Annotated in this window: 48 protein-coding genes and 1 CRISPR repeat array (1 of these 49 running past the window's edge); of the genes, 9 read left to right on the top strand and 39 right to left on the bottom strand. The window is 27.3% G+C overall.

Going from position 1 to position 57,671, the window contains the following annotated elements; genetic code table 11:
- From BMW96_RS06310 to BMW96_RS06275, 7 genes are all read right to left on the bottom strand, one after another.
- On the bottom strand, positions 1-106 hold the start of the coding sequence (locus BMW96_RS06310; RefSeq protein ID WP_092353634.1) for a type I CRISPR-associated protein Cas7. It extends 830 nt beyond the left edge of the window; 106 of the gene's 936 nt are visible here — the first part of the coding sequence; its start codon is at positions 104-106; its stop codon lies beyond the left edge, outside the window.
- Complete coding sequence (locus BMW96_RS06305; RefSeq protein ID WP_092353613.1) at positions 99-1,814, bottom strand: hypothetical protein; 1,716 nt, start codon at positions 1,812-1,814, stop codon at positions 99-101. The genes BMW96_RS06310 and BMW96_RS06305 overlap by 8 nt, the downstream gene beginning before the upstream one ends.
- A 14-nt stretch (positions 1,815-1,828) precedes the next feature.
- Entirely contained in the window at positions 1,829-2,521 is a 693-nt protein-coding gene (gene cas6, locus BMW96_RS06300; protein ID WP_092353611.1) for a CRISPR-associated endoribonuclease Cas6, read from the bottom strand.
- A gap of 933 nt (positions 2,522-3,454) precedes the next feature.
- Positions 3,455-6,175, bottom strand: a complete 2,721-nt coding sequence (gene mngB / locus BMW96_RS06290; RefSeq protein WP_092353607.1) for a mannosylglycerate hydrolase — start codon at positions 6,173-6,175, stop codon at positions 3,455-3,457.
- Positions 6,176-6,225: 50 nt separating this feature from the next.
- Positions 6,226-7,323 (bottom strand): PTS fructose transporter subunit IIC, encoded by a 1,098-nt coding sequence (locus tag BMW96_RS06285; protein ID WP_092353605.1) that lies wholly within the window; start codon positions 7,321-7,323, stop codon positions 6,226-6,228.
- Positions 7,324-7,425: 102 nt separating this feature from the next.
- Positions 7,426-7,737 carry a PTS fructose transporter subunit IIB gene (locus BMW96_RS06280; protein WP_092353603.1) on the bottom strand — a complete coding sequence of 104 codons (312 nt, stop codon included), beginning with the start codon at positions 7,735-7,737 and terminating at the stop codon, positions 7,426-7,428.
- Positions 7,738-8,187: a PTS sugar transporter subunit IIA gene (locus BMW96_RS06275; RefSeq protein WP_092353601.1), complete on the bottom strand. Its 450-nt coding sequence runs from the start codon at positions 8,185-8,187 to the stop codon at positions 7,738-7,740.
- A 198-nt stretch (positions 8,188-8,385) separates the two neighbouring features.
- On the opposite strand from BMW96_RS06275, the gene BMW96_RS06270 reads away from it, so the two are divergent.
- Positions 8,386-10,317, top strand: a complete 1,932-nt coding sequence (locus BMW96_RS06270) for a BglG family transcription antiterminator (RefSeq protein ID WP_180320352.1) — start codon at positions 8,386-8,388, stop codon at positions 10,315-10,317.
- Here the strand turns inward: BMW96_RS06270 and BMW96_RS06265 are convergent, their stop codons facing one another.
- From BMW96_RS06265 to cas9, 5 genes are all read right to left on the bottom strand, one after another.
- Complete coding sequence (locus BMW96_RS06265) at positions 10,318-11,952, bottom strand: AAA family ATPase (RefSeq protein WP_092353599.1); 1,635 nt, start codon at positions 11,950-11,952, stop codon at positions 10,318-10,320. It abuts the gene before it with no gap.
- 274 nt (positions 11,953-12,226) lie between these two features.
- A CRISPR array of direct repeats spans positions 12,227-12,922; the repeat unit is 36 nt; unit sequence GTTTTGCTACTATTCTAAATTACATAACTCTAAAAC.
- A 59-nt stretch (positions 12,923-12,981) separates the two neighbouring features.
- Positions 12,982-13,656: a type II-A CRISPR-associated protein Csn2 gene (gene csn2, locus BMW96_RS06260; protein ID WP_092353597.1), complete on the bottom strand. Its 675-nt coding sequence runs from the start codon at positions 13,654-13,656 to the stop codon at positions 12,982-12,984.
- Positions 13,653-13,946: a CRISPR-associated endonuclease Cas2 gene (cas2, locus tag BMW96_RS06255; protein ID WP_244881268.1), complete on the bottom strand. Its 294-nt coding sequence runs from the start codon at positions 13,944-13,946 to the stop codon at positions 13,653-13,655. The genes csn2 and cas2 overlap by 4 nt, the downstream gene beginning before the upstream one ends.
- 16 nt (positions 13,947-13,962) lie before the next feature.
- Entirely contained in the window at positions 13,963-14,832 is an 870-nt protein-coding gene (gene cas1 / locus BMW96_RS06250; RefSeq protein ID WP_092353593.1) for a type II CRISPR-associated endonuclease Cas1, read from the bottom strand.
- Positions 14,829-18,788, bottom strand: coding sequence for a type II CRISPR RNA-guided endonuclease Cas9 (gene cas9, locus BMW96_RS06245; RefSeq protein ID WP_092353591.1), 3,960 nt, complete (start codon positions 18,786-18,788; stop codon positions 14,829-14,831). The genes cas1 and cas9 overlap by 4 nt, the downstream gene beginning before the upstream one ends.
- 339 nt (positions 18,789-19,127) lie before the next feature.
- Between cas9 and BMW96_RS06240 the strand changes: the two genes are divergently transcribed.
- Positions 19,128-19,907 carry a MerR family transcriptional regulator gene (locus BMW96_RS06240; protein ID WP_162207512.1) on the top strand — a complete coding sequence of 260 codons (780 nt, stop codon included), beginning with the start codon at positions 19,128-19,130 and terminating at the stop codon, positions 19,905-19,907.
- Positions 19,908-20,283: 376 nt separating this feature from the next.
- On the opposite strand, the gene BMW96_RS06235 is transcribed toward BMW96_RS06240, so the two are convergent.
- From BMW96_RS06235 to BMW96_RS06205, 7 genes are all read right to left on the bottom strand, one after another.
- Complete coding sequence (locus BMW96_RS06235) at positions 20,284-21,909, bottom strand: AAA family ATPase (protein WP_092353587.1); 1,626 nt, start codon at positions 21,907-21,909, stop codon at positions 20,284-20,286.
- A gap of 170 nt (positions 21,910-22,079) precedes the next feature.
- Positions 22,080-23,297, bottom strand: coding sequence for an LlaJI family restriction endonuclease (locus tag BMW96_RS06230; protein ID WP_092353585.1), 1,218 nt, complete (start codon positions 23,295-23,297; stop codon positions 22,080-22,082).
- Between the two features lie 3 nt (positions 23,298-23,300).
- Entirely contained in the window at positions 23,301-24,737 is a 1,437-nt protein-coding gene (locus BMW96_RS06225; RefSeq protein ID WP_157796049.1) for an AAA family ATPase, read from the bottom strand.
- A 2-nt stretch (positions 24,738-24,739) separates the two neighbouring features.
- The gene (locus tag BMW96_RS06220; protein ID WP_092353583.1) at positions 24,740-25,372 is read right to left on the bottom strand and encodes a hypothetical protein; all 633 of its coding nucleotides are present in this window, start codon (positions 25,370-25,372) and stop codon (positions 24,740-24,742) included.
- 14 nt (positions 25,373-25,386) lie between these two features.
- Complete coding sequence (locus tag BMW96_RS06215; RefSeq protein WP_092353581.1) at positions 25,387-26,904, bottom strand: DNA cytosine methyltransferase; 1,518 nt, start codon at positions 26,902-26,904, stop codon at positions 25,387-25,389.
- Position 26,905: 1 nt separating this feature from the next.
- Complete coding sequence (locus tag BMW96_RS06210; RefSeq protein WP_092353579.1) at positions 26,906-28,108, bottom strand: DNA cytosine methyltransferase; 1,203 nt, start codon at positions 28,106-28,108, stop codon at positions 26,906-26,908.
- Positions 28,109-28,552: 444 nt separating this feature from the next.
- Positions 28,553-28,975, bottom strand: coding sequence for a very short patch repair endonuclease (locus BMW96_RS06205; protein ID WP_092353577.1), 423 nt, complete (start codon positions 28,973-28,975; stop codon positions 28,553-28,555).
- Positions 28,976-29,079: 104 nt separating this feature from the next.
- Between BMW96_RS06205 and BMW96_RS06200 the strand changes: the two genes are divergently transcribed.
- Positions 29,080-31,902 (top strand): DEAD/DEAH box helicase, encoded by a 2,823-nt coding sequence (locus BMW96_RS06200; protein WP_092353575.1) that lies wholly within the window; start codon positions 29,080-29,082, stop codon positions 31,900-31,902.
- 106 nt (positions 31,903-32,008) lie between these two features.
- Here the strand turns inward: BMW96_RS06200 and BMW96_RS06195 are convergent, their stop codons facing one another.
- Positions 32,009-32,980, bottom strand: coding sequence for an alpha/beta hydrolase fold domain-containing protein (locus BMW96_RS06195; protein WP_177165820.1), 972 nt, complete (start codon positions 32,978-32,980; stop codon positions 32,009-32,011).
- Complete coding sequence (locus BMW96_RS14650; RefSeq protein ID WP_257606848.1) at positions 32,977-33,111, bottom strand: hypothetical protein; 135 nt, start codon at positions 33,109-33,111, stop codon at positions 32,977-32,979. The genes BMW96_RS06195 and BMW96_RS14650 overlap by 4 nt, the downstream gene beginning before the upstream one ends.
- A 162-nt stretch (positions 33,112-33,273) precedes the next feature.
- On the opposite strand from BMW96_RS14650, the gene BMW96_RS06190 reads away from it, so the two are divergent.
- The 4 genes from BMW96_RS06190 (at position 33,274) to BMW96_RS06175 (ending at position 37,453) form a co-directional block, all read left to right on the top strand.
- Positions 33,274-33,783 carry a TetR/AcrR family transcriptional regulator gene (locus BMW96_RS06190; RefSeq protein ID WP_092353573.1) on the top strand — a complete coding sequence of 170 codons (510 nt, stop codon included), beginning with the start codon at positions 33,274-33,276 and terminating at the stop codon, positions 33,781-33,783.
- Positions 33,784-33,959: 176 nt separating this feature from the next.
- Positions 33,960-34,343, top strand: a complete 384-nt coding sequence (locus BMW96_RS06185; RefSeq protein WP_092353571.1) for a CoA-binding protein — start codon at positions 33,960-33,962, stop codon at positions 34,341-34,343.
- Positions 34,344-34,397: 54 nt separating this feature from the next.
- Positions 34,398-35,951: an amidohydrolase gene (locus BMW96_RS06180; protein WP_092353569.1), complete on the top strand. Its 1,554-nt coding sequence runs from the start codon at positions 34,398-34,400 to the stop codon at positions 35,949-35,951.
- A gap of 137 nt (positions 35,952-36,088) precedes the next feature.
- Positions 36,089-37,453 carry a sodium-dependent transporter gene (locus tag BMW96_RS06175; protein WP_092353567.1) on the top strand — a complete coding sequence of 455 codons (1,365 nt, stop codon included), beginning with the start codon at positions 36,089-36,091 and terminating at the stop codon, positions 37,451-37,453.
- A gap of 136 nt (positions 37,454-37,589) precedes the next feature.
- On the opposite strand, the gene BMW96_RS06170 is transcribed toward BMW96_RS06175, so the two are convergent.
- Positions 37,590-38,345 carry an exodeoxyribonuclease III gene (locus BMW96_RS06170; protein WP_092353565.1) on the bottom strand — a complete coding sequence of 252 codons (756 nt, stop codon included), beginning with the start codon at positions 38,343-38,345 and terminating at the stop codon, positions 37,590-37,592.
- A gap of 131 nt (positions 38,346-38,476) precedes the next feature.
- On the opposite strand from BMW96_RS06170, the gene BMW96_RS06165 reads away from it, so the two are divergent.
- The gene (locus tag BMW96_RS06165) at positions 38,477-38,947 is read left to right on the top strand and encodes a TspO/MBR family protein (RefSeq protein WP_172471896.1); all 471 of its coding nucleotides are present in this window, start codon (positions 38,477-38,479) and stop codon (positions 38,945-38,947) included.
- 28 nt (positions 38,948-38,975) lie between these two features.
- On the opposite strand, the gene BMW96_RS06160 is transcribed toward BMW96_RS06165, so the two are convergent.
- The 5 genes from BMW96_RS06160 to BMW96_RS06140 form a co-directional block, all read right to left on the bottom strand.
- Positions 38,976-40,292: an NCS2 family permease gene (locus BMW96_RS06160; RefSeq protein ID WP_092353561.1), complete on the bottom strand. Its 1,317-nt coding sequence runs from the start codon at positions 40,290-40,292 to the stop codon at positions 38,976-38,978.
- 76 nt (positions 40,293-40,368) lie between these two features.
- Positions 40,369-40,770, bottom strand: coding sequence for an MG284/MPN403 family protein (locus BMW96_RS06155; RefSeq protein ID WP_092353559.1), 402 nt, complete (start codon positions 40,768-40,770; stop codon positions 40,369-40,371).
- A gap of 49 nt (positions 40,771-40,819) precedes the next feature.
- Positions 40,820-41,554, bottom strand: coding sequence for a tyrosine-protein phosphatase (locus BMW96_RS06150; protein WP_092353557.1), 735 nt, complete (start codon positions 41,552-41,554; stop codon positions 40,820-40,822).
- Between the two features lie 54 nt (positions 41,555-41,608).
- The gene (locus BMW96_RS06145; protein WP_092353555.1) at positions 41,609-42,253 is read right to left on the bottom strand and encodes a TatD family nuclease-associated radical SAM protein; all 645 of its coding nucleotides are present in this window, start codon (positions 42,251-42,253) and stop codon (positions 41,609-41,611) included.
- A gap of 13 nt (positions 42,254-42,266) precedes the next feature.
- Positions 42,267-43,085, bottom strand: coding sequence for a pyridoxamine kinase (locus BMW96_RS06140; protein ID WP_092353553.1), 819 nt, complete (start codon positions 43,083-43,085; stop codon positions 42,267-42,269).
- Between the two features lie 136 nt (positions 43,086-43,221).
- Here BMW96_RS06140 and BMW96_RS06135 point away from each other — a divergent pair, with 136 nt between their 5' ends.
- Positions 43,222-43,836, top strand: coding sequence for a peptidylprolyl isomerase (locus tag BMW96_RS06135; RefSeq protein ID WP_092353551.1), 615 nt, complete (start codon positions 43,222-43,224; stop codon positions 43,834-43,836).
- A gap of 42 nt (positions 43,837-43,878) precedes the next feature.
- On the opposite strand, the gene BMW96_RS06130 is transcribed toward BMW96_RS06135, so the two are convergent.
- The 12 genes from BMW96_RS06130 to aroF all read right to left on the bottom strand — a co-directional run.
- Positions 43,879-45,228, bottom strand: a complete 1,350-nt coding sequence (locus BMW96_RS06130; RefSeq protein WP_092353549.1) for an MATE family efflux transporter — start codon at positions 45,226-45,228, stop codon at positions 43,879-43,881.
- Positions 45,221-45,649 carry a MarR family winged helix-turn-helix transcriptional regulator gene (locus tag BMW96_RS06125; RefSeq protein WP_092353547.1) on the bottom strand — a complete coding sequence of 143 codons (429 nt, stop codon included), beginning with the start codon at positions 45,647-45,649 and terminating at the stop codon, positions 45,221-45,223. The genes BMW96_RS06130 and BMW96_RS06125 overlap by 8 nt, the downstream gene beginning before the upstream one ends.
- Before the next feature lie 107 nt (positions 45,650-45,756).
- Positions 45,757-47,196, bottom strand: a complete 1,440-nt coding sequence (proS, locus tag BMW96_RS06120) for a proline--tRNA ligase (RefSeq protein ID WP_092353545.1) — start codon at positions 47,194-47,196, stop codon at positions 45,757-45,759.
- Positions 47,197-47,249: 53 nt separating this feature from the next.
- Positions 47,250-50,282: an AAA family ATPase gene (locus tag BMW96_RS06115; RefSeq protein ID WP_092353543.1), complete on the bottom strand. Its 3,033-nt coding sequence runs from the start codon at positions 50,280-50,282 to the stop codon at positions 47,250-47,252.
- Entirely contained in the window at positions 50,272-51,402 is a 1,131-nt protein-coding gene (locus BMW96_RS06110; protein ID WP_092353541.1) for an exonuclease SbcCD subunit D, read from the bottom strand. Before BMW96_RS06110 ends, BMW96_RS06115 begins: the two co-directional genes overlap by 11 nt.
- Positions 51,403-51,405: 3 nt before the next feature.
- Positions 51,406-51,816, bottom strand: a complete 411-nt coding sequence (locus BMW96_RS06105) for a GNAT family N-acetyltransferase (protein ID WP_092353539.1) — start codon at positions 51,814-51,816, stop codon at positions 51,406-51,408.
- A gap of 102 nt (positions 51,817-51,918) precedes the next feature.
- Entirely contained in the window at positions 51,919-52,410 is a 492-nt protein-coding gene (locus BMW96_RS06100) for a shikimate kinase (protein WP_092353537.1), read from the bottom strand.
- A 9-nt stretch (positions 52,411-52,419) separates the two neighbouring features.
- Complete coding sequence (pheA, locus tag BMW96_RS06095) at positions 52,420-53,538, bottom strand: prephenate dehydratase (protein ID WP_092353535.1); 1,119 nt, start codon at positions 53,536-53,538, stop codon at positions 52,420-52,422.
- A gap of 2 nt (positions 53,539-53,540) precedes the next feature.
- The gene (aroC, locus tag BMW96_RS06090) at positions 53,541-54,608 is read right to left on the bottom strand and encodes a chorismate synthase (RefSeq protein ID WP_092353533.1); all 1,068 of its coding nucleotides are present in this window, start codon (positions 54,606-54,608) and stop codon (positions 53,541-53,543) included.
- The gene (gene aroA, locus BMW96_RS06085) at positions 54,586-55,866 is read right to left on the bottom strand and encodes a 3-phosphoshikimate 1-carboxyvinyltransferase (RefSeq protein ID WP_092353531.1); all 1,281 of its coding nucleotides are present in this window, start codon (positions 55,864-55,866) and stop codon (positions 54,586-54,588) included. The genes aroC and aroA overlap by 23 nt, the downstream gene beginning before the upstream one ends.
- 1 nt (position 55,867) lies before the next feature.
- Positions 55,868-56,926, bottom strand: coding sequence for a 3-dehydroquinate synthase (gene aroB / locus BMW96_RS06080; protein ID WP_092353529.1), 1,059 nt, complete (start codon positions 56,924-56,926; stop codon positions 55,868-55,870).
- Between the two features lie 23 nt (positions 56,927-56,949).
- The coding region (gene aroF, locus BMW96_RS06075; protein ID WP_092353527.1) for a 3-deoxy-7-phosphoheptulonate synthase at positions 56,950-57,671 on the bottom strand (722 nt) is incomplete at its 5' end.

Raw genomic sequence — 57,671 nt, 5'->3', positions numbered from 1 at the left:
CAAAAATCGTCCCATCAGATAAACTTTTTGGATAACCAGAAAAATCAGCGTTCCAGTTTGCCATGATTGATGATATTCCAATTACTCCATATACTCTCTTATCCATTTTCTTTTTCTCCTTTTTCATAAATTAAATTTTCTCCTAAATATCCAGCTAATAACATACCTTGATCAATTTTTCCAACATTTAGATATAGCTCAACCATACCATATAAATTTTTAAAGCGCTTATCCTCTATAGTCATTTCATAATTATATCTCCGATAAAATTGTCTTAATTTATTCTTTAATATTGCATCATTTCTTATAATAATAAATTGATTAATAAAGTCTTGTGTTCTCTTTTTAGCTTTACTTTTTGTTTGTAAAAAATAAATTATTTGTCCAACTGCAAAACTATACTGTAAATCATTTTCAATTACATTTTGATGCTCACTATTTATTTTAGTTCGCAAGCTTTCTCTTATACCTTCCATACCATTCTCCTGTTTATTAAAATATTTATTTAAAGCAAAATAAAGATTTAACTGCTTTTGAGCTGATTTTATATATTCCTTTCTAATCGAATTAATTACAACCTCTAATGCTGCTTTTGGTAAAACGTATCCAATATCATCAAGTCTTCCAGCACGTGTCCAAGCAAATATTGCATTTCTACAAGTTAATAGATTCTTTTTATAAACACTATCTGCTTTAATACTTTTTATATCATCTGGAGCCGTAAAATAATTATTAATTAAATACTTAGAAAACAAAATATTATTAATTAATTTTTCAACTTCATTACGATATTTATATTCTCGATAACATTCATCATCTAAAGCCCCAATAATATTTTCAAAATCAAATAAAGGATTTAGATATTGTTTATAATCAGTAACAACATCCATATAATGTATTTCTAATTCTTTACCTTTTTTAGTTTTAAGATAAAATCCATTAAATCCCTTATCTATATTTTCAATATTATCTAAACAATAAATTCTTTTATCATTATCTTCATTTATGTATACATTGCTCTTACCAGTACTTACTCGATTTAACAAATAATCAAAAAACTGTTTTTGTAATAAGGCATCTTCTAAAGAAACCATATATGGAATTTTATGCATTCTGGTTTTATTTTCTAAAAAAGGCTTCTTTGCATTTAACTGCAAATTATAATTGGGTAACCCATAAACTGTACCATCATCATAAACATTATAATCATTACAATTAAATATCTTAGTTAAAAGATAACGATTTCCTTCATCAATATATAACTGATCATCTACCTCAAAAAAGATTTTTAAATAATCCTTTTCATTATAATCAACGCCCTCTAAATTATATATATGCTCCTTTAACCATTGCTTATTATGTAACAATTTTTCTTGATCGATCTCACTAATATTATCATTTACAAAATTATACATCTGTAAATCTTTACCTTTATATTTATCTTGAGGGTTCTCTAAAGCTTTGAAGTATCTTTCAATTGCTTTATCATTCATCTTACCATTATTAAAACTTTCCTTTTTTACAAACAATGATAAATAGTTATTTGAATGAATCGTTTTCCCTGGATCCTGAGGTTTATTCATACTCACTAACTGACTTTGATAATCATAAAAACACAATTTATCATATATTTCATCTTCTGGCTTTTCGATTAAACAATGATCTCTTTTTGAATATTTAATTTTTTCAACATCATAAGTACCATCGCCATGTACTAAAACATAATCCCCATCAGCCAAGATTATTGTATCTAAAACTAAATTTCTATTATCTTTAAGCTCCTGCTTAAAAATTCTCAAACAATCATCAAGCATTATATACCCTCCTTTTAATAATATATGTAATTAACAAAACCGAATCCCCGAGCATTCATTTCTAACAAACCTGAGCCGATTGCTAAAAAAGCTAATTTTTGAGCATCATCATTTTCCGCAATCTCTAGTTCAATCATATCACCCAATAATTTAATTTCTTTATATTTTCTTGATACTGGAACTTTGTTTTTAAAATTAATTTGATAATAAAACTGAAAATCTTCATTAATATCCTTATCAGTAATATCTTTATATTTTTTAATCAAATTAGTTTTTAATCGTTCTTCAAAATCCTCTGTTTTAATACTATTTTTCCAATATCCCTGTTCTGTTTTTAAAATCACTGGGGTAAGTGTATACAGCTTTTTTATTAATTTTTGTTTAATTATTTTAACCTCAGCTGTTAAGCCCTGAAATTCTTTAGTACGGTTTTTAGCTAGGGTATCATATAAATATTGAGCTAATTGATAATCTAATGTCCTTATTCTAAACACATATGAATTATCTTTTTGATAAACCCCACTTTTAGCCAAAGGATACAAGCTATCAAAAGTATAAAATTTATATTGATTAGTTTCATGTACCCCTAAAAACATATTATCTTTAACCATCACACTATCAATAAAATATGCTAAATAAGTCTGTGTCTCTTCAATCTTTATATTTTTCAATAAGTATAATTTTATCTTTATTTCATATATTTCCATATCTCTATTCTCCAATTTTTTACATATTTCTATTATAATATATATTTAACCCATAAGCAAAAGCGCTTACATTAATAACGACAAAAATTAACTGTTATTATTTTTTAGTAAAATATTTTCATAATATAGAATATAAAAGTAAAAAAACTAAACAAATGTCTAATATTTTTTCAATAGATTAATATTTTTTCAAATATTAATAACATCAAAAATCAAATTATAATACCCAAATCTATTATTTCACCATACTTCTTAATTAAATAATCATTACTTCCCATCCTACTTCTATATTTAAAACTAAATCATCTATATAGTTTTTTAATTAGTAGCAATTTTTTATCATAAATAAAAAATTGATCATCAACTTCATTAAAAATATAAAAATTCCCTTGTAATACCTCACAGTAATCATAAAAGTTAACTAAATAAGATATCTTTGTTGTTTTAGAATAACGTTCTTTATGATCACAGTTTGTCTGCACCCAATTTAGCAGGATCATTAGTATAAGATATAAATATAAAACAATATTGATTTCACTTGAGTTATTTTCAAAATTCCCATCACAAATTTGTAAATAATTTTCTTTTCCATATCCAATCACCCTAGTTTTTTATTACAACTAAAACATATTACCCCTTCGATAACATATAAATAATCAGATTATAGTTACTTCATCTTTTAAATCAGGAATCAATTCAATAAATTTATAATAACCTTTTTTATTTAATACATATCATTTAGCCCTCATTTTTCACCTCACCTTTTTGTTCATAGGGAACATTTAATAACAATGCCACACTTCTTCTCCCTATAATAAAATACTTATCATTAATATTGATTTTATCATACAGTTTTTTTTACATAACTATTGAAATTTTATATAAAAAAACCTATTAGAATAATAATTTGTATTCTACATAGGTTTATTTTTATTATTTTATTAATATTGTAATAAATTTACAATGTGATATTGCTTTAATTATTATACTATTATCAACTACATCTATCCTTTCAAGCTTTTCTTCCTTTAAGTTAGTATAATATGCTTCAGTAATATCAAAATTAAAAGTAAGTTTATCGCCAATATTTTGATGATCTTTACCATTAAATAACCGAATTATATATCCATCAGCATCTTCACTTTTTTTGATTGCACTTATAACCAAGTTATTTTTACTTTCAAATAATGAATTAGAAACTGGTAATATTTGTTCTTCGTCTTCTTGAGCAAAAATCAATCTACCATTTAAAAAATCAGCATACTCATAAACCTCTATTGGCGTATTATACTCTTTAGCTAAAATATCAATATCAGCATCATTAATATCACAGTTAAAAGTTGTAAATCCAAGTTTAAAATCCATTTCTTTTAATAATTGGGCAGCAGGTGTGGCAATAATTCGTTCACCTGATGCTCGACCAGGACGATAAACCAAGTTTTCTTTTCCCATAAAACCATATGTTCTAAATAAAGTTAATCTAATTTGATTTCCTTGTTCACCAATGACCTCATATTCACGAACTCCTTGAGGAATAACTGCAATCCCCCTGCTTTCATCAGTTAATGCAACATAGCTTTGAGTTGGTTCAATTGAAATAGGCGGTTCTTGCCAAGCTGATTGATCATTGGCCCAGTTAGCTAATTCTTTTGGTTTCTCTATCTTTTCCTGATTACTTAATCCCTCAAGATATAATTTCATTTCTTTATCATAACTATTAGGTCGTTTAATTAACCCAAACTGCTGATCAGCATAATTGAACTTAGTTGTTAGAGCACTATCAAATAAAATACATAAACGATGTGATAACCCATGATTATCAACATGAACATTTAAATCAATTATTTTTGAACCTTTCCTTAAAACTACTTCTAAGGTTACTGGTAGTTTAACACTTGTCTGTTGTTTTGCTCTTTCTTGTAAATTTGCAGGAATGAGCATTTGATAATTAATCGTTATTTTTTGATATAGACTAGAACCATCTATACGATAATCAAATTTGCTATTAGTAGAAAAGATTTCTAAATCCTGACGTGGCGGTGAGTAATTGAAACTGTCACCATCATCACCATTTTCAACAAGAACCGCCTGATTTTGATAATGATAGTCAGCTAATTTATCATAGATATCAAGGCTTCCATGCTCATTAACTATAATTTGATAATACTCGTTTTCTAAATAATTTATTTCTTGAATATCATCATTAGATTTATCATCTAAATCAATTGTATATTGCACATATCCTAATGCTGGTACATTTTTAGCTTCAATCGCAATTTTAGCTTGATATACTATGCTTGGCAAATAAATATTTTTACTTGGATTTAATCGAATAGTTTGCGATAAAACATAGTCTGTCAAATCTGTTTTTTCAATTATTGTATATTTAACAGAATTACCATGATCATCTTTGATTGAAAAAATATCAGCAGGTAAATATGTCTCAAAAACAATTGTTTCACTACGTTTCTTAGGTAAGGTATTAAATAATGTTAAAGTGATTTCATTATTAGTTTGATTCTTAATTTTTGTTGCAATCATTCGAGAATGCAATTCAACTAAATTAACTGCAATATCTCGAGCTTGTTTATAACGCATATAAACATCCTCATTAGCAGTATCAGATATACATGAACCAATTGAATCATGGGCCGCATTTTCAAATAATAATTTCCAAACCTCACTAATTGCCTCATGAGGATAATCATTACCTAAATGGTAAGAGATTGTTAAAATTGGTTCTAAAATATTAGTAACATAATTTTGTACCTGCGTATTTAATACCTTTAAATCACTGCGTGACGAAAAGATCGATTTATGAATCCGCATATGCTTTGCAATTACTAATTCACCATTTACCTCTTCTAAATCAAGCTTTTCACTTTTAACATCTTTAATATAATCTTCAATACAACTGATTACATATTCATTATCTGGATCTTTTTCATTTCTTTCCTTAATTAAATCAGGAAGATTCTTTCGAATTGGTGCCTGATCAAAACCATTAGGAAAATATATATGTTTAGTAGCACTACGACTCCCTGCTTTTTCAAAACATTCTTTTTGCCAAAATTCATCACTTGCTTTATCTTCTTCTGGAATATTACCTCCAATATAATATCCGAACGGAATCTGGGTTGTAAAAACAACACTACCATCATCACCACGCCAATTATAATCAGTATGCTTAACCATATCATCACTAACACCACGCCAAAATAAAGTATCATTGATTCCAAATTGACGATAAATTTGTGGCATATTACCTGACTGTCCAAATGAATCTGGAACATAACCAACATTCATATACCCACCAAAATCAAGGCATCGTTTCATTCCATAATACATATTTCGAACAATACTTTCACCCGAAATTACTAATTGATCACTTTGAGTATACCAAGGACCAATAATTAATTTTTTAGCTTTGACAAGCTTTTCAATTCTCTGTTTATCTTGTGGCACCCATTTTATATAATCATCTAATAAAGAACCTTGAGCATCAACCATAAAATATTTAAAATCATTATTTGTTTCTAATGTATCCAAAACATCTTTAAAATCTTTCATTAAATAAACTTTTGATCTAGATGTTGTAAAATACCATTCTCGATCCCAATGCGAATGTGGGATTACATGTACTTTTCTTTTCATGTTAACTCCTTTAATTTAATAGGAAGATATGAATCTTCCTATTATCTTTTTTATTCAATTACAATATCAATATCATCAATTGAGATGGTTTCTTTTTCATCATCATTTTCATTAAAATCAACTACCATTGGTGCCACAATTGCAATAAATAATGCCCCAACAATAATTCCTATAAGATAAGCCCAACCACTAGTGATTGAAACAAATCCATACATACCTCCTACTGGAGGAATTTCAGCAGTCGCTCCAAGTAAACAACAGATTCCTGCACCTATAGCCCCACCAATCATATTAATTGGAATTAAACGGCTTGCTTTAACTAGTGTAAATGGAATCGCTCCTTCAGTAATACCAATAAATCCCATAACCCAGTTACCTTTACCTGCTTCTTTAAAACTTGGTGAGAAACGATTTTTCTTAATTACAGTAGCAATTGCATATGCTAAAGGTGGAATACAAATAGCACAGTTGATATATACATTAGGTTGATATATTCCTTCTGTCATTAAAACATTCCCAGCCATCCATGCTGACTTATTAATTGGTCCACCCATATCTGAAGCAATCATTGCCCCTAATACTAATGAAAGAATCAATTGACTTGTTCCACCACTACACATATCTCTTAACCATGACACTAAAGCATCATTAATTGAAGCTAATGGTGTTGCCAAAATAACACCCATAATTACAGCTACTGCACCTGTTGCTAAAAATGGTAAGATTACTAATGGCATCATTTGCTGCATTGAATCAGGTAATTTAATATGCTCTTTACCCCATTTTACAATATATCCTGCAATAAACGCCGCAATAACAGCTCCTAAGAACCCAGCTTTAGTATTACTAGCTAAAGCTCCACCAATCAAACCAGCACCAATAGCTGGTTTATCAGCAATTGAAAAAGCAATAAATCCTGCTAATACTGTATTAACTAAACCAATTCCAGTCCAACCTACTTGTTCTAATAAATATAAAATGTGTAAAAAGCCTTCTTTAGTAGCATAAGCATCTAAACTATTAATACCCATAGCTACTCCTATCAATTTAGGAATTGCTACAACTAATGATGCTCCTATAATTAAAGGTAACATATAACCAATTCCAGACATTATATGTCCTTTAGCATCTTTTAAAAACTTTTTCATTCGTTTTACCTCTCTTTTCATAATTTATGTTATAATGAGAGTACACACAACTCATTATAGTTTTGTGGATGCAATTTAACTCCGCCAAGTTAAATTGCTTTTTTATTTTTGTGTTGCTTGAACACATTTTTTAATTACTGCTTCTGGTGCTTTAATACAAGTCGTAATATCAATTCTGATTACTGGCTTACCTTCAAAACGTTCCATTCCTAAAATCTTTTGATCTGAAGCTACGATTACAAAAGCTGCTTCTTTTGCTTCTTCATCAGTAATCTTATTAATTTGCCCCATACTACCTTGTTGTTCCATTTTTAAATCATACCCTAATTTAGCTCCAGCTTTCTCTAAAGCTTTGGCTGCCATAGGTGTATGTGCTAGTCCTGCAGGACAAGCGGCAATTCCAACGATTTTCATTTATTCTACCTCCATATTTTTTAATATATAATCTTTTAGTTCTAACTTGTCAGTTGAAGATTTTACTGTATCCTTAAAATCATCTTCTAATAAACAAGTAGCTAATTTAGATATCATTTGTAAATGAAGATTTCCTTCATTTTCCTTTGGAACTAATAAAGAAAATAAATAATTAACTTTTTTATCATCCATTGTTCCCCACTCAATTGCTTCATTAGTTCTTAAATATAAAATTGCAGCCTTTTTAACATGACTACTGCGAGCATGAGGAATTGCAAATCCATCTTGCAAACCTGTTGGAAACTCAGATTCCCGTTTTTTTAAATCTTCAAACAATCCTTGACGATTATTGCAAATATCATATTCTTGAGCCATATCTGCAATAAATCCCAATAACTGTTCTTTATTAACTGCTTTTACATCTAAAAATATATAATCTTCATTAAGCATTACCTTATTACCTCCTTGCCACAACTACAGTCTATCTTGAATTTAGCTATATTTCAATCAATGATATTTCCACTTATTATCGGAAACTTTTGTTTAATAAACACCAAGATTTCCATTTTATTTCGGAAATAATTTATTTGCATAAAAAAGCAATAATCTATACAATATAAACATAGTAAGGAAGGAATCGTGATAATAATGTTTCCATACAATCGTTTAAATGAAATTTTTGATTATGTTAGGCAAAATGATATTGTTTCTGTAAATCGTTTATCATCTCTATTAAATATTACTGATCGTACTATTCGTAGTGATATTCAAACAATTAACGAAATAATTAAAGAAAATGGTGCCCAATTAAAACTAAAAAGAAAAGCAGGATATTATATTGAAATCAATGATCAAGAAAAATATAATACTTTTTTATCTTCAATAAAACAAACAAAATCAAATAATCCTGAATTAGACACTTCCCAAGATCGTATTAAATATTTACTAAATTTATTATTATATAGTGATGAATATATAACACTTGATGATTTAGCTGATAATATATATGTCAGTAGAAATACTTTGCAAAATTATATTAAGACTTTAAAAAATATCTTTTCAAAATATAATCTTGAATATATTTCTAAAAATAATGCTGGTGTTAAAGTAATTGGTAATGAAGATGATAAACGTAAATGTTTAGTTGAAAATGTTTTATCGTTTAATTTTCAAAACTATGTTACTGGATTTACTAAAGATGAGTATACTCTTTTTGATGGAATTGATCTTGATTTACTTAAACAAATTATTTCTAATAAATTAAAGAAAGCTCAAATAAAAACTAATGACTTTAATTTTAAAAATTTAGTTATTCATTTTGCACTAATGATTTCAAGAATTCAGTTTGATTGTTATATCAATACAAATAATACTATTAGTATTGATGATAACTATATTGATTTTATTAATGATATTGTTTTAGAAATAGAAAATAATTTTAATATTACTATTAGTGAAGGTGAAAAAAAGTATCTTTACTCTCATTTAGTTGCTAATACCCAGCTAAATGATTTAATTGATAATGATAGTAAAATCAAAGAATTAGTAGCAGAACTACTAAATAATATTTATCTCGACTATAATTTTGATTTACGCAATGATGAAATCCTATCTCATGATCTCTTCTTACATTTCAAATCAATTTTAAATACTAAATCTTTTGCTTTAAATAAACGCAATCCTTTATTAAATACAATTAAAACTAATTTTCCCTTAGCATTTGATATTACTATTACATGTACTGCAAAAATCTTTAACAAACAGCCATATATTTTAACTGAAGATGAAGTTGGTTATGTATCACTACACATTGGTGCTGCAATTGAACGATGTTTTTCTGGTAGTCTTCAAAATAAAAGTGTTATTTTAGTTTGCGGCTCTGGTCAAGCGACTACAAGAATGTTAGAAACTAGATTAAATGTTTTCTTTAAAGATAAGATAACAATTGTTCGTAAAGCTTCATATAATGAGTTTATTAATTATACTAAAAGAGAATTGTTGAATATTGATTTTGTTATTTCTACAATCCCTTTAAAAAGTGATTTTATACCTACTATTATTGTTGATTTTGCTTTAAATAATCAGGATATTGAAGCTATTTCTAAGTTCCTTACTTCAATATCTTTAAATAAAATGAAGAAATCTAATAAGTTTTTTGATAAGAATCTATTTATTCATTTAGATAAAGTTGACTCTAAAGAAGCTTTACTAAAACAAATGTGTCATTTAATGGAAAATCAGGATATAGTTGATACAGACTATTTTGATTATGTAATGGAACGTGAAAATTTAGCTAAAACTAATATGAACGAAGTATTCGCTTTACCTCATCCTATGCGTTTATGTGCTAAGGATACCAAAGTTGCAGTAGCCATCATTGATAAACCTCTAAGCTGGTACCAGCAAGATACAGTTCAAATCGTCTTTTTACTTGCAATAAAACAAGGTGACCAACAAGACATTGAGCACCTTTATGATATCTTTATTGAGATTGTTAATAATTCTAAGTTACAGCAAAGTATTATTCATAGTTATAACTATGATAGTTTTATTAATAATTTATTAGAGAATATAGAATAGCTAATCTTTGACCATTTTGATAAAACATCTTTTCTTATCAAATGCTATTCCATAACCTACTATATCCTGATATCCACGAACTTTTTCACTTTCCATATATCGTTTTTCAACAATCTGATCGCAGCCTTCAATAGCAGTATCATAGAGATCTTTATCTTTAACTAACTTTAGTTCTAAGATAAAGCCTCTTTTTTCTTTATTTACAGGTAAATATTTAATATCACTGCTCCCATCACCAGTTTCAATATTAGAATAAGTATTATTTCCATTCATTAACCCTATCATAAAACCATGATAAAAACTTTCTTTATTGTCATAATAACTAATTGATTGTAATAATATATAATTTAAAATTTTATTAGCTTCATCTTCATCTTTGTTTAAAAGGGCATCAATTAATTTTTGACTATTATTTTCTATAATTTCTTTTGTCCAATCATCAAATGTTTCCTTATAAATCATCCTAATTTCATGATTAGGAATCATCAATTCATAATAATTATAATCCAAGTACTTATTAATTTTAAGATAACCTGTAAAAAGAAGAAAACTATAAATATTATTGAGATCATCCATTTGTCGATATGTTAATTCTGGCTTGATTACTTTTTTTATCATCCCACCCTTAACTAAAATAGCAAATTCCTCTTTAAGTTCAAAATTATTATTAGTAATATAACGATAAATAATCTCATTACCACTAGTATTAGCCCAAAATAATTCACCAGTTACACTAGAAGTCTTTATTAATTTATTTACATATAATAGTGTACTCCAAGGATTATATATTTCTGTTTTACCAAATAAATATCCATCATACCATCTTTTAAATTCATTTTGATACTGTTCAAGATGATAATAATTTAAAATATCCACTATTTCATCATTCGTAAAACCAAAACGATTATCTGATATTTCATCAAGAATAGAACATGTAGAAAAATTATTTAAACCTGTAAAAATACTTTCTTTTGCAATTCTTAAACACCCTGTTAAAACACCCTTTTGTAAAACATCATTTGTCTTTAACGCTGCACTAAAAACATTCTTTAAAAAATCAATCATTTCTTCATAATAATTATTTATATATGCTTCTTGTAAAGGAACATCGTATTCATCAATTAATATAACTACTTTATTATGATAATGCTTTTGTAGACAAATTGAAATATTAAGTAGTGCATCTTGCAGATTTGATGATGAGCTGGTTGTATTTAAATATTGGCATAATAAATTTTTTTGTCGTTCATTTAAAAAAGGACTTTTTAATAATTCAATATTCTTATCAACTATATCAGAAATTAAAGCTGCAAATTTTTCTGTTTGATCATTAAAATTATTACGTTTCATATCTTTTAAAGTAATGAAAATCGTTGGATATTTATTTTGATGTTTTTTAGCTTCAATATCTTTTTCTATTTTTAATCCCTTAAATAAATGAGCATTATCTTTTTGTTTAATTGAAAAGAAATAATATAACATACTCATATTTAATGTTTTACCAAATCTTCTTGGTCTAGTATATAAAACAACTTTTTCATTTATCATATCTTTAATCAATTCACTTTTATCTACATAATAATTATTAGAAATCAGTTCTTTAAAATCTTCTACACCAATTGGAACCCTTTTCATCCAAACACCTCCAAATAATAAGTATATTATATGCCCCCTATAGTATACCACATTTATTATCAATCATCTCAATCATTATCTTTTATCATTGAAATAATTTCCTCAATCACATTAACATCTTTAATGCGAAATGCATTTACATTCTTTTGTTTTTCATAATACCCATAATTTGGAATCCATAAAATCTTATTATCAATAATGATATTATTAATTTGTGCATCACTATAAATAATTTTTACTCCAAGTCCTTCTAAATATGTGATTTAGTCTATTGATTTTAAAATCATTCTAAATTACATAACTCTAAAACCCTGATTTTGTCAGATATTCCATATGGTATGTTTTGCTACTATTCTAAATTACATAACTCTAAAACATGCCCGTTAGATTTATCATACGAAATGCTGTTTTGCTACTATTCTAAATTACATAACTCTAAAACTACTACTACTTATACTATCCCGCAGATATTGTTTTGCTACTATTCTAAATTACATAACTCTAAAACAATAGGTTGACTTGGGACCATTGGAAAGAAGTTTTGCTACTATTCTAAATTACATAACTCTAAAACGATGCTATTGCTTCGCTTAAAAATTCTGGAGTTTTGCTACTATTCTAAATTACATAACTCTAAAACCACTATCATGTTATTGTTTTTGGATTGGAAGTTTTGCTACTATTCTAAATTACATAACTCTAAAACAGTCAATCTGTTAGGAACAAAGAAATAATAGTTTTGCTACTATTCTAAATTACATAACTCTAAAACGTTCGGTGATATCGTACAGTTCTTCATTGTGTTTTGCTACTATTCTAAATTACATAACTCTAAAACTCAACAGAGGCATACCATGAAAAAATTTTAGTTTTGCTACTATTCTAAATTACATAACTCTAAAACAATGGCACTTATAAAAATGGAAATAAATGTGTTTTGCTACTATTCTAAATTACATAACTCTAAAACCTCAAATTAGGTTTTAAAAGTATAAATGAATAACGACTTCATCCATAATTTAGATAGTGTTATAATTTATACATATATAGATCATCATCTATTATATACTTATTTGCTATTATATTTCTAGTAAAATTATTCTCAATAAAAATACATTTTAATTTTTTATACCTCTTATATTTTAAGACTTCCTCTAGTTCATCATCACTCAAATACGACATAATATTTATAAATATTATAACATGTTCATTAAACAATTCTGAATAAATCTCAATTAAATCTATCATCTTATTAAATACTGATTCTCCAGAACTTACTATTTTTAAATTTAACAGTTTTAAATAATTTTCTATCTTTATATTCGTCTCATAAGAATAATCTAAATTATAATTTTCCAGTTCCTCAATAAATAAACCATTTACTTTATTTATATCATTTAAAAGAGTGGTTTCTTTATCTATATCATCTATTATATTATTTTTTATTGTCATATATATTTTTGCTAATACCTTTTTAGAAGTTAAATCATAACTGATTATATCATATATACACTCAATAAAATTATTCTTGATTATCTCTCCATAATCATCTAATATAATTATCTCACACGTACTAACTAATGAATAATTATAAATCTCAAATGCAACTTTTGAAAATAATTTACTATCTTTAATAATTAAAATTGTATCTATTGAATCACTAAAATCTACATCCATATCAAATCCAATTATTTTCATTTTCATAATACTATTAACCTATCATCCCTATCTTCTTTTATATTTGATTTTTTCCCAACTATATATTCAATTTGAGCGAATTGTTTTTCAGTAACAACTAGAACTTGAACAATTCCACAGTGAGGTTTATTTTTGTATAACTTCTGTTTTTCACTTTTCACAATAGAGTTATTTAATGCAAGTTTACAATATACACTTTCTTGCATCATTATATAACCACTTTTAATTAAACTTTTCTGAAATCTACGATATTCTTTTTGTTCAGCATATGTTTCTACTGGTAAATCATAAAACACTAATATCCTCATATATCTATAACTCATAATCAAAAAAATCTAATAGCTCTATATTTCTCTTTTGAATTGCATTTATTACACTTTTTACATATATACCAATAGCATTGCTTACATATTGCTCTCTATTTTTTATTCTCACTTTTTTATTTAAAACATTGATTAAATTTAATTTCATTGTTATATCAAATACATTTCCATAATTATCTTTAACAATTTTATCTATTAATGGTCTAAATGGCTCCATTAAATCGGAAGATAAGTTGAAAAAATTAAAATAGTTACTATGTTTAATTCCCAACTGTGTCAAATATCCACTTGCTACAATTTCTTTATTAAACTGCGATAAAATTATAGCATATCCATAATTTAAAGATGCATTAATATCACTAACATCTTCTCGATTAAATCCTAACCCAAATAATGAATTGAAGTACACTTTAGCTGCATGTCCCTCACGATTAGTTATATCGTTTGCTAATAATTGACTAGCATATAATTCTAGTTTTTTATAATTATCATTTTCATAATAGTGAAGCAATTTTGATTGGTTTATAATTTTTTCTTTAATAATCCTAGTCCATACCACTAACACATACTCATCCCATTTTAACTGCTCATGGACTTTTTTACTTGAATCATGACATCCATAATATGGTACAACTTCTCCTTGAGGATTTCTTTTATCATCACAAAAAATTAATTTGATCTTCCTACTCAACATCTCTGATATTAAGTAGGAAGTAACTGTTACTGCGGTAGAATCAATTATTACTGTGTTTATTTCCGACAAGTGAATCATATGTATTTCTTCATTACGAACTACTAAATAATCATTTTTGTAAGATAATTTTGCCTTCGATTTTATAAAAATAGTCCGCCATGTCATAACTTTACCTTTTTTGAATATAAACCAGTAACTGATTGATTATAAAATATAGTTTTATCTAGTAAAATATCTTGTCCTTTTAATCTTCCAATACGATCACCAATTTTAAAATTAGGCAGGTCAATTTTACCATTTTGGGGACCAGCAGACATAGCAACTAATAATTGTTCAATTACTTTTGCTGCATCAAGTAATGATAAATTTTTAAATCGTTCATGTAGATCAATTATTTTATTTTTTATTGTACTTTGATATTTAGGATAATAATTGTTTAATTTATCAATTAAACTTAAATATAATGAATCCAGTTCCTTAATATCCAACTCTTTATCAACATTATTTTTTAGTGCATGATTAATTTTATATACTACTGCATTTTCATGTGGATTTAAAACTAACTGCCAGGCTGTATTCAATTCGGTTGGTGAAGTGATGTAATAAAAACCGCCATCTATTTCAATTAATTGATTTTTCTTAATAACTTTTAAGAGCTTAACATCTTTATAATTATTATACTTTTCAATATATGAAATTATTTTTTCTGGTTTTTCATCTTTATAAATAAGTGGAACCTTGACAATTTTACGCACAACTGACGATTTTTTATCAATTCCTTCAATTGCATAAATAATATATTTTACTCCAGAAAACCCACCATACTTATTACTATTTGCTCTGAATTTATTTACAGGAATCAAATCTTTTTTATTGCTTTTTGGCGAATATATAGTTGCATCGAATAATTCTCCATCACTTGACTCAAGTTTTTTTGTAATATAACAATCTCGATAATTAAAACATTTTAAAATTTTTTTAATTGTATCAGGATGCCATATTATCTCCCCAGTATCTTTATCATAACCTTCATAATTCATGCTATTTAAAATAAATCCTGATTTATCATGTTTATTATTACCATAGCGCATATACTCATTATAAGCATATTTTGCATCAAATTGTGGATAACGTATTTTCATGTATTGTCCTATAACACAAGCAATATATGCATCATGACCATGATGATAATCATTTATGTTACGATTTTTATAAATATTGTACTTTATTCTAAAATCATGAATTATATTAGCCCTTATGGCTACTACTGATGTATTAGCATAATGGTTATCAATAATATTGGCAACATGTTTAATGATCTGCCTAGTTTCAACTAATTGACGATTAATAAATTTTTCTATTGTTTGAGAATCCATTTCATCACGAATCAGATTAAAATACTTTTTTTGAGATATCAGCTTGTGATCTAATAAATATTTCCACCGCTCAATTTGTTTTTCTCTAATTGGTAATGGAATAATATCATTTGACTTTCTTTGATTTTCTTTTCTTTTTACTAATACTTTATTATCAATACTATCATCTTTAATAATTGAACGAGGTATTATATGATCAATTTCATATAATTCATCACTAAAAATATCATCTATACTTTCAATCGCCTCTCCTGAATACATACATTTTCCCATTTGCGTATAATATAAATACAATCTTTCATTACTAAGCTTATAGTCATCTTTTTCTTGATTAAGCTTATTTCTTACCCAAATATCATGATTTAACTGTAAATCCAAATCTTTATAAATATTTTTAAGTTTTTTTATTTGTGTTTTTGTTCGCTCTTTTTTTCCTTCTTCACGTGCAAATTCAATATAGACATTTTTTGGCTGATGCTTCATATACTTTGTTATTTCTTCTATAATTAGAAGCGATTGCCAAATTCCTTTTTTTATTGCTGGAGATCCAGGTAAATTTTTTATCTCATCATAATCGAATTTTTCATCAGTTTCAAAACAGTTCTTCTCATCTATGATTTTTTTGTAACCTAGTTTATCATCATTAATTATCTGCATCAAATTAAGATTTGATTCCTTCATTACTTCTAAAATACTTACTGAACTTCCATAGCAATTATCAGCTTTAATTCCGTTAATTAATTCATAAGATAGTTTTGACCATCCACTATAATTTAATTTTAAAATTTTCTTTATTTGCTCGTTAGACAACTTATAAACATTTTTTAAGCGTTTCTTTAAAATATTTTTTTCATTAAAAACTGTGATATCTTTAATGATTTCTTCAATAACTAAATAATTAGACTCATCAATAACACTAAAAATCTTTTTAAAATCAATCCATGACCCCAATGAAGAAGAAAATATTTTATCTTTTTGATATCCCGAAATCTCATCTATTTCTAAATAGATTTTGTTTTTAATAAACCATTCTTTCAAATCACTTTCTTTAATAATTTTTTTATTCATAAATAATTTTTCAATTATTCCTGCTTTAATATCTCTTCCCAACAATTTTCCATTTACTCTAATCCTATTTAATTCATTTAAAAGCTCATACATATTACAAGTTAATGAATTTTTAGGCATAACTAGTTCATCAGGCAAATATGTACAAAAACTAGTTAAACGTTCAATAAAAGCTGTAGCTGTTCTTTCCATGTCTACAACCTCATTATGATTCCATGGAGTAATTCGTTCCTGCTTTTTATTTTGATATTTAATTAACCAGCCATATTTATCATTACCATCTAAAGGTCCATAATAATATGGTATTTTAAATGTTAAAATACTAATTAATTTATCTTTATTTATTCTTAAATCTTCGTAAAATTTCGACTGATTTTCAATTATCTTCTTCATTTCATTTAAATTTAACTGGTAAGGAATAGCACCATTATCACGATCATTTTGTTTTAATAACAACTCTTCCTCTTCAATCTTCATTAAAAAATAATTAACTTCTTCATTATTTATTTTTTCTAATACCTTTTTTAAATATTTATAAAACTCTTCTCTACTGGTTTTACCAGGATGATTTATATAGTTGTAATAATTTTTTAATTTATCACTTTGATTTCTAAAAACTTCATAATAAACTTTTCTATCATACTCTTTAATCAATTTTTTTAATCTTTTTAAATCATTATGATGCATATCATATCTATTGATCATTGCCTCTGATATACTATTTCCAGATTTAAGAATATTATTTAGCGTAATCCAGCTATATATTTTTTTCATCAATTCAATAAATTCAAAATATTCTCCTAATGCAACACTATATTCCTCTATCTTATTTTCAAAATTCACATCTGAAAACTTTAATTTAATATCTTCATCTTCATATTGTATAACTTCATTAGAAATCATTTTTGTAAAATTAAATTGATTACCTGCTATTCCACTAAACAGATTTTTAAATACTTGTTTATTCTTTTTATCAATAGCTATCTGTTTTAAACACTTATCTATCTTTTCACTTCGATTATTATTTTCTTTTAAAATATTTAATATTTTAAAAATTGTCTGTTCATCAAATATCATACCTAAATCATTAAATTCATTAATTTTATCTAAAATACTTTGTAAATCATCTTCGATTCTTGTAGCATCTAATGAAAAATCCTGCTTTTCATATAAAAAATTACCACGATACTTAACAATATGATGCAAAGCTAAATATATTAATCTAGGATCTTCTTTTTTAGTAGTTTGACATAAATAATTTCTTAAATGATATATTGTTTTAAAATTGTTATAAAAATTTTGATCATTATAATCATCCTCAATAAATAAATTATAATTCCCCTTATATTTATCATTTAAAAACCTACTTTTATCTTCTTCATCCAAAAAAGTAGTTTGTGTTAAACGAATAAAAAAAGTTGGATCTACACTTAATACCATGCTTGCCATAAGTTCTTGTAACAATCTAATTCGTTCCCGCCTTTTATTGTATCTTCTTCGATTAGAACGATTTTGACGACGATCAGCAGCAGTTTTTGCTGTTTCAAACAATCGACTTCCCCACATATTTTTATTACCTTTTTTTAATAATTTAAAATTGTTATCAACTACAGCCCACCCAACTGAGCTCGTTCCTATATCTAGGCCTATACTATACTTAATTTTTTCTTTATCCATATTGACTTTCTCCCCATTTTATTTTATTCTTATTATGTCAAAGAAATTTGACTACTATTCTAAATTATATAACGAGTTAAAATAAAGCTTTGCTTTAATGCCATTTTAAATGGTATCACATAGGTGATATACTAATAGTTGCTATGCAACTATTTTTATTTACTCATATTACTCTTATTTTAGATGTTTATAATCAAATTTGTTATCTTTACATTATTTTACCAAAAACAACAATAAATTTCACCTTTTCTTCTTAATAATACCGTTTAACTTAATTATTTATTCTTTACATTATAGTGTACTATAATGATATTCTTTCATCAGAAGGAGGAACAAGATATGCTTAATATTAAAAAATTTGCTGAATTATGCCAATGCTCTACACAAACTTTAAGATACTATGATCATCAAGGTTTACTAAAACCATATTATATTGATAAATTAAGTGGCTATCGCTTTTATAAAATAGAACAAGCAGTAGATTTCTATAAAATTAAAGAATTTCAAACTATAGGTTTTACTATTAAAGAAATTAAAGTATTAATTAGTAGAAATGATGAAAGTATCTTATTAAGAATAGATGAAAAAATTAAAATACATCAAGAAAAACTATCTAATTCAATTAAATTAAAGGAATCATATCTTGAAAAAATAAATAACATGAATGATAAAATTAAAAATATTAAAAACACATCAAAATTAGAAATTATAAAAAATAAAAATACCATTATACTAAAACGTAACAACTCTACTGCAACACTTTCTTTTAATAAATGTTGCAATGATATATATCGTTTATTGCAAACTTTTCCTAATAATGAAATTATAAAACTTGATGAAGATTTATTAAAAGATTTAAGTAATAAAACATGGGAATTTGAGAGTGTTTATCAAAATTGGAGTACATATGATGAATTTATTGATAAAATTCCACATATAAACCATCCTGTAAATTTCATTTTTAATATATTTAATATTAATGAAAATTTTTCATTATTTGAAATAGCTGATTTTTTTCAATTATTAGAACAAAAAGGTTATAATAGTGAAAATATGTATTTTATTATTAGTTTATGTAATGACAACATTAATAAGTATGCTTTATTATATACTAGTTAAATAATATAACAACTAAAAAAGCATGATATGTTTCGATGTCTTATTCATCAATCTATCATGCTTTTTTAAATAGTTGCTATTTGTCTATAACTTACTATCCCTCATCTATATTCTGTCTCTATATAACTTTTCATCCTTGTACAATACTCCACTGATTTAAATAATACATTCTTACACTTATTAATTGTTTTTTTAATATTTAAAGAAACTTTATAACATGGTAAAATCTACATACATTGTAACTATTTATCACCAGATAATTTTTAAAGAGAATATATATTAAAACAAACTGACCAAATTTCTTACATTTGTTAATCCAAAAACTTGATATAAAACCAACAAGTATTTTAAAGAAATTAATAGACATTTTAGAAAATTATTTTTCCACCCATTTAACTTCTACTTCTTTACCACAATGAGCTAATCCTATATATACTATTTCTCCTTTTAGTTTTTTGGAATATTCCTTTTCAATAATCTGTTTTACCGCTTCTTCTGATTCTTTTTCTATTTCCTTTTTATCCTTAGTATACTTGAATTCAATTACATATGATGGTAAAGCCTTTTTCGCCTTTAAAATAATATCACATCTTCCTAATCCAGCTTCTTGATTACTTATTATTTCATACTCACTTGTTAACCAGGCACTCATACCTAATATCATCATATGATAACTGTTTTCGTCCTTTAAATCATAATATGATGGCAATGTCATTAGAATATTTTTATAACTGTTTTCAAATAATTTCTTGTCTTTCGTTTCTACTGCATAAAATAAATCATCTAAAATACTTTCTGATACCTGTAAATAATAAGCTGTCAATGACATAAATTCTTGCTGTACTTCTTCATTTGGGATCCTAATTCGATATCTGTTTTTTCGAATCATCTGTTCTATTGTTAAATATCCTGCATTTACAAACAATCCCCATAAGCTTTCTGTCTGCGACTGTTCATAAAAACTTGTCTCCATCATTATCTGCGTATCTAAATACCCTTGTCTGATCAATGTTTCATAACCTTCTTTGAAGCTTACTTCACTTTTTTCCATCACCTTTTTAATCATTATATTACTGCTGGTATTCACCCAATAAGGAATTAGTTCTTTATTATCTGCATAATTAATAATCGACCATGGATTATATATTTCTACTTCACCCATATGATAACCATCATACATCTCTCTTACTTCATCATTTAATCTTAAATCATAATATTTTAACAACGTTTCTGTTTCTGTTTCTGTAAAACCAAAATACTGATCATATCGTTTATCCATTACTGTACATACTATAAGATTATTTAAATCACTGAAAATACTTTCTTTAGCTACTCTTTGAATTCCTGTAAGCATAGCATACTGTAAGCTTGATGATAGCTTTAAAGCATTATGGAGCAATCCTGCTAACCCACCTTTTATTTCATTATAAAAACCTCCCACATGTCCTTCAATAAATGGTGTATCGTATTCATCGATAAACAACATAACTTTTTTTTGATAATATTTCTCTAACTGCTCCATTAAAAATGATAAAGAATCCGTAATATCATTTAATTGATTATTATCAAAATTAATTAATTCTTTTTTTATTGCTTCATAAACTGGTTTATCAAATTCATCCAAATCATTTAAAATAAATTTATAACGCTGATATTCTTTTAAGATTCCTCTTTTTATCCAGCTTACAATTTCCTGTAAGCTGTTTTTAGCTCCTGCAAAAGTGATAAAAATAGTTGGATACTGATTAATTTGGTCAGCATAATTAGTCTTCATAATTTTTGTATCTTTAAATATTTCTTTAGAATCTTTAGTGATATCGAGAAATTCTGCCATCATTGACATATTGATTGTTTTTCCAAATCTTCTTGGTCTTGTAATTAATGTAACACTACTTTTTCTTTCAAGAAAATCTTTGATCATTAATGTTTTATCTACTGCATAATAATCATCTTTTATTAGTTTCTCATAATCCATTATTCCTAATGGAATAGCTTTTTTCATTTCTATCACCCTTTCCGTTATTTTATTATACCTTATTTTAAAACTATTAACTATAGCTATATAAACTATATTTTTTAACAAAAAAAGATAAATATCACAAATTATAGGATATTCAACATTTTAAGCAAAAAACGGTTTTATTATAACCGTCTTTTCATATTAAATTAAATTTATTTTTTAGAGATATATTCTTCTATTGAAGAGCACAATTCATCGATTAATGTATTATTAGGATTATTATAATTCATTAATAAATACATATAATCAATGACATACGTATAAATACTATTATGTTCGACATCATTTACATTCCATTCACCGCTTGCTTTACCTATATATTCTAAAACTTTTGATTTATTTAATAACTTAAACTCATTTAGTTCTTTATCATATGGAATAATAAATACATTTCTAACATTTTTACCAGGATGCATTTTTTTTACAAAGTCACCATATGCAATTTGTTTCAGTATTGAGGAAGTTTGTGGTAAATCGCTTTTTTTAGCAGTATATCCATATTTATACATTTTAGAATCAATAATATAAATATTATCATTCTGCTCATAAATAGTATCTGGTCTTAGTAAAGAAGCCTTTGTTTTTTTTCCTTCAACTTCCCACCATCCATACGGATTGTAAACTTTTAATTGTTTTGCACTTATACCCTTAAAGATTTTATCAATCATTCTTTCAACAACATAATAGTAATTTGTAATACCAAATGTTGATTTATTACTTAAAGCATTGTCTCTTTTTATATCTCTAATTACTTTTAACATATGTCTAAAACGTAATCTTTTAACATCATCAAAGGTTGATTCCAACTCTTTTTGTATATTATATATCATTATTTGATTTGACATATGTTGTTGTACATCAACTTTAAAATTCAAATTATAAATCCATCCAATTCTTTTCAAACTAATAGATAAACAAATTTTATAAATCTGAGCAATTTTATCATCACTTGCAGATACTCTTGAAGTAATTAATTTATCATATATAATATTACCATTTGAGTATATTGGAGTTGTTCTTAGTGTTCTTTTCCAATCTATTTTACCTTTATTATCATGATAATATTTCTTTTCACGATTGAAATAATAACCATTTTCAAAAAAATCATTAATCATCCATAAATATGATTCAATAGGCCACATTTCCCCAACTAACTCATTATCACTTATCTGAATATCCTCACTCATAGCAGTTACCAATGAAAGACTTTTTAGAAACTTTAACAAATCACGATGATACACTTTTTCATCAACATTTTTGTGAAATATTTGTGGTACATGAACCTCTATTTTGCTATTGTTTATTTTTATTCCTATAAATCTATTAGATTCTTTTACATGTATTAATTCAACTTCATTTTGAGCAATCATATTCTATTCACCTGCTACTTCATCAGTTGGTTCTATTATGACATCCTCTATTCCCTCATCATTTGATACATCAAAATTAACGTCCATACAGGTTTCAATCATACCTATATATTCTGTCTTTTTTTCATTGAATTTAATAATACTTTCACATAACTTATTAAAGCTTATCGTTGTTTCTTTAAAGAATTTATCTTTATTAAATTTAAATACATCATTGTATAAGTATTCAATTACTTTATAAGTAAAGTTTTTTAATTTTTTCTCATTTTCATCATTTACAATATATGCGTCAGCTTTATTTTTAATAAACATTTCTTCATTTGCAAAATATTCTCCAAGCTGTTTATCTTCTAAATACAAACCATCACTAGTTAATTCTAACATCTTTTCATTTATTGTTTCCACAAAATTTTTCCAAGTGATATTTGTAAATGGAATATAGTAATTAGCAAATGGATGATTTTCATCCCATGTATTAGTAATTCTCTCCATTTTCCATCTACGTTTAAATGCAGTATCCAAAGGAAATACATTTTGGTCACTAGTATTCATAGTTGCAATAATTACCAAATTATGAGGAATGTGTATTCTTTCAGGTGTAAAATTAACTTTTTCTTGTCTTAAATACCCTTCAATAAACTCATTTGAAATTGGATACTCACTATCACCTTTAACTCGTTCATCATCACTATTTTTTTTTAACCTATCCAATAATTGGAACACATCTCCAAATATTGCAGCAGCATTACCTCGATTAATTTCTTCTATAACTAAATAAAACATTTCATTTTTATTTTTATAAGCTTTTTCTAAAGATTTAGTAAACGGTCCTGGTACATATTTATATGTAACATCTTTATCTTTTACAAAAGGTAAAATTTGTCCGATAAAATCACTATTAGAATAATCTGGAAAAAAAGTTGTTCTAATAACATTATTATTTTTATCAACCTCTTTCAAAATTTTATTCTCAACATGATAGCTTTTTCCACAGCCAGGAATACCATATACTATTTGATTATAATCGATTTCATTCATGATATTATTATTTTTTTTTAGGGTAAATTCTTTATTTTCTAATTCGTAGAGATAAGAAATATCAATACTCAAATTTAATAAAATCTCATTATAAATTCTATTGAACTCTTCCTTATTTATTTCTTTAATTTCATAATTTTGATATATTTCATCAATTTTTATATCATTATCAAACTCAAGATATTTTTTCAATACAATTTTATCTTTTTCAGTTACTTTTTGCATAATAAATATGTATTTTACACAATTATTATATATTCCTAGTATTTTGTCTCCTTTTTCAATAGTATTAAAAATATTATTATCATTAGTTTTAAACTCAACATAAATATTGCTACCAGCTTTAACTATAGAAAACGTATCTACTAATGAATCAACTGTTACTATGAAATATTTAGTCATTTTTATCCCTCCCATTCAAGAACTATCTTTTTCCAAAGAATCGGCTTAAATATTTTTATCCTACCATTTATAACTGATAACTCTACTATTTCATTATTAATATATCTATCTTTAATACTCATACCCCCTAATAAAAAGTCATACAATTTAGTTTCTTCAGGTGAATCAGATCTTTTCATACATGATTTTATACACCTTAGTTCAACTTTTTTGCTTTCGCTATCTATTATTAAAAAAGTATTATCTAACAAAGATAAACGATCATTTGTAAGAACTTGAAATAATCCTCTAGTTTTTTGTAAATATAGTTTATCAGCATTTTTTTTAAAATCGATATAAAAATTATTCTCTGTTTTACCAATTCTCTTCTCTAAAATTATGTCATCACCAGCTTCTAAATTGTATTTCCTATAAAAAGGTCCTAAGCCTACAATCCTTGTCTCTCTTCCTTCTGTTTTCCGAATGGTTATCACTTCTTTATTATTTTTTTTAAAAATAAATTGCAGTGGCACATTAGTTTTTTTAAATAAATCTGAAATATCCAACCCTCTATTTACTAAAATATAACTTTCATGTGTATTTTTTTTTCCTAATTCTGTATTGTTGAGTTTCTTTATAATTTGAATAACTTCCATAATCCATCTCCAGTTTATAAATATTGTTTTATAATATGTGCTATTCCTCTAGACATCATTGGTGGTACAGCATTTCCAATCTGCATATAAGTTTTCAAATAAGGACCTAAAAAAAGATAACTATCTGGAAATGACTGAATACGAGCTGCTTCACGTGGAGTAATACTACGAATCTGATAAGGATGTATATGAGAATGGCAATCCATTCGCATATGTGCAGTTATTGTTCTACAAGGTTTATCAGCAATAAGTTTAAAATACTTATCCTTAAAACAATGATTTCTGTGTGCATATGGCATAATATCCATTATTTTTTCATCAGTTGCATTATCACCTTGATTTAGTTTACCATATATTTCATAATTAAGCGGACTACAATATCTAGCCTTATGATTAAATATATAAGGTATACTCTCACCCATATTGATTAAATTTAAATATTTATTTTTTTCATTTTCAAAATAATTAATATCTATTTTCTTTCCAGATTTTTCATTATCTAATTCATTTGTATTTTTTACAAAATTTGAATCCAAAATTTTAATATCTTTTAATGCATCTTCCAAATTAAAATGCGATTTATTCTCGCAATCCTTTATAATTTTTTCAAAAATCATTTCTGGTGTAACAGCTTTATTTTTTACAATATCTTCCCTTATTGCTATATATATTAATCTTTCCCGATTCTGAGCAACAGAAAAATTAACTGAATTTAAAATTTTATAATCAGCTATATATCCAATTTCTAAACCATTTACAACTGTTTTAATATTTTTATAATCTTCAACTACTTGATTTGCTACTTTCAGCATGCCTTTTACATTTTCCATTACTACATATTTAGGAGATATTTTTTCAACAGCTTTTACAAAATACTTATATAATTTATTTCTTGGATCATCAATTATCCTCTGTCTATTAGCTTCACTGAATCCCTGGCAAGGTGGACCACCAATTACAACATCGATATCGCCTTTTATATACTTGTCAACATCACCAATAATATTTTTTATATCCTCTTTTATAATGTATTTGCTAGGTAATTCAGGATGATTATATGTATAAGTTTCAATACATACGTCTTCAATGTCAACTGCTAATTTTATCTTAAAATCTTCTTGTTTAAATCCTAAGCTCAACCCTCCAGCACCACAAAAAAAATCAACTACTGTTGGTTTATTATTTAAATAAAATTCCTTTTGTTTAAGAAATCGTTCATAATTATTAAGATTATATAGTAAATGATTTATTTCCTCTTTATTCTCAATAGCAAATGATACTGCTTTTTTAAAACAATAATAACTTGGACCTAAAAATACTTTGAGATCATTTTTATATTCATCTAAACTAAGAACACCTATTTTTCTATATTCCTTATCGAAATCATAAATTTCATTTATTTTATAATCACTATAATTTATATTATTTTTTTCACAAAATACTTCAACTAATCTGATATATATATCTATTTTTTCTCTAAAAAATTTTTTTTCAGTTTTTGATAAATTTTGTATTGGTGTTTTAAATATCATTTTATTTCACTTCCTTTAAATGCTTTTTAACACTTTTTGCAATTGCTTGGGCCAATAAGGGAGGTACAGCATTTCCTATTTGTTTGTATTGTTGGGTACGAGAACCCATAAAAATAAAATTATCTGGAAAAGACTGTAATCTTGCCACCTCTCTTACTGTTAACGTTCTTCCTTGCTTACTATCAGGATGAATAAATTGATTTCCATCTTTATAAAGATGAGCGATAATGGTTTTTGATGGATAATCCCACCATTGAACAACATAACTATTACCAAAAACACGTCTTTTAGAATGAGAAAGATCTGGTCTATTTTTTAAAAGTTCACTAAATGTCCAATTATTTTCACTCATTTGTTTATATCTTTCAATATCCTTAAAATTATGATTTCTACAAACATGATCATACAGTACATTTTTCTCATTATCAGTTATTTGTTTTAAAAATTCATTATTCTTTTTTGAAACAAAATATATTTCTTTATCCCCACCACCTGGCAACAATTTGGGAAGTTCTTCAATTGCATCCCTTACAGTCACATATTTTTTTAGTCCTTTGCATGATTGATTTTCTAACTCAGGACTATAGTGTGTTTTTTTTATATCCTTATATACTTGTTTAGGGTTAATCTGAATATCATTTCTAACACCTATAAGAATAACTCTTTTTCTTATTTGAGGTACCCCATAATTTACTGAATTTAATACAATTATTTCTGGATCTGAAACAACTTTATAATTTTCTTCTAGTGATTTAAAAACTAAATCAATTATTTTATTCCCACCAACTTTAGCATTCAACATTCCTAAAACATTTTCAAAAACAAAAAATCTTGGTTTAAAATGATTTAAAATTTTAACATAGCTTTCAAATAAAAAATTCCGTGGATCTTCTTGCATTCTTTTTTCATCCTTTGCTCTTCCTAAACTAGAATATGCCTGACATGGGGGACCACCTATAATTATATCCACTCTTTTACCAGCAACCCTTTCATCAAGTTTGCTAATAATACTTTCACTTGTTATATCATCTTCAATAACAGAAAAATCAGCATTTTTATAGTTATAATACTGCATACGGCGCTTTAAAGTTTGACATGCATATTTATCAATTTCAACATGTGCTAATGCATTAAACTTCTCTTTATAAAATCCTTCACTTAATCCACCACATCCTGCGAACAGATCTATAAAATTATATTTCATTTATCTCTCTCCAAATTAAATTTTAATTAAACTAAAAATATTAATATATTTAAAACAATATACTTCTTTTTTATATTAGTTTCTTTATCAAATACATTTTCAATAAATTTATTTCATTGATTATTAACAATAATATTTAAAATCATACTTATTTACTTTACTTAAACTATAATTTTTGATAATACCATATTTTCCACATTTCTGCAACATACTATAATTTGAATTTCGATATTTTTATTTAAAATTTCTAAATTTTTTTACTATATCAATATCTCTACAATATCTTAACGACGTTTACTATCTATCGTTTATTTTCTATATAAATAATTTTACTAGTACTCGAAAATGTAAAAAATATTAAAGACCAGATAACCTTATTTATAGAAACTATTGAATTACTATATATTTTTACAATAGACAATTTATTACACTCTGGTTTAAACTTCATATAATTAGTTCAATTATCTCCTCAATTAGTTTCTCCATCCTATATTCAAAGCACTCTTTAAGTTCACACTCCCATACAACAATAACTTTATAATCCATTTGTTCTAATTCTTTATAATGTTTTAAATCATTTTCAACGTTTCGATTAATTTTCTTTAGCCAATAATCCTGTCTTGTCTTTGGCAATGTTGCATATTTACAATTAAAATGATGATGCCAAAAACAGCCGTTAATAAAGATGACAGTTCTATATTTTAAAAGTACAATATCTGGCTTACCAGGTAATGTTTTAACATTCTTTCTATATCGAAAACCATGATGGTATAAATACTTTCTAACCTTTAGTTCTATTGAAGTGTCTTTGCTTTTAATATGTGACATATTCCTTGAACGCTGCTCTTTTGTCATACAATCTGCCATAGTTATCACCCATTTCTTAATATATTTTATCATTTATAAAAGTAAATCGCTAGTTATTGTCACTAAAATACATTATACTATTGATAACTACAAGGAGTAATATCATGGATACATTATTGCAATCTGAAACTTTCATTAGTAACACAAATAAAACTAAACTACTAACCAACAACTACAAACAAGGAATAAAAATATCACATGAATTAATTAGTCAATTAAATTCATGTGATACATTCTATTTTTCTATTGCTTTTATCAATAAATCTGGTTTAGCAGTAATTAAACAAGCATTGATTGATTTAAAAGATAAAGGAATTAGGGGTAAAATCATTACATCAACATATCTAGGATTTAATCATCCTAATGTATTTAAAGAATTATTAATGTTTGATAATATCGAAGTTCGTATTTTTGAAAATGAGCAAATAGGATTTCATCCTAAAGGATATATTTTTAAACATAATAATAACTTTGATATCATTGTTGGAAGCTCTAATTTAACCCAATCTGCATTATCAACAAACCAGGAATGGAATATTAAGATTAAAGCAAATATATGTGATGACATAGTTACAGAAATAATAGATGAATTTAATATGCAATGGTTTCATTCTATCCCTTTAACAAAATCATGGATCAGTGAATATGAAAAAATATATGTTCCTAAGATAGCTATACCAACTATTAAACATCAAAATATCCAACCTAATCTAATGCAGCAAGAAGCACTAGCATCACTAAAAGCATTGCGAAATGATTATAAGGATAAAGCCCTATTAATTTCTGCAACAGGTACTGGTAAAACATATCTAAGTGCTTTTGATGTAAAAAACGTTGATCCTAAAAGAATGTTATTTGTTGTTCATCGTGAAAATATTGCTTGTGATGCTATGAATACTTTCAAAAATTTAATTATGAACCATACCTTTGGAATTTTTACTGGAAGTAATAAAGATATTGATAGTGATTATATCTTTTCAACAATCCAAACTATTCATAAACAAAAATATCGTGAAACGTTTAAACCTGATACATTTGATTATATCATTATCGATGAAGTGCATCGTGCTGGTGCTAATTCATATCAAGAACTAATCAATTATTTCAAACCTAAATTTTTATTAGGAATGTCAGCTACTCCTGAAAGAACTGATAACTTTGATATCTATAAAACGTTTGATTATAACATAGCTTATGAAATTCGTTTACAACAAGCAATGGAGTATGATTTATTGTGTCCTTTTCATTATTATGGGATATCTGATATTTCTATTAATGGTATAAGTATTGATGATAAAACATCATTCAATAATTTAGTTACTAGTATTCGTATTGATCATATTATTGATAAAATTAACTTATATGGTCATTCTGGAAATAAAGTACGGGGATTAATTTTTTGCAGTCGTAAAGATGAAGCAATTGAACTATCAAATTTATTCAATCAACGTGGCTATCATACAGTTGCTCTAACAGGTGATGATAGTGAAACAAAACGTCAAAAAGCAATTGATAAATTAGAAAATGATACTTTAGATTATATTTTTACTGTTGATATATTTAATGAAGGTATTGACATTCCTAAAGTAAATCAAATTATTATGTTACGCCCTACTCAATCTGCCATTATCTTTGTACAACAATTAGGACGGGGATTACGTAAAAATATTTCTAAAGATTATGTTGTAATTATCGATTTTATTGGCAATTATGAAAAGAACTTCTTAATTCCTATTGCTTTAAGTGGTAATTACACATACAACAAAGATAGCCTAAGAAGATTTGTAAATGAAGGTAGTTTATTATTACCAGGTGCTTCAACAATTAATTTTGATTTAATTTCTAAAAAGAAAATCTATGAATCTATTGATCAAGCCAAGTTTAATGATCTAAAAATAATTAGAGATAGTTATCAGGAATTAAAATATAAATTAGGAAAAATTCCTAATTTATCAGATTTCGATAAATATAACTCGATTGATCCTTTAAGAATTTTCCAAAATAAAAGTTTAGGCTCATATCACAAATTTCTCAGTAAATATGAAAAAGAATATTCTATTAAATTCACACCACTACAAGAAAAATATCTTGAATATGTTTCTAATAAATTTGCAGTTGGTAAACGTATTCATGAACTATTAGCAATTAAATTATGTATCGAAAATAAAAATAATATTATTACTTTATTAAAGAAACAGCTATTTAATGAATATAATATTGAATTTAAAGAAATAAATTATCTTCCAATAATTAATCAGTTAAAGCAAGAATTCGCGACTGGTGGGGCCAAAGCAACATTTCAAGAAGCCATTTTTATTGATAATAATTTAAACACTCATCCACAATTAATTGAATTATTACAAAATAATATTTTTAAAAATCAATTACTTGAAGTAATAGATTTTGGAATTAATCGTTACAAACAAAACTACAGCAATCCACATAAAAACACCGATCTATGTTTATATCAAAAATATACTTATGAAGATGTATGTCGTTTATTAAATTGGGAAGTAAACGCTGTTCCTCTTAATATCGGTGGTTATAAATTTGATCAGCGAACTAATACAATGCCAGTATTTATTAATCATGATCATGATGCTGGTCATGGCGGTAAATATTCACATCGTTTTATCGATACTAGTACTCTAATTTGTTTTTCCAAACCAAATCGTAGTATTGATTCTGATGAAATTCAAAGAATATATAACGAAACTAATAATCATATTCAAATTCATTTATTTGTAAGAAAAAACAAAAATGATACTACTTCAAAAGAATTCTATTACATGGGACAATTACATGCCATAAATAAACCTATTAATGTAAAACTTCCTGATAATAAAAATTCTGCAATTCAATTTACATATAAATTAGAAACACCTATAAAAGAAGAACTCTTTAATTATATTACTAACAATATTTAATTAATCAAAAAAGATTATGATCTATCTTAATAGCTTATAATCTTTTTATTTTTATATTCATTTATTATTCAATAATTTTATATTTCTTAACTGCTCAAGATTCTTCTTATTTTATAGTCATATATTTATTCAGATATTTCTCCACAGTTTCCATATATTCTTTATATACAGTATTATCATTTTGAAGTCCATGACCAGAATATGAACATTCAAAATATTGATAATCTACATTATGTTCTTTATACGCTTTCAATAATCGTTGTGAAGCTTTATAAGGCTGAACTTTATCATGTTTGCCATAAGCAACCACGCTTGGCACAGTATTTTCATCTATCCACATGACTGCAGATATTGGTTTCAGTTTTTCAATGTATGTTCCATCTTTAATCATTTCTGATGTTAATTCTACTCCACCCATAACACCAAAAAGACTAGCTGCTCCTTTCCTTGACTCATCAGTATTTTTATCAAATCCATATATACCCCAGTCTTCTGTATAATAACTTGATGGTCCTACTGCTCCAAATAATAATTTTACTGGAACTGGAGATATACCTGCATCTCTATAAGCATAAATCATTGCAAGAGTATGCCCTGCTGATCCTCCTGCAATTCCCATTTCATTTATAGAATAACCATAATTCTTTGCCTCTTCAATAACTTTTGAAATTGCTTCTTTTATTTCCATTGATTGTACATAAACATTTGCTTTAGGATTTTCTTCACTAAAAAGTGTATAGTTGATACCAACAGCAACATACCCCTTTGAACATAGCCAAGATAACATTCGTTTATCTTCAGCCTTATCTCCTGCAGTAAAACCACCTGCATGAAGATATACAATTAATCCATAAGTATCTCTTGTATTGTCTTTAGGCAGATACATATCAAATTTATTCGCTTCTTTTTCACCATAAGATAAATCTGTATATAATGTTCCTATTTCATCTGTAAATTCTATTTCGTATTTCTTAGCCCATGCTGGTTTCAATAAAAATTTTGAACCTATTCCTAATGCAAAGAAAATAAAAAATAAGATAATACATATCAATATAAACACCTTTTTGTTTAATATCATAAAAAATCACCTCTAAACAATGTTCCACCCACAAGAAAATTTAAAATCGCTCTTACCACCATTCTACCTAACACAAACGCAATAATACTTATAATAATTAAAATAAATATCCGTAATTTTGTTATTTGCATTACAATTACCTCCTAAAATATCTCTTGACTAGTTTTTTACATCTTTGTTAGAATTTAGTTGAAACATATGTATCATTAATGATGAAACAAGTGTATCATATAATTCTTAGAATTTTCAATATATTTATAAAAATGAAACAAAACTTAGGAGAATGTATCATCATGGATAATATAGAAAAAAATAAATATGTAAAAAAAGAGATCACAACAGCCTTATTAAATTTATTAAAAGAAAAAAACTTAGAAGAGATTACAGTAAGTGAAATCACATCTAAAGCACAGGTAGGCAGAGTTTCATTTTATCGTAACTACAAAAATAAAGAAGATATTTTAAAACAATACTTACTTTTAATTATCAAAGAATGGGAAAATAAAAATTCAACAAAAAATTTAACAACAGATAATATTTTAAAATGTTTATTCGAACATCTTATTACAAATAAAGATTTTTATACTTTGCTTTATCAAAAAAAACTATTCTATCTTTTTAGAAATACCCTTAAACAAATAATTATAAAAGATAAAATCATTTCTAATAATGTTGAAGCATATGCTATTGCTTTTGTTTCTTATGGAATTTATGGCTGGATAGAAGAATGGCTGGCTCGTGGTATGCAGGAATCAGCAGATGAAATATATACTATTTTAAAAATGCAAGCTATCAATAAATAAACTTATCTATAAACAATTCTAAAATTCATCATTTTTCTCAAAATTTGCATATAAAAAATGGTCTAATTATTTTACTAATTAAAATTTCATACAATATATTCATTTTGTATATATCTTTAATATCATTTTTCTCCATGATACAATAAACCATATATAAATAATAAAAGGAGAACAATATGAATGCTAAAGATATTTTAACAAACTACCAAAATTTTGCAGTAATTGGTGTAACTAATAATCATGATAAATTTGGCTATAAAATATTTCAAAGATTAAAACAATTAAATAAGACTGTTTTTGGAATATCTCCAATATATAAAGATATTGATGGAATAACTACATATTCTAGTTTAAGTGAAGTCAATAAAAAAATTGATGTTGCAGTATTTGTTGTTAATCCTAAGTTTGGTATCGAATATGCCAAGGAGTGTCAAAAACTTGAAATAAATCATATTTGGTTACAACCAGGAACTTATGATGACAATCTTATTTCCTTAATAAAAGATACAAATATAAATTATTATCCTAATTGTATTTTAGTTGAAAGTCAGGATATATAAAACTACTACATAAAATTAATTATCACTGGCTATAATATATTTAGGAGGCAAAAAATGAAAACATTATATTACAATGGTGATATTCTAACAATGGAAAACACTGATTTTGAGGCTATTTATATTGAAAATGGTATTATAAAAAAATGTGGTGATTTCAAGCAATTAAAATATTCTATTCCTGATGATACAGAATTAATTGATTTGCATGGTAAATGTTTAATGCCTGCATTTATCGATAGTCATAGTCATATTGTATCATTAGCTAAAACATTAAATCTAGTTGATTTAAGTAATAGTACTAGTATTAAAGAAATTATTGAACAATTCAACAATTTTATAAACATAACTAAGCCTAAGAAAAATAAATTATTAATCGGTTATGGTTATGACCATAATTTTTTAAAAGAACAACGTCATCCTTTAGCTAAAGATCTTGATCATATTCCTTTTCCTGTTATGATTTCACACACATCTGGTCATATGGGAGTAATTAATCATAAAGCAATGCAATTATTTAAATTGGATAATAATGTTAGTGATCCAAATGGTGGAAAATATGGTCGTGATGAAAATAATCAATTAAATGGTTATCTTGAAGAACGAGCTTTTATTGATTTTGCGGGAAAAAGCAGTACTAGTGGTGATTTAAAAAAACAGCTTATAGAAGCTCTTGGAATCTATGCAAGTTATGGTATTACTACTGTTCAAGAAGGCTTCATGAAAAAAGAAGAATTTGTACTACTAGATTCATTAGCAAAAGAAAATAAATTATATTTAGATGTAATTGGTTATATTGATATTAAAGACAATCAAAAACTTTATCAAGATAATCCTTCATATCACCAATATCAAAATCATTTTAAGTTAGGTGGTTACAAACTCTTCCTCGATGGCTCACCACAAGGTAAAACAGCCTGGATATCTAGACCCTATCTAGATAGTGGTGATTATTGCGGTTACCCTATCTATCAAGATAAAGAAGTAAAAAAATATGTTGACAGTGCTTTACAAGAACAAGTTCAACTTTTAACTCATTGCAATGGTGATATGGCAGCTAAACAATTATTAGATGTCTTTAAACAAAAAGCTACTAATACTCGTCCAGTCATGATTCATTGTCAAATATTACAGCCTGAGCAATTACCACAATTGAAAAGAATTGGAATGATACCAAGTTTCTTTGTTAATCATATTTATTATTGGGGAGATATCCATCTTAAAAATCTTGGCAAACGTGCTAATCAAATTTCATGTATCCACAGTGCTTTAAAACAAGAACTTCCATATACTTTTCATCAAGATAGTCCTGTAATTCTTCCAAATATGCTTGAAAGTGTTTGGTGTGCTTGTAAAAGAGAAACTAAAGCTGGTCTAATATTAGGTGAAAATGAACAAATTTCAGTTTATAATGCACTAAAAGGTGTTACAATTAATGCTGCTTATCAATATTTTGAAGAAAAATACAAAGGTTCTATCAAAGAAGGGAAAATTGCTGATTTAATTATTTTAGATAAAAACCCTTGTAAAATAGCAATTGATGATATCCTAAAAATTAATATTTTAACAACTATCAAAGATGGTAAAGTCGTTTATAATAAGAAGCTGTAATGAAATAACTTTTTAAAGAAAGTTGAATTCGTTTCAGCTTTTTTTATAAAAATTCAACAAATCTCTACACTTTAATTGACTTTTATATTCTACTTTTATTATAATTAATCATACAAGACTTATTATAGGAGAATGAAATGGAGACAAAAAACAAGCGTAGTACCTTCTCAGGACAACTTGGCTATGTTATGGCAGTTGCAGGATCTGCTGTCGGTCTAGGAAATATTTGGCGCTTTCCATATCTAGCAGCTAAATATGGTGGTGGTACTTTTCTATTTACTTATTTTATCCTTGCAATTACCTTTGGTTTTGCTCTTTTAATTAGTGAAACAGCCTTAGGTAGAAAAACTAAAAAAAGTCCAATTGTTGCTTATAAACAATTAGGAGCCAAAAAACTTCAATTTGGTGGGTGGTTAAATGCTATTATTCCAATGTTAATCGTTCCATACTATTGTGTTGTTGGAGGATGGGTATGTAAATACTTATTTGAATATATTACTAATAATTCAGCCAGCTTAGTAAACGATGTATATTTCACTAGTTTTGCTTCTTCACCAATTCAGCCAGTATTTTGGTTATTAGTATTTGCAATTCTAGTTTTTAGTGTTGTATTATTAGGGGTTGAAAAGGGAATTGAAAAATGTAGTAAAATCTTAATGCCAACTTTAGTAATAATGGCTATTTTCATTGCTGGATATGCTTTGCTTACTCCAGGAGCAATTGAAGGAGCAAAATATTATTTAATTCCTGATTTTTCAAGATTTTCAATTATGACTGTTGTAGCAGCAATGGGACAAATGTTTTACTCACTTTCAATTGGAATGGGAATATTATTTACATATGGTTCATATATGAGAAAAGAAATAGATATGGAACATTCAATTACTCAAGTTGAAATAATGGATACATTGATTGCCTTTTTAGCTGGTTTAATGATCATTCCTGCTGTCTTTGCATTTTCAGGTGGTAATCCAGACACATTAAACGCTGGAGCATCATTAATGTTTATTACTTTACCTAAAGTATTTAATAGTATAGCTTTTGGTAATATTATTGGGATTATTTTCTTTTTATTAGTTTTATTTGCTGCTTTAACTTCTGCTATTTCATTAATGGAATGTTGTGTATCAGTTATTCAAGATCAATTTAATTTTTCAAGAAAAAAATGCTGTATTATTATTTTAGCAGTAATATGTATTTTAGGTATTCCTTGCTCATTAGGCTTTGGGGTTTTAGATTTTATTGCTCCACTTGGTTTGAGTATTCTTGATTTCTTTGATTTTATGACTAATTCTATCATGATGCCAATTTCAGCAGCTTGTACGTGTTTATTAATTATAAAAGTAACTGGATTCAAAACTGTTATTGATGAAGTTGAATATAGTTCTAAATTTAAACGTAAAAAAGCATATATTTTCTGTATGAAATATATAGTTGTTCCTGGTCTAATGATTATTTTAATTAGTTCAATTCTTTCAACTTTAGGTGTTATTTCAATATAAAAACAAGTAAAATAAATTACTTGTTTTTTATTTTATTGTAAGCCACACACCCAAAGAAAAATATTATTACTCCTATCAATATATATAATGATAATAATGTAAGAGGTGTCATCACAAGATCTCCTTTGTTTATATCTTACAAATCAATTTTTAATCCTACTGGACAATGATCACTACCCATAATATCTGTGTAAATATAAGCATCCTTAACTAATTCTTTTAAACAATCAGATACAAGAAAATAATCAATTCGCCAGCCAGCATTATTTTTACGAGCATTAAAGCGATATGACCACCATGAATAAATACCTTCCAAATCTGGATACAAATATCTAAAAGTATCAATGAAGCCACTCTCTAATAAAGTTGTCATTTTACTTCGTTCTTCATCACTAAAGCCAGCATTCTTTCGATTATTTTTAGGATTTTTCAAATCAATTTCCTGATGAGCGACATTAAGATCACCACATAAAATAACTGGTTTTTTTTCTTCAAGTTTTTTAAGATACTCTAAAAAAGCATCTTCCCAAATTATTCTATAATCAAGACGTTTTAGCTCATTTTGACTATTTGGTGTATAACAATTAACTAAATAAAATTTTTCATATTCTAAAGTAATAATCCGTCCTTCTTGATCATGTTCTTCAATCCCAATTCCATAACTATAACTTAATGGCTCAATTTTTGAAAACACCAAAGTTCCACTATACCCCTTCTTTTTAGCACTATTCATATAAGTAAAATAGCCATGCTTTTCTAATTCAATTTGTCCTTCTTGCATTTTTGTTTCTTGAACACAAAAAATATCAGCCTGACTATCTTTTAAAACATCATAAAAACCTTTAGTAATACATGCTCTAATTCCATTTACATTCCACGATAATAATTTCATTTAAATAACCTCACTACTTCATTATACATGAAAGCATTTTTAGTTAGAAGTATTATTTTCTAAAACAAAAAACTTTCATCAATCTTTATCACCTATTAATATTTTTTAATAATTTGTTAATAATAATCATGGTGATAAAATTGAAAAAATATAAATACATTATTTTAAATATTGCTATATCTTTAGGGATTGGTGTAGCAATTGCACTTTGTACAATGAATTCAATGAATCTTTATCAAAAAATAAACCGTCCCAAAATAGCTCCGCCAGGATTTATTTTTCCAATTGTATGGTCAGTTTTATATGTTATGATAGGCCTTTCAAGTTATTTAATTCATCGTAGCAATAATAATAACAAAGAATCTGCATTAATTCTCTACTATTTTCAATTAGTATTAAACTTCGTTTGGCCAATTACTTTTTTTAATTATCAAAATTTTCTCTTAGCCTTAGCAATTTTACTAGCTTTAAATATCTCTGTTATAATTTTAATTCGTCTATTCTATAAAATAAGGCCAATTGCTGCATATTTATTACTTCCCTATTTAGGATGGATTATATTTGCTTTATATCTAAATTTTTGGATTTTCTTACGAAATTAAAAAAGCTTTCCTAGAAAAGCTTTTTTTATTAAATCAACGCAAAATAAGCTACAAAAATCAAAATTAAAACCCAAACAATCGGTTTAACTTGTTTAGCTCTACCAGCCACAACACTAGTAAGACCGTATACAATAAATCCAAATGCAATTCCATCAGATATTGAATATGTTAATATCATCATTATTACAGTAATAAAACCAGATGCTGCAAAAACAATATCATCCCATTCAATTCCACCTAATTGGCTAGCCATTGAAATTCCTACTGCTACTAAGGCTGGAGCAGTTACAGCACTTGTTACAACACTTAATACTGGTGCAAAGAAAATAGCTAAAAAGAATAGTATTGCTGTAGTACAAGCTGTTAATCCAGTACGACCACCTGCTTCAACACCAGCAGTTGATTCAACAAAAGAAGTAACTGTAGAAGTTCCTAAAACACCACCAATTACAGTACCTGTAGAATCAGCAACCAAAGCTTGTTCAATATTAGCTAATTCACCATTTTTATCCACTAAATTTGTCTTATTCGCAACTGAAATCAAAGTTCCAGCAGTATCAAAGAAATCAACAAATAATAATGAAAATAACGCCACAATACAATCAGGATGAGAAAATAACTCCTCAAAACCATTCATAAAAATTCCAAAACCACTTGTATCTAAATCAACTGAAACAATTGCTGAAGGAACTTCAGGCATTCCTTCAATTCCAAACAAACCAAAAACAATTCCTACAATCGCAGTAATAACTAAACCATAAAATACAGCCGCAGGAATCTTTTTAGCCATTAAAACAATAGTAATTAATATTCCAAACAAAGCAAGTAAAATAACTGGATCAGTTAATTTTCCTAAAGAAACAAATGTTGATTCACTACCAACTATGATTCCAGCATTTTTTAACCCAATAAATGCAATAAAAAATCCTATCCCTGCTCCAATTGCTAATTTTAATTGTTGGGGAATCGCATTAATAATAGCTTTACGAATTCCGGTTACAGAAATAACTAAGAAAATTATCCCTGATACAACTACAGCCGCTAACGCAGCAGCTGGACTATAACCCATACTAAAGACTAAGGTATATGTAAATAAAGCATTTACCCCCATCCCTGGAGCTAAAGCAACTGGATAATTTGCAACCAATCCCATGATTAATGTTGCAATTCCTGATGATAAAGCAGTTGCTAAGAAAACACTGTCATACGATAATCCTGTTTCTTGTAACATATTAGGATTTACCGCTAAAATATAAGCCATAGCTAAAAATGTTGTAATTCCTGCAATAACTTCAGTTCTAACAGTAGTTCCTTTCTCTTTTAATTTAAAAATTTTTTCAAGCATTATTCTTTCTCCTTCTATAAATACTATATAATTATAGCTTAAATTGTATCCATTTCAAGAAAAAAGTTATAATCTTTCAAGTAATATTAAGATAAAATAAAACTTCTTCTAATGCCCTGGTTTTTAACCGATAATAAGTAGCTCGACTATAAAAATCAACCCACCATTCATCTTCCCTTTGCTCAACAAACTCATTTGTTATAATCAATTGACTATCAGGACTTAAAGCCTTAATAATTATCTCAAAAGAAGATATCAAACTCCTCAATTCATCTTTATCTTCAATCCTGCTGTTTAAACGTTCTGCAACTGATTTATTATAATGATTTTTAGTCTCTCTAATTATACTTGTGCTAATCTGGGGATAATAATTCATATTCTCTAAACAATAAAGCTTTAATTTAGCTCGATGATATTGTTTAAATATATTTTCAACAGCTTCTTGCTTTTGTTTAAACGTTAAAGTATTTTTATTCATAAAAAAACCTCCTATTATCATATACAAATTAAATAAGAGATTTACTTTATTAAATTATAAAATTTTCCATAACTTCAATAATTTTTTCCTCATCCATTCCACAATTTACTAAATACTCTTTAGCACTACCATAATGCCCCCTTAAATAATCAAAAAACTTCATCATCATTCGCGGTTCAGATTCTAGAAAAGCATGATTTTTAGCATCAATCAACTTTTCTAATTCAGGAATAAGTTTCAAATTATTCTCATAAGATTCAGAATAATCTTTAACAATATCATATTCATGACAACCTGCTAAATCTAATAATAAAGCTGCAATAACCCCTGTTCTATCTTTACCAGCTGAACAATTAAACATGATAGCATCATATGGATGATTATAAAAAATTTCAAAAACTTCTTTAAACTGTTCTTTATTAGCCTCTAACATAAATATATAAAAGCCTGCCAAATCTTGATAATTAGCTATTTCTTTAGGTAATATATTCAAATCTTTAGCTTTCATTAAATTAACATTATAATATTCAATATCATGATAATTAATTAATGAACTAGGCTGCTGTTCTACTTCAAAGTCACTTCGCAAATCAACCTGTACCCTAATTCCATAATTATACAAATATATTTTTTCATCATCAGTTAATTTTGCAGGATTAGTTGAACGAATAAATTTATGACTTTTAGTGTAATATCCAGCTTGAGTTTCATAACCTCCTAAATCTCGAATATTTGTCATACTTTCTACTTTCAACATTCTTTCTTCTCGACTTAATTGCATCATATAACTTACCTCACTGATCGAATTATATCATAACTATATCAGATACTCAATTTACTATTCTTCAAAAGGACGTACTCTTAGCGTAACACCCAATTCATCAGCTATGTTTTGACATTTTATAATCTTTTCTTCACCAATAATATCAACTACTGTCAAAATAACATTTTTAACATACTGCTTAGCCTTTTTAGCAAAATCTAACATATGATCAAAAGAATCAATTCCATATCTTGCCCTTGTTAACTGATAATATTCTTCTTTATCAGGTGCATTTAAACTAATTGAAACAGTATCAATTAAGCCCTTAAAATCAGGAGTAATATCTCTTTTTAAAGTAACTGACGATAAACCATTAGTATTTATTCTTATCAATAAATCATTTCTTGTCTCTTTTAAATACTTTGCTACTTTCATTAAATCATCATGTCGAGTCAAAGGTTCTCCAAATCCACAAAAAACTACTTCTTTAAAATCATTCAAATCATATTTTTTAAATTCTTCAATAATCATTTCTACTGTAGGCTCTTCTTTTAGCCATAAAGAATTAGACTCCAGCATTTCCTTAGTATTCCTTAAACAAAAAGTACAAGCACAACTACAACGATTAGTACTATTTACATAACAAGTAACTCCCTTTAATTCATCTAACTCCTTAATATCAATATAACTATTTTTAAACACTGTATACAAGATTACCATTATTCTTCCTCCCTTATAACTCTTTTAAAAATGGTTCAAAACATAATCCCAAATGATTATGAGCTCCAATTTCCTGACTATAACTAATACATTTAGATGCAAAATCAGCTGCATCTTTTACACTTTGATAAAAATCATGATTTAACAAATACTTACCAGCAATTACCCCACTAATAACATCACCTGTACCACTGCGATCTTCACCAATTTTTTTTACTTTGATGATTCGATAATCTTTTCCTTTTTCATATAAAAAATTAATTATTTCTTCGTTTATACAGATTCCTGTAACAACAATCTTCTCAGGCCCCTTTTTAGCTAACAATTCACACATTTTAAACAACTCCTCAAAACTCGGTATTTCATGGGGATAATCAAGATTTAAAAGAGCACATAATTCAGTTAAATTAGGTGTCATAATTGATGCATATGGAATTAGTTCTCTCATCTTTTCCTGCATCTCAAGTGTATATGTAGGATAGAGTTTTCCATGATCACCCATTACAGGATCAATTAATACAAATGTATTTTCCTGTTTGAAATTCTTAATGAAATCAATAACGATATCAATTTGTTTAGCAGAACCTAAAAAACCTGTTACTATACCATCAAACTCTAAATTAATATTCTTATATGTAGCAATATAATCATTCATTCTATCTGTATAGTCATCAAAAAAATAACCAGAATGATAAGTATTGATTGATAAAATTGCAGTTGGAACAAATACACATTCAATTGCCATTGCAGAAATAATTGGTAATTGTGCTGCAATTGAACAACGACTATATCCAGTTACATCGTTTATTAAAGCAATTCTTTTTTGTCTCATAAATACTCCCCTTTTCATTGTCTTTAATTTTATCATATTTTTATTAAAATTAATCATGACAGTTTTAATTATTTTTATGTGGACAATCAATAGTAATATTTTGTATAATAAAGAAGAACATTAAAAAGGAGACATTATGAAAAAGATATTTAAAGTTGCAATGGTTATGCTTCTAGCCCTTACATTAGCAGGATGTGGCAGCAGTAATGATGAAAACAAAAAAGATGCAGGTAGTAAAAATGATGATTTACTAAGCGGTAATCATCATGCTGTAATTGATGTTAAAGATTATGGAATAATTAAAGTTGAGCTTAATGCTGATGAAGCTCCAATTACAGTTACTAACTTTGTTAAATTAGCAAAACAAGGATTCTATGATGGATTAACATTCCATCGTATTATTAATGAATTCATGATCCAAGGTGGAGATCCTGAGGGTAATGGTACTGGAGGATCTGATGAAACAATTAAAGGTGAATTTAGCGCTAATGAAGTTGATAATATATTAAAACATACTCGTGGAGCAATTTCAATGGCACGTTCACAAGATTATGATAGTGCCAGCTCACAATTCTTTATCGTTCACCAAACTGCTGAATCATTAGATGGGCAATATGCCGTTTTCGGTTACGTATATGAAGGTATGGATGTAGTAGATAAAATCGCTACAAGTGTTCCAGTAACTGATAATAACGGGACTGTAGAAGCAGCAAACCAGCCAGTAATCAATTCAGTAAAAATAACTGACTAAGCTAATTTCTTAACGAAATTGGCTTTTTCTTTTTATAAATATTTAATTATATACTACTTTAGATAATTTTTTAATTGCTTTACTAAACAAATAAACAGTAATTACAAACGCACTAAAATCAGCAATTGGCACTGCAACAAAAACACCATCTAAACCAATAATCATAGATAAAAGCAAAATCATTGGAATTAAAATAATTACTTGTCTTAATAAATTCAATATACTAGCCACTTTAATTTTACCTATACATTGAAAATAATTAGCTGCCATAATTTGAGCACCTAATAAAGGTAAACAAATAAACCAGATTCTTATCGCTTTTGTTCCTAATCTTACCACTTCTATTTCACTATTAAACATTCTAATAATAGTCTCTGGAAATAATTCTACTGCCAAAAAACCAGTAGTTGCAATAATAGTTCCCCCAATAATCGCATATTTTAAAGTTTCTTTGACCCTATTATCTTTACCTGCCCCAAAATTATAACTAATCAATGGCTGCTGACCTTGCATCAATCCTGTTAAAGGCATTTGACATATTGTCTGAAAACTAGTAATAATGCCAACAGCAGAAATAGCTATATCGCCACCATATCTACCCAATGTACTATTTAAAATAAAATTTAAAACACTATTAGCCATTTGCATTAAAAATGCTGGAATCCCTGTTTTAATAATATCTAATGCATAATCATATTTTAGTTTTAAATGTTCAATGTCTAATTTAATTAATGAGCGATTAGAACACAAATAAAATAACTGCCAGATCATACTTAAAAATTGCCCACCAATTGTAGCAATTGCCGCTCCTTGCATTCCCATATGTAATTGCATAATTAATATATAATCAAATAAAATATTGAAGCCAGCTCCAATTAACTGTGAAATCATTGCATTTTTTGGATTCCCTTGAGCTCTTGAAAAATTATTTCCACACATCGCTATACACTGAAAAACTGCTCCAAATAACACAATTGATAAATAATCACTTGCATATGGCATTACTGTGTTACTAGCACCTAATATTTTTAATATAGGATTGATAAAAATATTTCCAAAAATTGTAAAAAGCAATCCAAATATAATAGTTAAAATAATTGCATTACCTTGATAAATACAAGCCTTTTCTTTCTCTTTTTTACCTAATGAAATACTAAAACGTGTTGCTCCACCGACACCAACCATCAGTGAAATAGCCATCAATACTAAAGTAATCGGATAACTAATTGTGATTCCTGCGATTCCAACTGCCCCCAGGTTAGGAGCATTACCAATAAACATTCGATCGACTACATTATAGATTGCATTTACTAGCATTCCAATTATCGCTGGAACACTAAACTCTACTAATAAAGGTAAAATTCCCTTAGTTTCCATTCTTTCATCATTCACTAATTTTACCTCCTTCTAAATTATATTTTATAATATCTAACATTCTTCTTAACTCTATCTGCTCATTTTTAGATAAACCAGCAACTATATCTCTATCTTTTTTACTAAATACATTATCAACTAGTTTTTGCTTTTCTAATCCCTGCTTTGTTATAGCTATTAAATAATAACGCTTATCATCAGGTGATTGAATTCGCTTAACTAAGTTTTTACTCACCATATTTTGTAAAAGTCTAGTCACTGCACTTTTATCTACTTGTAATTCCTTAATAATATCTTCTTGATAAATTTCAGAATTCTTTTTTAAAATCATTAAAATAGCCCCCTCATTACCTGTTAAATTATATTCTTTTAATCTTTGATTACTATCATTCCTATTTAACGTTGCTAAACGATTAATAATCTTTCCCATTCGTTCCATATCGCCACCTCCAATAGTTGATATATCAACTATTATATGCATATTAATTGATATGTCAACTGTTGTAAAAATAAAAACAGCTTAGATTAAATCTAAACTGTCTAATATTAATATGCTTTAGCAAAATATACAACTTTCTTTGCTGGTTTACCACAGATTGGACATACATCACCAAATGGCTCTTCGTCTTCTTTAATACAGCGACTAGTCGCACTAGTATCCTCTTTGATCTTAACTTCACATGCTTCATCACCACACCACATCATCTTGACATATCCGCCTTTTGTTTCAATGATGTTTTTAAACTCATCATAGTTATTAGCCTTGCGAATATTTTCATTACGATGTTTTAAAGCTTTTTGATACATTTCCTCATGAATCGTATCTAACAACTCTTTAACTGTAGTTTCAAGATTTTCATCCAATGAATATGTATCTTTATTTCCATCATTTCTTTTAGCAATAACGCAAGCATCATTAGCAATATCTTTAGGTCCAATTTCAAGTCTTAATGGAATACCACGCATTTCTGCTTCTGAAAATTTCCATCCTGGTGATTTATCACCAGCATCAACTTTTACTTTGATTCCTGCTGCCTTTAATCTTTGTTCTAATTCATAAGCTTTATCTAAAACACCATCTTTTTGTTGCTGGATTGGAATAATCATAACTTGAATCGGAGCTACTCGTGGTGGTAAAACCAAACCATTATTATCACCATGAACCATAATAATCGCACCTAATAAACGAGTCGATACCCCCCAAGAAGTTTGGTAAACATATTCTAATTTATTTTCTTTAGATAAAAACTTCATATCAAAAGCTTTTGCAAAGCCTTGACCAAAATAGTGACTAGTTCCTGATTGTAAAGCTTTACCATCATGCATCAAAGCCTCAATCGTATATGTAATTTCAGCTCCTGCAAATTTTTCTCGTTCTGTTTTACGACCAGTTACCATTGGAATTGCTAATAAATTTTTAGCAGTTTCTTCATAAATCTCCAGCATTTGTAATGTTTCTGCTCGAGCTTCTTCTTCACTAGCATGAACAGTATGCCCTTCCTGCCATAAAAATTCTGATCCTCTTAAAAATGGACGAGTTGTTTTTTCCCAACGAACAACTGAACACCACTGATTATATAACTTTGGTAAATCACGATAAGAATTAACAACTTTTGCATAATGTTCACAAAATAAAGTTTCTGAAGTTGGACGAATAATTAAGTTTTCTTCTAAATTATCTAATCCACCTTTAGTTACAATTGCACATTCAGGTGCAAATCCTTCAACATGATCTGATTCTTTTTGTAATAATGATTGTGGAATTAGCATCGGCATATAAACATTTTCATGTCCTGTTTCTTTAAAACGCTTATCCATATATTGTTGGATTGCTTCCCACATTGCATAACTATATGGGCGATAAATTATAAATCCCTTTACCCCACTATAATCCATCAATTCTGCTTTACGACATACATCTGTATACCACTGAGCAAAGTCATCTTCCATTGCACATATCGCATCATTTTTTTTATTATTTGCCATTATTTCTCCTCATTTCATTATAATCTTTGTATATTTTACTATTTCTATTAACATTATTCAATAGAAATATATGTTTCTTTATTTACTCTAGAAAGAACAATCCTATGATCAATTCGCTCTTTCAATTCACTAACATGTGAAATAATACCAATTAATTTACCATCCTGCTGGATATCCATCAAACAGTCAATTGCTTGATCAAGTGATTGACTATCTAAAGAGCCAAATCCCTCATCAATAAACAATGTATTAAGTTCTATTCCCCCAGCAAAACTTTGAATCATTTTAGATAACCCCAAAGCTAATGATAATGCTGCTTTAAACGATTCACCACCAGATAAAGTCTTTACATCTCTGAGCATTCCACTCTCTAAATCCAGTACATCTAATTCTAATCCCTGTTTTGAAGAACCTTTAGAACGATTATCACGACGATATAATTGATATCTACCTAATGACATTCTTTTTAATAAAATATTTGAATAAGCTAAGATATTTTCAAAATAAGCAGCCAATACATACCGTTCAAATGAAATACGATACTCATTTTTACCAGTTGTTATTTCACTTAAATCCAGATACTGTTGATATATATCATAACTATCATTTAATTGTTTATCAATTTCTCTAATATTATTAATTGTATTTGTGACTGTTATTAACTTAGCTTTTTGCTTATTCAATGAATCTTGTAATTCCTCTAATTCTATTTTTAACTTTTTAGTAGATTCTTTTAAAATTGATATATCAACATACTTTATATCTGCCAATTCTTCTTTTAATTCACTAATCTGGTTTTGTAAAGTTGCTGTAACAATCAAATAATCATTATATTCTTTTTCTTTTTTATTAACCATATTGATTTGTGGTAATAAATTTATAAAAGTTTTTTCATCACTAAATGATTGTCCAAGTTTATTAAGATAAACTTTTAATTTATCTTGATAGTTATTTTGTTCTTCTACTAACTGCTTAGATATTAATTCAACATTTGTTTCAATTTGAATTGTTTTTTCTTTCAAATCACGATAATCATTTTCAATCTTAACTATCAACAATTCTAAATCCTTTAATTCTTTTTCATTATCATAAATCTTTTGATCAATTTGTAACTCTGTTAATTGTTTTAAATATTCTAATGGCTTGATTTTACCCATAAATTGATTCAATTGATCATTATAATTGTTAAGTGTATAGTTATAGTCTGCAATTTCTTTTTCAACTAATTCTAAATCTTTACAATGATTATCTAAAGTTGTCTTTAATTTATTTAAATAAATTATCTCATTATCTAATTCTTTAGCCTGTTTAAGTAAAATATTTTCTTCAATATTAACTGTCCCTAATACTTTAATAAAAACCTCTTTATCTAATTCTTCATTAATATTTAAACGTTTAGAATCATTTTCTAATTGTGTTTTTAAAATTGAGATTTCCTGTTGTTTCAAAATTAAAGCTCGATAAAGTTCATTACGCTGCTCACAACATTTATCAAAGTCTTGTTTAGCTTTTTTTAAATCTTCCTGATAAATAATATCTTTATCTAAATTTGCTAAACGGGGATGCTGATAAGAACCACATACAGGACAAGGCTGATTATCTTTAAGATCACGTGCTAATATTCCTGCTTGACTTAAACGATAGCGATGTTCAATTGAATCATAATGATGTTTTTCTTTTAAATATATATCTTCTAATTTCTGATACTCATCCTTTAAATCATAACCCTGATCTTCTGCTAATAGTAATTTATCATAATCATCACTCAATTTATGTAATTCTAATTTATGATGATGCACCTTTTGATACTCCTGGTTAATTAACTCATAATCACTTTTTAATTTATCTAATTTTGAAATACTACTACTATCACTTTCGATTAATTTTTGATATTTGTGTTGTTTATCTTCTAAACCAACTAATTTACTTTTAATTCTTTTTATTTGTTTAATTAAATTTGTTTGGTTTGCTAAATCTTTTTGAAAATCTTTAAAAGTTTCTTTTAATTCTTTATTCTTCTGTAATTGTAATAATAAATTATTTCTTTTATTTTGGTACTCATCTATTTTTAGATAATCAGCTTTAACATAATTTAATTCTTGTTCTGTACAAGATAATTTTTCTTTGTTATGTCCATTTAATATTAATAATTCATCTATTTTACTTTGAATCTTTTTTACTTCCTGGTAATCTTTTTGAATCTCTAAAGCCTTTTTTAATAGAATAATAGTTTCTTTTAGACTATGATAATATTCTTGATTATTTAAGTAGTTTTCTAATTTAGCTTGAAGACTCTCTAATTGTTTGATTCTTTGATTATTTAAATTCGTAATATTCAATTGCTGACTAACTTGATTATACTCATTATCCATATTTTGATAAACTAATTCATCACTAGATAATTTAATTTTAAGTTCATTTAAATATGTTTGATAATCAAGTTCCTGATCATTTAACTCTAAACTAGCTTCTAATAAATTCCTCTGACTAAATAACAAATCATATTTATTTCGATACTCTTTAACCTTTTCTTTTAATTGTTCCTCTAAATAAACTAGATCATTTGTCTTAAATAAGTTTCTTAAAACCTTTTCACGTTCTTCACTACCTGCATAAATAAGTTTGGTAAATTCTCCTTGAGCAATCATTGCAATTTGCTTAAATTGTTTTTCATCAATACCTAGAATTTCTTTTATCTTCGCATTAACTTCTTTTAGGCCATCTACTATTTTTTTATTTGGTAAAGTTAATATAGCTGTTGGCATTTTAGGAGTTTTTCTACCTTCAATAAAATATTTAGGAGAACGCCTTATTATATAATGATCATTATGTAACAAAAAATCCAATTCAACATATGTAGCAACACTAATATCAGCACTATCACAACGAAAGTGTTCGCTACTTCTTTCGCTACCACTAGAAACTCCATATAAAGCAAAAGTTATTGCATCAAAAATCATCGTTTTACCAGAACCAGTTGGTCCAGTAATTAAAAATAAACCATCTTGTTTGAATTGCTCAAAATCTATTTTAATAGTATTACGATATGGTCCAAATGCTGAAATAATAAGTGTATTAGGCACCATGATCATTTGCTCCTTTCATTATTTCGGCAATTATTTTTTTAGCTTGATTATTAATTGCTACCCCTTTTATCTTTTGATAAAACTGTTCAAATAATTCTACTGAAGATAATTTTTCAAAACCTATATCTGCTTTAGTATTATTTTTTAATTGTAAATTGGTTAAATTAGGATATGTTATTTGTAATACATTTTCATATTTGGTTCGTAAATAATCTATTGCATTTGGAACTATCATTGTATCTAACAGTTCAATTGCTACAAAATCACTATTATTACTCTCATAATGTTCCATTATCTCATCAAATGATCCTGATAACTTAATTAAGTTTTGTCGTGGTCTTAATTTAATCAATTCAAATGATATATCTTTATCAGCTATTGTAACATCTACAATACTTTTTTCATGTTTTATTTCATCAAAAGAATAATGCATTAAACTCCCACTATAACGAATCGTATCATATAAAACTTTTTGCGGAGCATGAATATGACCAAGAGCAACATAATCAAATTGTTTTACTAGTGAAACATCAATCATTTCGCTTCCCCCAACACTTAAAACAGACTCACTTTCACTACAAATAATATCTTGATTGCCACCGATAAATTGATGTGTTATTAAAACATTAGTTTCATCATAATTAATCTTTTGTCTACTCAAATAGCTTTTAAAAGCATCCTGGTAACTAACAATACTCTCATCATTATATAAATACCGCAAATAAGAAGGTTTAAAAAAAGGCAGTAAATAAAAATTAACTCCATCAATTACAATCGGTTTCATCTCTTTTTGAGGATAAGCTTCAATGTACAGTCCCTCCTGTTTTAATAAACCGCTTGCAAAACTTAATCGTGTTGGACTATCATGATTGCCAGCAATCATTAAAACCTTTATTTTATGTTTTAAAATCAACAAAGATAAGAAATCATTTAACACATCTATTGCTTCATTACTAGGAACACTACGATCATATATATCGCCTGCCATAATTAAAACATTTATTTTATTTTCAACTAAATATTTTGTTATTTGTGCTAATAAATCAGCCTGAATCTCTAATAAATTTTGTTGAAAAAGTAATTTTCCTAAATGAATATCACTAATATGAACAAATCTCATTATTTACCTCCGTAATTTAATCAAATAAACTTCTTTTTCCAATTCATCTGTTGCAAAATCTTTTCTCAATGCTATTGGAATCAATACTGTTTCAAGATACTCAGCTTTTAATTTTAAAATTGTTTTTTTAGAAGCTAAATTATCTGGCGAACATGTAATAATCAATTCATCAAAACCTAGCAATACTGCCTCTTTTATTAGTAATTTTGTTGCCTGATAAGCATAATGATGTCCCCGATATTTTAACTCGATATTATAACCAATATGACCATCATAATAACGTTCCTTGCGTGTTCCTTCACGTAATACAATTTTTCCTACCTCTATATCATCTACAACTATTAAAAAAATATAATATGGTTTCCACCCCTTAGGTAGACTAGTATTTACATATTCTTGTTTAATCAATTTCACTTTAATCACCTTGCAATATTATAACATAAATATATTGCGGTTTTTACTAATCTTTGAATTTATGCTGGTATAAAAAATAAGTTACTAGTTTAAAACTGTAACTCATTTATTAATTAGCTCGATTATTTTATCAATAATATTTTCGATTGTATCATTATTCATAAGATGAACATCACATGCATCTAAATATGACTGATGTCGCTGTTTTTTTAAATCAAATAGCTTTTGCGGTCCTTCTTTTAATAATGGTCTAGTAGATGTTTCAACATCTATTAAGATATTATCAATCGGACGATCAATATAAATAATAATTCCATTTTGCTTTAAATAATCAATATTTAAGCTATTTAAAACAACTCCTCCACCTGTTGAAACAATATGACCATCTAATCTCGCAATATCTTTACAAGCTTCTGTTTCCTTATTTCTAAAATATTCCTCACTAACCTCAAACATTTCTTGAATAGTTTGTTGATACTTTTCTACAATATACTCATCAGTATCAATAACAGGACGCTGTAATTTATCTGCTAATAACTTTGCAATTGTTGTTTTCCCACAACCCATAATCCCAATCAAAACAATATTTTTCATTTAAACTCCTTATGCATGACGATAGTTTCCTAACACTCTTAAAGTTAAACAATTTGTTTTTAATTGTTCCAATGCTAATTTAACATTATCATCATGTAAACTTCCTTCAAAATCGATATAGAAATAATACTGCCAATGTTTATCCTTTAAAGGACGTGATTCAATTCGTGATAGATTTATCTGATGATCTTTAATTACTTTTAAAATTGAATAAAGTGCTCCTGCTTTATGCTGCAATGTAAAAACTATACTAACTCGATCAGTTTTTTCATGATCCTCCAGCTGTTTTCCAAAGATAATGAAACGAGTATTATTAGTTTCCTGATTATGAATATTTTCTTTTATTACTTCCAAATCATATAAATCAGCTGCTATTTTTGATGCAATCGCAGCAAACTGTTTATTTTTATTTTCACTTACAAATTTAGCTGCTGCTGCTGTATTAGAGAAACTTTGAGGTCTAATATCTGGAAATTGTTTAAGAAACTTAGATGACTGTTGAATTCCTTGGGGATGACTATACACATATTTAATTTCTTCTAGACTAGTTCCTTTAATTCCTAAAAGATGTTGTGTGATATTTACACTATGTTCACCAACAATATAAAAATCATAATCCCTTACTAAATCATAGTTATCATTTATTGCACCAGTTGAAGAATTTTCTAAAGGAACGATTCCATAATCAATTTCATCATTTTTTAATGCCTCATAAACATCTTGAAAATGTTCATAATTAACATTTTTAACATCTCCAAAATATTCATGTAAAGCTTGATGAGCAAAAGCCCCAGGTACTCCTGCATAACCAACTTTAATATCTTCAATTTTTGATTTAGCTAATTTATAACTATCTTTTGATGGGATAAAAGTAGCTTGATAACTTTTCCCTATATCCATCACATCTTGAATAAAATCACAAGCATATTCAACTAATTCTTTATCAACGACACGATCAGCATTTTTTTTAATCACTGCCTTTTCTCGCTGTGGCTGAAATATCTCCATATCATGAGCTAATTTATAAGTTACTACATCTTTACTAACTTTCATTCTTTGTTCAAAGAGTCTAATTAACTGCTGATCAATTTCATCAATTTCTTTACGACACTGTTCTAAGTCTTTCATATTTACCTCACTAAATCAAGAATTGTTAGAGCTGCTATGGCCTCTACTACAACTACTGCTCTAAAAACAATACATGGATCATGACGTCCATGAATTTCTAATGTTGTATTTAAATGATTTTTTATATCTATTGTCTCCTGACACTTAGAAATAGATGGCGTTGGCTTAATTCCAACATTAAAAACAATCGGCATTCCATTACTAATTCCTCCAGTAATACCACCATTATTATTTGTCTTAGTTTTTATCTTATCACCATCATAATAATAACAATCATTAGCTTCACTGCCATACATTTCACTAATCTTATCATTTCCAAAAGAAACAGATTTTACGGCTGGAATTGAAAATAACAAACTTGATAAATGACTTTCAATTGAATCAAAGAAAGGTTCTCCCAGTCCTGGTTCTAAACCAATTACTGCACATTCTATCTTGCCTCCAACCGAATCTTGATTCATCCTAGCATTATCAATAATTTCTATAAATGGTTCATAAATATCCCGATTTAAAACTGGATATTTTTGACCAGCTAAATAATTTAAAGTATCTTTAGAAAGACGCATATCAAAATACTCATCATATTTATCTTTAATACTTAAAATATGGCCACCAATATAAATACCTTTTTTAGCTAAAATTTGTTTTGCAATCGCTCCAGCAAAAACAATTGGTGCTGTTATTCGCCCAGAAAAATGACCTCCACCACGTACATCATTAAATCCTTTATATTTAACAAAAGCAGGATAATCACTATGTCCTGGACGCATTTTCTCTTTCAAAAGAGAGTAATCTTTTGAGTGCTGATCACTATTATAAATCATTCCACATAATGGTGCCCCAGTTGTAATGTTATCTTGAAGACCACTCATTATTTCAACATTATCTGCCTCTTTTCTAGCAGTTGACATCTTATTTTGTCCTGGAGCTCGGCGTTTCATCTCTTTAGCCACTTCATCCATATCAATTTTGATCCCACTAGGAAGATTACCTAAAACCACACCAATAGCCTTACCATGTGATTCCCCAAAAATAGTAATTTCAATATTATTCTTCCATGTTGATGACATCAATAATTCCTCCTAATGATTGATAATCTTCCCAAAAGCTTGGATAAGATTTTTCGACACACTCCATATTATCAATAATGACAGACTGATTACATCTTGTTGTAGCAATTGCTAACATCATTGCAATTCGATGATCAGCAAAACTTGAACAATTCCCACCAACAAACTCACTTACTCCTCTAATTGTCATACTATCAGATAATTCTACAACTGATCCTCCTAATTCATTAAGCTGTGAACTTGTTGCAATTATTCGATCACATTCTTTGATTCGTAATCGTTTTGCATTTATGACTTCACTTTTCCCTTGAGCTAAAGCTAAAGCTACAGAAACAACAGGAATAACATCAGGACACTGACTTGCATCAACTTGGGTCGCAGATAAGTTTTCTCCTGTCACTTTTATCCCATCACTAACAACATTAATCTTAGCCCCCATTGCCTCTAAAATGCTTAAAGTTGCTTTATCTCCTTGTAAAGAATTAAGATTCAAATCAGTTAAAACAACATCATTTCCAATTGCTCCTGCAACTAAATAAAAAGCAGCTTGTGAAAAATCAGCCTCTACTCGATAATCGTGAGCCTGGTACTCTTGATTTCCCATCACAACAAAACTTTTATAATCATTATTTATAATCTTGATTCCATATTGACTTAGCATTTGTAATGTTAAATCAATATATCCTTTAGATTCCAAAGTTGAAGTTATCTCAATTATTGAATCTCCTTTCAATAATGGTAAAGCAAATAATAATCCTGTTATAAACTGAGATGAGATATTTCCAGGAATAATATAATGATCTGGTTTTAACTTCCCAATTACATATAAGTCTAAAACATCTTTTTTATACATATATCCGATATTTTGACGCTCAAAAATTTCATAAAAAGTATCTAATGGTCTTTTCCCTAAATTACCTCGACCAACAAAATGAACTTTATTTTCTTCAACAATTGAAATTGGAATCATGAATCTAAGAGTTGAACCTGACTCCTCACAATCTATTTCACTATTTTGTTTTGTAAAAGTAGTAGTTCCATCAATAATTAAATAATTTTCAAACTCTTCAATTTTAGTACCTAAAGACTTCATTGCTTTAATAGTCGCTTGAATATCCTTTGAATATTCAATATTATCAATTCGACTTACTCCTTTAGCCAAGCTAGCACAAATAATAGCTCGATGAGCTAATGATTTTGAAGGCGGTACCTGAACTATCCCTTTTAATTTAGTTGGTGTTATTTTTACTGCTGTCATTTTAAACCCTATCCTTTATTTTAATTAACGAAAGATCACTTTGATAAACATAACTACTTCCAATCTCTTTTAACAATACTAATGATAACTTTCTATTGATATTTTTCTTATCAAGGCTAATAGCGCCTATTAAATCACTTGTCTTTACATCACTATAAGTAGGCAGATCATATTTAGTACAAATATCTTTGATTATATCACTAGTCGCCATTGGTGATAACCCCTTTTCTTCAGCTATTTTTGTCAGCTGAACCATACCAATAGCCACTGCTTCTCCATGTGAATATTTTTGATATTGATAATACTGTTCAATCGCATGACCTAAAGTATGACCAAAATTTAATAATAAACGGTCTCCAAAATCAAATTGATCACGCTCTACTACATCACGTTTAATATCAACACAACGATAAATAATCTCATCAATATCCTGATATAATTCATCAAAACCTTGATAGCTATTTATTTTATCAAATAATCCTTTATCTTTGATACAACCGTATTTAATCACTTCTCCCATTCCATCATTAACAAATCGTTTAGGTAATGTTCTTAATGTTTCAGGATCAATTAAAACCATCTTAGGATGATAAAAAGCCCCTACAAGATTTTTACCTTCTGGCAAATCTACAGCTACTTTTCCTCCAACTGATGAATCAACCTGAGCTAACAAAGATGTTGGTATTTGCACCAGCTTTACTCCCCTTAAATAAGTTGCCGCAACAAATCCAGCTAAATCACCAATTACACCACCACCTAAAGCAACAATTAAATCAGTTCTAGTTAATTTAAAATCTAATAAAGCTTTATATAACGATGGTAATATATCAAACCGCTTAGATTGTTCACCATGAGGAACAATTACATGTTCTACGATAAACTCTTTATTTAAGACATTAGTTAAAAGCTCTCCATAATAGCTATACACTTGATCATCAGATATGATCATAATTTTATTTCCCTGATAAACCTTCTTTATATACTTATCACTTTGAGCTAAAATCCCTTTTTCGATATAAATAGGATAACTATTATCCTCTAATGCAACTGTCATTTCCATCGTTATATTTCCTCCTAAATTAACTATACTTTTTTACCAACAACTTCAGCAATTTTACTGATTTGTTTCAATAACTCTTCATATCTTTCTGGTCTTAATGACTGTGGTCCATCACATAATGCTTTTTCTGGATTATTATGCACTTCTATCATCAGTCCATCTGCTCCTCCTGCTACTGATGCCTTTGCCATCGGTTCTACCAGCCACCATTTTCCTCCTGCATGACTTGGATCTATTACTATTGGCAAATGTGTCAGCTTTTTCACCACTGGTATCGCCTGCAGGTCTAATGTATTTCTTGTATATGTCTCAAATGTTCTTATCCCTCTTTCACATAATATCACATTTGGGTTACCATTTGCCATTATATATTCTGCTGACATTATCCATTCTTCAAATGTTGCACTTAATCCTCTTTTCAACAGAATCGGTTTCTTTGTTCCTGCTCCTACTTTTTTCAACAGATCAAAGTTTTGCATATTTCTTGCTCCTATCTGAATCAAATCCACTTTTTCATTAAATTCATCCAGATACTGTACATCCATCAATTCCGAACAGATTGGCAGTCCTGTCGCCTCCTTTGCTGCTACTAAAATATCCAGTCCAGATGATCCCATCCCCTGGAATGCATATGGTGAAGTTCTTGGCTTGAAAGCCCCGCCTCTTAAAATATTAGCACCAGCAGCTTTAGCAGCTTTGGCAATTTCAATTACCTGTTCCTTGCTTTCAACTGAACACGGACCTG

The sequence above is a fragment of the Thomasclavelia cocleata genome, assembly GCF_900102365.1.
Lineage (GTDB): Bacteria > Bacillota_I > Bacilli_A > Erysipelotrichales > Coprobacillaceae > Thomasclavelia > Thomasclavelia cocleata.
Note: the sequence above shows the minus strand (reverse complement) of the source record. Positions and strands in the feature narration are given on the sequence as shown.

Excerpts from the sequence above, each read along its gene's own strand:
- BMW96_RS06150 (WP_092353557.1), bottom strand. The coding sequence starts at position 41,554 with ATGATGCAATTAAGTCGAGAAGAAAGAATGTTGAAAGTAGAAAGTATG.
- BMW96_RS06280 (WP_092353603.1), bottom strand. The coding sequence starts at position 7,737 with ATGAAAATCGTTGGAATTGCCGCTTGTCCTGCAGGACTAGCACATACA.
- BMW96_RS06140 (WP_092353553.1), bottom strand. The coding sequence starts at position 43,085 with ATGAGACAAAAAAGAATTGCTTTAATAAACGATGTAACTGGATATAGT.
- BMW96_RS06210 (WP_092353579.1), bottom strand. The coding sequence starts at position 28,108 with ATGAAATATAATTTTATAGATCTGTTCGCAGGATGTGGTGGATTAAGT.
- BMW96_RS06205 (WP_092353577.1), bottom strand. The coding sequence starts at position 28,975 with ATGGCAGATTGTATGACAAAAGAGCAGCGTTCAAGGAATATGTCACAT.
- BMW96_RS06240 (WP_162207512.1), top strand. The coding sequence starts at position 19,128 with ATGCTTAATATTAAAAAATTTGCTGAATTATGCCAATGCTCTACACAA.
- BMW96_RS06265 (WP_092353599.1), bottom strand. The coding sequence starts at position 11,952 with ATGAAAAGGGTTCCAATTGGTGTAGAAGATTTTAAAGAACTGATTTCT.
- BMW96_RS06230 (WP_092353585.1), bottom strand. The coding sequence starts at position 23,297 with ATGATTGCTCAAAATGAAGTTGAATTAATACATGTAAAAGAATCTAAT.
- BMW96_RS06225 (WP_157796049.1), bottom strand. The coding sequence starts at position 24,737 with ATGACTAAATATTTCATAGTAACAGTTGATTCATTAGTAGATACGTTT.
- BMW96_RS06160 (WP_092353561.1), bottom strand. The coding sequence starts at position 40,292 with ATGCTTGAAAAAATTTTTAAATTAAAAGAGAAAGGAACTACTGTTAGA.
- BMW96_RS06170 (WP_092353565.1), bottom strand. The coding sequence starts at position 38,345 with ATGAAATTATTATCGTGGAATGTAAATGGAATTAGAGCATGTATTACT.
- BMW96_RS06110 (WP_092353541.1), bottom strand. The coding sequence starts at position 51,402 with ATGAGATTTGTTCATATTAGTGATATTCATTTAGGAAAATTACTTTTT.
- BMW96_RS06125 (WP_092353547.1), bottom strand. The coding sequence starts at position 45,649 with ATGGAACGAATGGGAAAGATTATTAATCGTTTAGCAACGTTAAATAGG.
- pheA (WP_092353535.1), bottom strand. The coding sequence starts at position 53,538 with ATGAAAGACTTAGAACAGTGTCGTAAAGAAATTGATGAAATTGATCAG.
- BMW96_RS06155 (WP_092353559.1), bottom strand. The coding sequence starts at position 40,770 with ATGAATAAAAATACTTTAACGTTTAAACAAAAGCAAGAAGCTGTTGAA.
- BMW96_RS06195 (WP_177165820.1), bottom strand. The coding sequence starts at position 32,980 with ATGATATTAAACAAAAAGGTGTTTATATTGATATGTATTATCTTATTT.
- BMW96_RS06100 (WP_092353537.1), bottom strand. The coding sequence starts at position 52,410 with ATGAAAAATATTGTTTTGATTGGGATTATGGGTTGTGGGAAAACAACA.
- BMW96_RS06175 (WP_092353567.1), top strand. The coding sequence starts at position 36,089 with ATGGAGACAAAAAACAAGCGTAGTACCTTCTCAGGACAACTTGGCTAT.
- BMW96_RS06220 (WP_092353583.1), bottom strand. The coding sequence starts at position 25,372 with ATGGAAGTTATTCAAATTATAAAGAAACTCAACAATACAGAATTAGGA.
- BMW96_RS06215 (WP_092353581.1), bottom strand. The coding sequence starts at position 26,904 with ATGATATTTAAAACACCAATACAAAATTTATCAAAAACTGAAAAAAAA.
- BMW96_RS06235 (WP_092353587.1), bottom strand. The coding sequence starts at position 21,909 with ATGAAAAAAGCTATTCCATTAGGAATAATGGATTATGAGAAACTAATA.
- BMW96_RS06200 (WP_092353575.1), top strand. The coding sequence starts at position 29,080 with ATGGATACATTATTGCAATCTGAAACTTTCATTAGTAACACAAATAAA.
- mngB (WP_092353607.1), bottom strand. The coding sequence starts at position 6,175 with ATGAAAAGAAAAGTACATGTAATCCCACATTCGCATTGGGATCGAGAA.
- csn2 (WP_092353597.1), bottom strand. The coding sequence starts at position 13,656 with ATGAAAATGAAAATAATTGGATTTGATATGGATGTAGATTTTAGTGAT.
- BMW96_RS06135 (WP_092353551.1), top strand. The coding sequence starts at position 43,222 with ATGAAAAAGATATTTAAAGTTGCAATGGTTATGCTTCTAGCCCTTACA.
- proS (WP_092353545.1), bottom strand. The coding sequence starts at position 47,196 with ATGGCAAATAATAAAAAAAATGATGCGATATGTGCAATGGAAGATGAC.
- BMW96_RS06190 (WP_092353573.1), top strand. The coding sequence starts at position 33,274 with ATGGATAATATAGAAAAAAATAAATATGTAAAAAAAGAGATCACAACA.
- cas9 (WP_092353591.1), bottom strand. The coding sequence starts at position 18,788 with ATGGATAAAGAAAAAATTAAGTATAGTATAGGCCTAGATATAGGAACG.
- aroB (WP_092353529.1), bottom strand. The coding sequence starts at position 56,926 with ATGGAAATGACAGTTGCATTAGAGGATAATAGTTATCCTATTTATATC.
- cas6 (WP_092353611.1), bottom strand. The coding sequence starts at position 2,521 with ATGGAAATATATGAAATAAAGATAAAATTATACTTATTGAAAAATATA.
- aroA (WP_092353531.1), bottom strand. The coding sequence starts at position 55,866 with ATGACAGCAGTAAAAATAACACCAACTAAATTAAAAGGGATAGTTCAG.
- cas1 (WP_092353593.1), bottom strand. The coding sequence starts at position 14,832 with ATGACATGGCGGACTATTTTTATAAAATCGAAGGCAAAATTATCTTAC.
- BMW96_RS06185 (WP_092353571.1), top strand. The coding sequence starts at position 33,960 with ATGAATGCTAAAGATATTTTAACAAACTACCAAAATTTTGCAGTAATT.
- BMW96_RS06275 (WP_092353601.1), bottom strand. The coding sequence starts at position 8,187 with ATGCTTAATGAAGATTATATATTTTTAGATGTAAAAGCAGTTAATAAA.
- BMW96_RS06270 (WP_180320352.1), top strand. The coding sequence starts at position 8,386 with ATGTTTCCATACAATCGTTTAAATGAAATTTTTGATTATGTTAGGCAA.
- BMW96_RS06285 (WP_092353605.1), bottom strand. The coding sequence starts at position 7,323 with ATGAAAAAGTTTTTAAAAGATGCTAAAGGACATATAATGTCTGGAATT.
- BMW96_RS06115 (WP_092353543.1), bottom strand. The coding sequence starts at position 50,282 with ATGGTGCCTAATACACTTATTATTTCAGCATTTGGACCATATCGTAAT.
- aroC (WP_092353533.1), bottom strand. The coding sequence starts at position 54,608 with ATGTCATCAACATGGAAGAATAATATTGAAATTACTATTTTTGGGGAA.
- BMW96_RS06305 (WP_092353613.1), bottom strand. The coding sequence starts at position 1,814 with ATGCTTGATGATTGTTTGAGAATTTTTAAGCAGGAGCTTAAAGATAAT.
- BMW96_RS06145 (WP_092353555.1), bottom strand. The coding sequence starts at position 42,253 with ATGGTAATCTTGTATACAGTGTTTAAAAATAGTTATATTGATATTAAG.
- BMW96_RS14650 (WP_257606848.1), bottom strand. The coding sequence starts at position 33,111 with ATGCAAATAACAAAATTACGGATATTTATTTTAATTATTATAAGTATT.
- BMW96_RS06180 (WP_092353569.1), top strand. The coding sequence starts at position 34,398 with ATGAAAACATTATATTACAATGGTGATATTCTAACAATGGAAAACACT.